Raw genomic sequence first — 56,394 nt, 5'->3', positions numbered from 1 at the left:
TGTTCACAGCGCCGTGCATCAGATGAGGCGATCCGAGCAACCGTCGGGCGTCCGAACGAGCGGTATTGATGCGAAAGCGAGTCAGGTACATCAGGTCGACCTCGGAGGCACTTCGGCCCGGCCGACTTCGACGAGCGCCATTGTCGGATCGTGGCTGGTGGGCGAGTCGTCGTCGGCCGGGTCTGTCAGGACTGGAGGGACGGGCGAACCGGTACGGACCCCGCGGAGGCCGTACCGCCGGTGGCGCGGGGAGAAGCTCGACGGGACATCCCTGATCGTGAGATCCGGTGTCTCCCCAGGAGGGCAGTCGATCAGCAGGTCAAGGTGGTCCGGGGCGGCCTGATGGCCTTCGAGGGTGGTCTCGGACGACAACCGCTGCCGATACCACCTGGAGGCCTGCCAGGGGTGTTCCCGCAGCGCCTGCTCGAGGTTCGCCTCTTTCGGCGGTCCTACGTCGATCGGCTGGGAGGGCGGGCAGGAACGGCGACCGAGATATGGCAGGAACCGTGGCGCCTTCAGACCGTCGTAGAGCCGCCACAGCAGCTCTGCTTCCCCTTCCATCCCCGCCACGAACACCGCGTCCGCGAGGTAGAAGCGTTCCGATACCGGCATGGCCTTGCCCGAGTCGGCGTGGTGCGCGGTCTGGTAATCGCGCAGCCGTGTCCCGGGCTGGTCGATCCGGACGCCGTACCGCAGCGCCGCCAGGTCGGAGAGGTCTTCCTCCCGGCCGCGGCCGAGCGCGGCGGCGAGCAACCCGACGACACCGCTCTTCGTGGGAGCGTTCTCCGTACCTCGCCGGGCGAAGCGGGAGGCCGAACCCCACGACTGGAGGGGACCGGCGAGCCGCATCAGGAGCACGCTCATGCGCCGCGTCCCAGACGCTCCGCCACGGCGTTCTCCAGGTCGTGGAGCAGGTCCTTGAGCGTGACTTCGGAGCCGAGGACCGAGAGTGCCTTGGTCTCCGAACCCACGCGGAAGACCCAGCCACGCTCCGCCGGATCGGAGAGGTCGTACTGCTTCTCCAACTCCGGCACATAACCGGCCAACCGCTCGCAGCCCTTCCGCAGGAAGCCGCCGCTTACCCGGTCCTGCCACACCGGCTCCTCGAAGGCACCCACGAAGCTGATCGGGCGCCGGGTGCGGAGCTTGACGACGACCGCAGACGGCAGGGTGTGGTTGCCGAACGTGTTGATCTTCCCGGTCGGGAGAGACGTGATGAACGCCTCGACGAACGCGCTCACCGCTTTCTGCACCGGGGTGGTGGGTGACTCGTCCTCCCGCAGCCCGGCACCCAGATTCCGGTGGAGTTCGTCGACGTCGACGGCAGCGTACCGGTAGAGCGTCGCGCTGTTGAAGTCGACAGAACCGATCATTCCGGCACCTGTCTCGGCGTCCGTGTTCCGATCGTCCACGGCGGTGAAGTAGTCGGATTCGATCTCGGAGGCGTGGACGCTGATCGCGTGCGCGACCTGCGTGGCGGCCTCGACGTTCAGGTCTGCGGAATCGGCCACCATGCGACCGAACAGGCAGATGTCCACGGAGTGTCGGGTGTTGACGGCTTGCCGTGCCCTGAGCTTGTTCTCTTTGGCCTTGAAGAATTCCTTGAGCGCCGTGACGCTGGCGTCCGCGCCGCTTGCCGCGAGGGTGAGTTCGGCGAGAGCGTCCAGCTGCCGCGTACTCAGGAACATGAGATAGGCCGACTCCGGGGTGGCCGCGCCGGCGTCGCCCTCGGACTGGTCTCCCTTCGCCTTCCGTGCGGGCGTGTCGATCTTGGAGCCTGTGGCGATGCGCATCATCTCGGCCGCCAGCTCGAGCGCCGTGGATTCCGGCAGGGATCCGTTCAGCTCCCTGACACGCTCCGCGAGCGCGTCGGCCACCTTCTTCGTCCGCACCCCGAGCTCCGACGGAGGCAGCAGCTCGCCGAACGCCTTCCGCGTGGCCCGCTTCCACGCCTGACTGGAGACGCGTGCCCGCCGAACGCCGCCGTACATGGCCGACTTGGGGCTCCCGGTGTCGTCGCGGTTGAGGTTGCTGGGCGGGACGGTCTGAAGGATGTGGATGTCGAGAATGGTGCGTGCCACAGGAAGTCCATTCGTGTCAGCGTAGAGTTTTCAGATTCTCAGTCTGTGTTGTGCACGTGGTACATCTCGGAGACGAGACCGGATCAAGGCGCGGCCCACACTCAAGACGCGGGAGTGGTGACTCGCCAAGCCGCGTGTCAGTCGCCGGATTCGATGTCCTCGGCGTCGTGTTGGTCAGTCCAGCCGGGACGAGATGCTCCACCGCTCGTCTCGTCCGTGTCACCGGATGGCTTGGTTCCCGCTTCGGACGGCCTGTCCTCCGCGTGGAACCAGTGGAAATCCCGCCCCCAGGCCAGTCGTACTTGCGCCCGTAGCCGCTCGTTCTGCCACCAGTACAGTTGGTCGGCGAGCCGGCCGTAGTCGATGGGGATGCGGGCCGCCCGAAGCAGCAGCACCACTTCCCGCAGCCGTGTCGCCAACACTTCGAACGAGTTCGCCGTCCCAACGCGGACAAAGCGCTTGCGGAGGCTGTCACTCAGTTCGTCATCGGATGCCCGGCCGCCGGACGAAGGAGTGCGCTTCGCCTCGTCTCCGCCATCGCTCAGGGGCTGGCTCTCGCCCGACGGGCGCGCCGCTTCAGGGGTGCCGGTCTTCCCTGCGGCCAAACGCCGCATCGACCGGCCGAAGGGCCATTCGGGCTGGTGCATTCCCGTGTCACGGATGGATTGCTGGTGCAGTGCCCACAGCGTGACGGCCAGATGGACGGCCTCTTCCGCGGCCTTTTCGTCCGCCTCGCCGCGGTGGCGATGGGACCTACTGACGGATTCCGTGGGTACTTCCCCGTCTCTTGCCTCTGCCTCCTCCAGCCGGAGTTGCGCGAGGTCTTCCAGGCCGTCGAGGCCCCAGGACTCGACCGACTCGTGTGCCGCGTGGCCGACTCCCCGCCGTAGGCGTGCGAGGGTCGCCACGGCCGCCGCGTTGTCGTTCATGTACTGCTGTTGGAGGCGTTGGACGCAGCGCCGTGCGGCACGGCCGGCCAGGGTGATCGAGCGGACGGAGGTATCAGAGGGCGTCGGTGGGGTGACAGTGCGAGGGCGTGCGGTGGTCATGCGCGGTACTCCGTCGGATGATGAGGGCGAGTGTCCTCTACTGGACAGCGCGGACTGGAGGCAGCGGTGATCCGCCCTGATGCGGGACGGCTCCGGAGCTTTTCCCCTACCGCTGCTCCGCGAGGGGTAGCACCTTGTGAAGCCGCCTGCGGAACCAGAGATCGGCTTGGGCGTCGTTGACCCAGCGCTTTCCGATGCCGGGCACGTCGACGATCCGGCCCTCCGAAGCGGCCGGGCCCACCGAGTCCAGCAGGGTCCGCCTCAGTCGCAGGAGGCGTCGACGCACAGTGAGTTGCCACTGCGCGCGGGCTGTCCGCAGATCGGACGGGCCGGCCAGGTCCATGAGCCACCTGCGGAACGGACCGTCCAGGTCACCGAAGCCCAGGTCCCGGGCGCCCGCCGTGGCCGGGGCAGGATCCGAGCCCGTGGCCCGGGCGAGGTTGCCGGCGAGATCGCCCAAGGCTTTGACCGCTTTGTCCGCGTCGTGGACCGCGTCCACAGCCGTCGCGCGGAAGAGAGGCTCGTCACGGTGCAGAGTGATCGCGGGCAGTACCACGGCGTCGTCGACGACCTCGTCCACCACCGACTGCTGGGTTCCGTACACGACGCCCACCGTCCGCAGACGCAAGGGCGCGAAGGGCTCCAGCTCTCCTTCCTCGGTGAGCATCGCGAGCCAACTGGCGACTCCGGAGGGAAGTGTGAGTGAAGGCTTCCCGCCGCGTTGGTCGTCCGTCTCGGAACGCCGCTCCGGGAGAAGGGCCTCCAGGCCACGCCAGGCCGCGCGACTCGGATCGTGCTGTTTCGGCATGTACACGAGCGGGCGACCCTGCTTCTTCTCTTGCGCGGGGCTGCGCCGCCAGCCCGACATGGGCTCCGCTTTCCAGGGAGTGGCCAGTGCGAGGGGATCGCCGTATCCGAGCACGACGCCGGTCACCGCTCCGTCCTCGACGTGCAGGCGGATTCGCCGGGCCTGCCAGGTGTACAGATGTCGCAGGCCGGTCGGGGTCTCGTCCGCGGGCCCGGCGCCGTACGGGGGCCGTCGCCAGCTCGGCGCGTCCCCTTGCGCGGAGGGCCTGCCTTCCGGCGTCTCGACGATGTCCTCGTCCAGGGCGATCAGATTCAGCAGCAGCGTCTGTCGGAGGTTCGCCCCTTCTGCGAAAATCCCTCCGAGGGTGCCAAGGACTCCGACACCCTGTGGGTAGACCTTCCCCGCCTTCTTTCTGCTGTCGCCCACCATGCCGGACTTGATGCCCGATGGGTCGTACGCGTGCGCGTGCACGACCCAACGCGCCGCTTCCGCGTAGGTCAGCCGGTCGACGCCCGGGCGGCGCATGGCGAAGAAGGGGTCACCGTTGGGGACGTCGGCGACGATCCGGTTGAGAGAGGCGACTTCGCCTCTCTCCGTGTGCAAATCCGCCACCTGGAAGAACGGCCGCTCGGGGTGCAATAGGTCGAAGTGCCCGCGATAACTACCCAGATAGCCCGGCACCGTATCGAACGGGTTCTTGGACTGCCAGAGTTCGCCCCATTCCTCCAGGTCCCGGGGGCGGCCGTCGAGAGCGTCGTAAAGGATGGCCAGCAGCAATCGGAGAAGGGCGAAGTCCTGGGTGGGCAAGTCGCCCACGAGCCGGCGCAGTTCGTGAGCCTGCTGGAAGAGCTCGCACAACGAGACCTCTTCGACGGTTCCGTCGAGGCGCTGGACGGGCAGCCACGGGGAAGTGGTGAGGTCAAATGTGGTCTTCGGCGCTGGAACGGCCGTCGGTTGCCGGGACGAGAGGGCCAGGGAGGTCATAAGGGCGTCCTCATCCCGGTGCGGCTCCGCCGGGTTCGCGGTGGCGGCAGCGTCGGCCCGTTCCTGTTCGCGCGCGTCGGTCTCTTCACCGTCTTCGTCCTCTCCAGTGCGGGGGCCGGCCTCGGAAGGGGGGGCCGCACCAGTAACGGTCTGCGTGGGCACGCCGGAGGGTGCCACGCGAAGGCCGTCGTCCTCGCTGTAGCTGAGCACGAATCCTGCCAGAGAGGTCTGACAGTTCTCGTCGAGAACGAGAAACAACTCGCCTGCCAGCCACGGGCACTCTCTGACCTGCCAGGCAGGGACCATGAAGCGCTCCAGCTCCTCGATGGTCCGCTCAATGATCCCGGGATGACAGAACTCCCCCGGCAGAGTCAGCGCACTGGCGGCCACAGCTTCGGCGGCGCGCCGGTCCGGGGGAAAGTCGAGGGGGAGTTCCAGTGCGCCGCGTCCCTTGTCGAGCCAGGGAACGGTGGTCAGCCGTCCGTCGCGCTGCCGCTGGATGACCAGGACTTCCAGGCTGTCCTTGCTATCGCGCACCTGTGCTCGGCCGGCCGAGGTGTCGTCTGTGTCACCGGTGCCGGCTCCCAGCCATCCGTAGATCGGGCGCCCGGCCCGGCGGACGGGACCCAGCAGGAAGGACGCCGCGTTCTTCCGTTTGTCCGCGAGGAGGCGGTCGTGTTCGGCTCGTGACGCTTCCCACGCCTCGGCCCAAGCCGGCGGTACGGCATGCGCCTTCTCGTCGCGGTAGGCATCTTGCACAACGGGGCTGATGTGGTCAGGGAGGACGAGAGGCTTCCCGTCCAGGTAGGGCGTCAGCACGGCGAGTGAACGCCAGAGGGCGTACGTTCCTCTGCGAGCCGAGCCTCCGTAGACCACGCACGACGCTTCGACAGGCTGGACCGGTGCCGTTCGCCAGTCCTTGACCCCGGTGACGAGGCAGCGCGCCCGGGACAAACGTGGCGGACGCTGCCTGGGGTGGCGGTGGAGCCGTCCCAGGCGCTGGAGCACGAGGTCGGCAGGGGCGAGGTCCGTGACGAGCAGGTCGAAGTCGATATCGAGGGATTGCTCGATGACCTGGGTGGCCACGACGATGTGCGGTTCGACGGGGCGATCGCCCTGAGGTCCGAAGACCTTCCGCAGCTTGGCATCCCTCGCTGCGCGGTCTGCCGCCAGGAATCGGGAGTGCGCGATGGTCACGGCCTGCTCGCCGAATCGCTCTCGCAACGCATCGGCTGCTTGGAGGGCGCGGTTCACTGTGTTGCGGACGACCAGGGCGCAGCCGCCGTCGGCAAGTTCCGCTTCGAGCCGGTCGGCCAGCAGTCCGAGGTCGTCGTCCAGGCGCTCCAGTGCCACCTCGGTGCGGCGCCCGGCGGCCGGAGCCGGATGTGCGGTGAGTGCGGGGGAGCCGGGGGAGACGGCGGTGATCAGGGGATAGCTGTCGTCGGCGACTCCGTCGAGCGACGCCTCCGGGCCTGCATAGGCTTGGGCGAGTGCTCGCCGCCGGTCGGCCGGAAGAGTTGCGGAAAGCAGGACGACGGGAACCTGGTAGGCGGCCAGCCACTCCAGGACGCGATCCAGGTATCGGTTCATGTAGGCGTCGTAGGCGTGCACTTCGTCGATGACGACTACCTTGCCCGCCACGGCGAGGTGGCGCAGTGCCAAGTGGCGACTCTTCAGTCCCGCGAACAGCACCTGGTCGACGGTGCCGACGGCGAAGGAGGCGAGGAGCTGCTTCTTCCGCCCGCGCAGCCACTGATGAGCGTGCAGGCCGGTGGGGGATGTACGTCCTGGGCCGAGCTTAGCCTCGATCCGCTCGGTGCCGTCTTGGTCGACGGCGGCGATGGCACGGTGCCTGGTGCGCACCAAGCCGTCCCAGACGTCGTTGAGCGCGGCTTTGGCGTGGGCCAGGACGACGGAGCGGGGGCCGTCGAGCGGCAGGTGGTGCAGCCATTCGAGGACACGGAGGAACATGGCGTCCCCCGTTGCGCGAGTGGGGAGCGCGATGAGACAGCCGCCGGCACCCGTGCGCGCCGCGAGAATTTCGGCTGCTGTGAGCGCCGCCTCTGTCTTCCCCTCGCCCATGGGAGCCTCGATCATCAACAGCCCCGCCGGCGACATGCGCCGGGCCATGCGGACGGCTTCGGTCTGGACCGGCCGGGGGGAAGCTCCCTGCGGCAAGGCGAAGCGCTTGGCGACCAGTTCCTCGGCCGGCTCGGCCGGCTCCTCCGGCGTCCAGGGCCTGGGCAGGTCCAGGCCCCTCCAGGCAGCCTTCAACCGGCGGGCCTCGCCGGTCGGGCCGGCCGGCAACCAGGTGTCGGGATCGTAGGGGAACAGCTCAGGGGCGCTGGCGATCCAGTCGGCCAGGATGACGAGGGCGGTCAGCAGTACTTGCAGCGGCTGTGGCAATCGCACGTGCCGCCAAGCGGTGAATCGGTGGGTGACGTCCGCGAGCTCGGCACACCCGTCCATCAGCTCGTACTGGAGGTCGCGCCAAACGCTCTCGCTTTCACCGGGGTGGCGCAGCAGCCACGGGCGCATGCGCAGGTCCTGCATCTGCTGGTGCTCGGGTGGTGTGCCGTGGTGACCTCCCGCGATGACAGAGAACTGGCCCGAGACGCGGGTGTCCAAGCCGTGACGCTCGGACATCCATTCCTGGAGCAGTAGTTGACCGGCCAGGCCGTGCGGCGCCAGCTTGCGGTCCTGGCCGTATTCCTTGGCCGACCGCATGTGGAGCCCCACTGCTCGCATGCGGTCGGCCAGAGAGTCAACCTGACAGGCGAAAGCGGGGGTTGCCTTTCCGGTGTCGTGGGAAGCGGCGAGGAAGACGATGAGGCGGCGGGCGTCCTCCGCCCCTTGGGGAAGCGTCTCCGCTATCAGGTTCTTGACGTTGTTCGGAATCCACTCGTCCCACAGTTGCCCCGCGATTGCCGCGCTGTCGGCCATGTGGCGCCAGAGGGGCAGCCATCCGTCGGTCTTGCGGTCGTGCTTGGCCCAAGCCGTGCGCGCTGCCGGGGAAAGCGCTGGGAAGGGGGTGCTGGACAGGGGCTCTGCGTCGGGCTCGACGGGAGCGCTGGGCATCTGCGAGGCCTCCGCGGTCTGAGGTGCTGAGGTGAGAGGCGATGAGCGCCCGGCGCCGACAGGATGCGGCGCCGGGCGCTCACTGGATCACGCGTCGGCCGACGGCCGTGGACGCAGCAGGAGGGCGGCCGTCACGGTGACCACACCCCATATCGCGGCTGTGGACCATGTGTCGGGGCAGGTGGCGGCGAGCGAAACGAGCCATAACCCCTGGTCAGGGCTCAAGCCGGGGGGTTGGGGCGTGCAGTTCGCCAGAGCTATCATGGCTCTGCTCCTTCATTGCTTGATGGGAGCAGGCCGGGTTCCGACGTCGTCGCTAAGCGCATCGGGCCCGGCCGTTTTGCGTGAGGGCGACCGGGCCGGAGACGGTTCGGACGAGCCTGCTGCATCCGGCGCGGTTGGTGAGTCACCGTAGCACCGATACGGGTCTGTGGGCGTCAACTTACCTGTTTTGAAACCGTAGTTGGGTGCAGCCAACTCTCAGTTGGCTGATGGATGGAGCCCCGCACAGGCGGGGATTAGAAACGCCCTTGGGTCGGGTGGACCAACTCTCAGGGGTCACCCCCGGAGGGCCGGGGAGCAGGGTGTCTCGAATGACACTGGACACCCGGTGGGCCGGAGCCTGTGCGTACCGTACGGCAAGTGCATCGGTGGCGGTGCTGGTTTGGTGTCGGTTCTTGTCATCCAGCCGACAACCGGCAGGCTCAGTGTGGGTGCCTTGTCACCCGAGTCGTGATGTCCACGTACGCGGGAGGGCGTGGTTGCCGTCCGCTCGTCGGCTGAACCATCGTGTCCCTCGCCGTCCGGTCGCCAACGGGGGTCCCACACCAAGGTTCCCTACCGGACGGCTGCCGGCCGTGTTCGCGAGACACGAGCGGCGTACGGGTGGACGGCGCGCGGGGGTTCGCCGGGTTGCCCCGGTGTGTCAGTGGGGACGTTTACGGTGGTCCGGTGGTGCTGGTGACGGGTGACGACCGGATGGTGGATGCGCCGAGGGCGCCGGGAGGCGCGTGGTTCGGCGCCCGTGCCCTGCGGCGCGGGGTGGTACGCCGCCCGTCCGGCCGTGAGGCCGTGGGCCCCGGGGCCGCGCGCGTCGTCGCGCCGGGCCGCGCCACGTCGACCATGTTCAGGCGACCCGTCCCCTTCCGGTGGTCACGGCCGCCGTGGCGGGGGGCGGTGGAGGAAGCGTATGGCTAGTGGCACGGCAGCAGGGGTGGACGGGGACGGGGAGCGGGTGGACGCGCGGGCGCTCGACGAAGTCGTCCGGTTCACGTCCGATCTGATCCGGATCGACACCACCAACCGCGGTGGCGGCGACTGCCGGGAGCGGCCCGCGGCCGAGTACGTGGCGGAGCGGCTCGCGGAGGTGGGGATCGAGCCGTTCCTGCTGGAGCGGAAGCCGGGGCGGACGAACGTGGTGGCCCGGGTTCCGGGCCGGGACCCCGTCGCGGGGGCGCTGCTCGTCCACGGGCATCTGGACGTGGTGCCGGCCGAGCCCGCGGACTGGGCCGTGCACCCGTTCTCGGGCGAGGTGCGGGACGGCGTCGTCTGGGGGCGTGGCGCGCTCGACATGAAGAACACGGACGCCATGGTGCTGGCCGTGGTCCGCGCCTGGGCGCGGGCGGGTGTCATGCCGCCGCGCGACATCGTGCTGGCGTTCACCGCGGACGAGGAGGACAAGGGGGAGGCGGGTGCCGGCTTCCTCGCGGACGAGCACGCCGCGCTGTTCGAGGGCTGCACCGAGGCGATCGGCGAGTCGGGCGCGTACACCGTGCACGGGGCCGGCGGGCTGCGGCTGTACCCGGTGGCGGCGGGGGAGCGCGGTTCGGCGTGGGTGGAGCTGCGGGCCCGGGGCACGGCCGGGCACGGTTCCAAGGTGAACCGGGAGAACGCGGTGACCCGGCTGGCCGCCGCCGTCACCCGGATCGCCGAGTACGAGTGGCCGGTCCGGCTCACCCCCGTCGTCCGGGCCGCGCTGCGGGAACTCGCCGCCGCCCACGGCATCGACGTCGACCGCGACGGGCCGCGCCCGGAGGAGGTCGAGGAACTGCTGGGCAAGCTGGGGCCCGCCGCCAAGCTGGTCGCGGCGACCGTCCGCAACAGCGCCAACCCCACCATGCTCAGCGCCGGTTACAAGATCAACGTGATTCCGGGGACGGCCACCGCGTTCGTCGACGGCCGGACCGTGCCGGGCGGGGACGAGGAGTTCGCCGCGACCCTGGACCGGCTCACCGGCCCGGACGTGGACTGGACGTTCTTCCACCGCGAGCGGGCCCTGCAAGCGCCGGTGGACGCGCCGGTGTTCGCCCGGATGCGGGCCGCGCTGGAGCACTTCGACCCCGAGGCGCACGTGGTGCCGTTCTGCATGTCCGGCGGCACGGACGCCAAGCAGTTCTCCCGGCTGGGCGTCGCCGGGTACGGCTTCTCGCCGCTGCGGCTGCCGCCAGGCTTCGACTACCAGGGGCTGTTCCACGGTGTCGACGAGCGGGTGCCCGTGGACGCCCTGCACTTCGGTGTGCGCGTCCTGGACCGCTTTGTGATGCACGACGCTGCGGGCTCCCGCCCGCCCGGCCACCCCCTGCCCGAGGAGGCGTAGCGATCATGGTGCCCAAGTCCCCGGCGCCCTGCGGAACCTGGTTGTCCCCCGTGGACGCCGCCCTGGTGGCGGAGCACGGCGGCCGTCCCGACTTCGCGGGCTGGGTCGGCGACGACGTCTGGTGGGTCGCGGGCCGGCCGGCGGAGGGAGGCCGCCGGGCGCTGGTCCGGCGCCGCCCCGGCGGCGGCGAGGCCGTCGCGCTGCCCGCTCCGTGGGACGTCCGCAGCCGGGTGCACGAGTACGGCGGCCGCGCCTGGGCCGGGACGGCCCGGACCGGCGCGGGCGGCGGCGGACCGCTGCTGGTGTTCGCGCACGGCCCGGACCAGCGGCTGTACGCGTGGGAGCCGGACGGGCCCGACCCGTCGCCCCGGCCGCTGACCCCGACGTCCGACGTCGGCGGCGGGTTGCGCTGGGCGGACCCGGTGCTCCGCCCCGAGCGAGGCGAAGTCTGGTGCGTCCTGGAGGAGTTCACCGGCCCCGGCCCGGGCGACGTACGGCGGCTGCTCGCCGCCGTCCCGCTCGACGGCCGCGCCGCCGGCGACCGTACGGCGATCCGCGAGCTGACGGACGACCGCCACCGCTTCGTGACCGGCCCGCGCCTCTCGCCGGACGGCCGCCGGGTCGCCTGGCTGGCCTGGGACCATCCCCGCATGCCCTGGGACGGCACCGAGCTGCGGATCGCACGCGTCGGGGACGGCCGAGTCGCGGGGGGAGAGGGTGATCGGTTCGCGGGTGCCGACGGCGACCGGCTCACCGACGTGCGGACCGTCCTCGGCGGCCCCGAGGAAGCCGTCGCCCAGGCGGAGTGGGCGCCCGACGGCACCCTGCTCGCCGTCACCGACCGCACGGGCTGGTGGAACCTGCACCGCGTCGACCCGGAGACCGGCCGGGCCGTCAACCTGTGCCCGGAAGCACAGGAGTTCGCGGGACCGCTGTGGCAGCTGGGACAGCGCTGGTTCGTCCCGCTGGCCGGCGGCCCGGTCGCCGTGCTGCACGGCGCCGGCGCCCAGGTGCTCGGCGTCCTCGACCCGGAGACCGGGGCCGTCGCCGACGTCGCCGGGCCGTGGACGGAGTGGGTCCCCGCGCTGGACGCGCACGGCACCCGCGTGGTCGGCATCGCCGCCGGACCCGCCGGCGGCTACGAGGTCGTCGAGCTGGACGGGCGGACGGGCCGGGCCCGGGTGGTCGGCGCCGCGCACCGGGACGTCGTCGACCCGGCGTACCTCCCGCGCCCGGAGGTGCGTACCTTCACCGGGCCCGACGGCCGGGAGGTGCACGCCCGGATCCACCGCCCCCGCCACCCCGAACGGGCCGTCCCGGACGGCGAGCTGCCCCCGTTCGTCATCCGCGCGCACGGCGGGCCGACCGGCCGGACGCCGCTCGCCCTCGACCTGGGCATCGCCTACTTCACGTCGCGCGGCATCGGCGTCGCCGTCGTCGACTACGGCGGTTCGACGGGTTACGGCCGCGCCTACCGCGAACGGCTGCGGGAGCGCTGGGGCGTCGTCGACGTCGAGGACTGTGCGACGGTCGCCGGGGCGCTGGTCGCCGAGGGGACCGCCGACCCGGCCCGGCTCGCGGTCCAGGGCGGCAGCGCGGGCGGCTGGACGGCCGCCCACTCCCTCGCCGGCACGGACCTGTACGCGTGCGGCACGATGCTCTTCCCGCTCCTGGACCTCACGGCGGAGGCCGACGGCGGCACCCACGACTTCGAGTCCCACTACACGGAGAGCCTGATCGGGCCGCGCGACCGGGTGCCCGAGCGCTACCGCGAACGGTCGCCGCTGCGCCGGGCGGACCGCATCAAGGTGCCCTTCCTCCTCCTCCACGGCCTGGACGACCCGGTCTGCCCGCCCGGGCAGAGCGAGGCCCTGGCCCGGGCGGCACGCGGACGCGGGGTGCCGCACGCGTTCCTCGCCTTCGAGGGGGAGGGGCACGGCTTCCGCCGGAAGGAGACGCTGGTACGGGCCCTGGAGGCGGAACTCTCGCTCTACGCCCAGACGTTCGGGTTCAGTGCGCCGGGGGTGCCGGAGGTGGAGCTGGATCGGTGACGGGGGGCGGGGGCCGGTCGAGGCCGGGGCGGCATCCGGGTCCGGGTCCCGGTGGGGCTCAGTCGTGGTCGGGCCGAGGCGGAGGTCGCCTCGGCCCGTCGCGCGGAGTTCATCCGGACGTTTGCCCGGCCGCTCATCCTGACGCCGACCCGAACTTCAGGCCGTTCTTCATCCGCCCGGGGAATCGAAGGGGAAGGACGGACGTGCGGTAGCGGTGATTCCCCCAGACCAGCAGCTCATGTAAGGTAAGCCTTACCTTATTCGAACTGGATGGTGGGGGAACCCGTCGTGGAGCACACTGAACTCTCCGGCCGCGTCGCGCTGGTCACCGGCGCCGGACAGGGCATAGGCGAGGCCGTGGTCCGGGCCCTCGTCGCCCGGGGAGCCCGGGTCGCGGCCCTCGACGCGGTGCCCGACGGCATCGGGAAACTGGCGGCGGAGTACGGGCCGGAGCGGGTCACCGCCCACACCGCCGACGTGTCGGACGCCGCGGCCGTCGAGGCCGTCGTCGAGGAGGTCGAGATGTCCGTCGGCCCGCTCGGCATCCTCGTCAACGTGGCCGGGGTCCTTCACCCTTCCCCCGTCGTCGCGCTCACCGACGAGGTCTGGGACCGTACGTTCGCCGTCAACACCACCGGCGTCTTCGTCGCCTCCCGCGCCGCCGCCCGCCGGATGGCCGCGCGCGGCACCGGCTGCGTCGTGACGGTCGGCTCCAACGCGGCGGGCGTCCCCCGGACCGGCATGGCCGCCTACGCCGCGTCCAAGGCGGCGGCGACCATGTTCACCAAATGTCTGGGCCTCGAACTCGGCCGTAGCGGCGTGCGCTGCAACGTCGTGTCCCCCGGCTCCACCGACACCGCGATGCAACGGGCGCTGTGGGCGGACGACGAGGCGCCCGCCCGCGTCGTCGACGGCGACCCCGGCACGTACCGCGTCGGCATCCCCCTCGGCCGGATCGCCGAACCCTCGGACATCGCCGACGCCGTCGTCTTCCTCGTCTCGGACCGCGCCCGGCACATCACCATGCACGACCTGTACGTGGACGGCGGCGCGACGCTGCGCGCCTGACGGAACGTTTCCGTCGGCGGCGGGTGTGGAGAGGCGACGGGCCTTCCGCCGGTGCGGCCGTCGGCCCCGCTGTGCCCTGTTGCCCCCGCGGTCGCCCGCCGTCCCCCGCCACCCCCCCGGCGGTCCCGTGGAGCGGTCAAGTCCCGCGCCCCGCCGCTGCCCTTCCGGCGCTCGGGCCCCTCCCGGCCTCCGCAACCTCTTCCGCCCCTCCCGTCCGCCCCTCCAGGCCGGCCCCCCCACCCCACCCCACGCCCGGCGTCCACCCCCGCCGGAGGAACGGAGCAGTAGGTGACCACGGTTCAGCACGTCACCGCCCCGCCGCCGAACGAGCCCGCCGGCCGGAACGGCGCCACCGGCGCGATATCCGCGTCACCGGCGACACCGGTGTCGTCCCCGCCGTCCCCTTCACCGTCCCCTTCGCGGCCCCCCTCACCGTCCCCGGAGGGCCCGACGCACGACACCGCGGACCGGCGGGACGCCCTCGAAGCCGTCGGCGCCGCGACGGAACTCCTCCACGCCTACGACCCCCACGACACCCGCTTCTTCGCCTCGCCCACCCGCACCCTCCTCGCCCACGGCGTGCGCGCCGAAGTCCCGCACGGCGACGGCCCGTTGGCCCGGCGCGTCACCGCGACCCTGGAGGCGCAGCGGCGCGCGGGCCACCCCGCGCCCCTCGTCATCGGGGCGGTGCCCTTCGACCGGAGCGCCCCGGCCGCCCTCGCCGTCCCGGAGACCGTCCGCACCGCTCCGTCGCCGGCCGCCGACCCGCTCATGGCGCTCCCCGCCGTGCCCCCGCCCGCCGCCGAGTGGGACGTCCGCCCGGAGCCCGCGCCGGCCGGCTACGCGGCGGCCGTCGCCGAGGCGGTGCGCCGGATGAAGAACGGGGAGTTCGGCAAGGTCGTCCTCTCCCGCACCCTCCGCCTCACCTCCTCCCGCGACCTCGACCTCCCCGCGCTGCTCGACCGCCTCGCCCGCCGCGACCCCACGGGCTACACCTTCGCTGTCCCCTCAGGGCCCGGCCGGACGCTGCTCGGCGCCAGCCCCGAACTGCTCGTCTCCAAGCGGGGCGGGCGGATCGTCACCAACCCCCTCGCCGGTTCGACGCCGCGCAGCGCCGACCTGGCCGAGGACGTCCGCCGGGCGGCGGCCCTGCTGGAGTCCGAGAAGGACCTGCACGAGCACGCCATGGTCGTCGACGCGATCCGCGACGCGCTCGCCCCGTACTGCCGCTCCCTCGACGTCCCCGACCGCCCCACCCTCCTGCGCACGGCCGCCATGTGGCACCTCTCCACCACCATCCGGGCCGAACCGGCCGACCCGGCCGTCTCCGCGCTGGAACTGGCCTGCGCCCTCCACCCCACCCCCGCCGTCTGCGGCACCCCGACCGACACCGCCCGCCGCGTCATCGGGGAACTCGAACCGTTCGACCGCGGCGCGTACACCGGAATGGTCGGCTGGGGCGACGCCGACGGCGACGGCGAATGGGTCGTCACCATCCGCTGCGCCGAGGCCGAACCGGCCGCCCGCCGGCTGCGGCTGTACGCCGGGGCGGGCGTGGTCGAGCAGTCGGACCCGCAGGCGGAGACCGCCGAGACGGGCGCCAAGTTCCGTACGTTCTTGCAGGCAGTGGGAGTTGACCAGTGACGGACATCCATGACGGCGGTGGGACGATGACCGGCGAGGGTGCCGGGAGCCCCGACGCGCCCGGCCACCCGCCCGAGTTCGCCGAGCGCTACCGTGCCGCCGGATACTGGCGCGGCGAGACCTTCGGGCGGATGCTGCGCGAGCGCGCGGCCGCCCACCCGGACCGCATCGCGATCACCGACCCCGGCCCCGCGCCGGACGGCTCCACGACCCGCCGCTGGACGTACGGGGAGCTCGACGGACGGGCCGACCGGATGGCCGCCGGACTGCTGGCCCTCGGCATCGGCAAGGGCGACCGCGTCGTCGTCCAACTCCCCAACGTCGCCGAGTTCTTCGAGGTCGTCTTCGCGCTGTTCCGCATCGGCGCGCTGCCGGTGTTCGCCCTGCCCGCGCACCGCGACAGCGAGATCCGGCACTTCTGCGCCTTCACCGAGGCCGCCGCGTACGTGATCCCGGACGTCGAGGGCGGCTACGACCACCGCGAACTCGCCTCCCGCGTCCGGGCGGAGGTCCCCACCCTCCGGCACGTCCTCGTCGCCGGCGACCCCGGGCCGCACACCGCCCTCGCGGACGTCCCGACGGCGTCCGCCGGGCCCTTCGACGACGCGTCCGACGGCCCCGCACCGCACGACCTGGCGTTCCTCCAGCTCTCCGGCGGCTCCACCGGCGTACCCAAGCTCATCCCGCGCACGCACGACGACTACATCTACTCGCTCCGCGGCTCCAACGAGATCTGCCGGGTCGACGAGCACAGCGTCTACCTCTGCGCCCTGCCCGCAGCCCACAACTTCCCGCTGAGCTCGCCGGGCACGCTGGGCGCCCTGTACGCCGGAGCCCGCGTGGTCCTCGCGCCGCGGCCCAGCCCGGACGTGGCGTTCCCGCTCATCGAGCGCGAGGGCGTGACGATCACGGGCCTGGTGCCGCCGCTCGCCCTCGTCTGGACGGAGGCGGCGGCCGCCACTCCGTACGACCTGTCCAGCCTGGACGTCCTGCTCGTGGGCGGCGCGAAGTTCAGCGAGGAGGCCGCCCGGCGGGTGCGGCCCGCCCTCGGCTGCACCCTCCAGCAGGTCTTCGGCATGGCCGAGGGCCTGGTCAACTACACGCGCCTCGACGACCCCGAGGAGACCATCGTCGGCACCCAGGGCCGGCCGATCTCCCCCGACGACGAGATCCGCGTCGTCGACGACGAGGACCGCGACCTGCCCGTGGGGGCGACCGGACACCTGCTCACCCGGGGCCCGTACACCATCCGCGGCTACTGGCGCGCGCCCGAGCACAACGCCACGTCCTTCACTCCCGACGGTTTCTACCGCACCGGTGACGTCGTCCGGCTCACGGAGGACGGCTACCTCGTCGTCGAGGGCCGGGCCAAGGACCAGATCAACCGGGGCGGCGAGAAGGTCGCCGCCGAGGAGATCGAGAACCACATCCTCGCCCACCCCTCGGTGCACGACGCCGCCGTCGTCTCCATGCCCGACCCGTACCTCGGCGAACGCACCTGCGCCTACGTGGTGTTGCGGGAGGGGGCCGAGCCGGTGCGGTCCGGGGCGCTGAAGAAGTTCATCCGCGGACGGGGGCTGGCCGACTACAAGGTCCCGGACCGGGTGGAGTTCACGGACGCCTTCCCGCAGACCGGGGTCGGCAAGGTGTCGAAGAAGGACCTCAGGGCGGCGATCGCGGCGGAGCTGGCGGGGAAGGGGCGCTGAGGGAGGCGCGCCGTACCTGACGTCACGCGCACCCGGCACCGTCCGGAGCCGGTCGGTGCCGGTCGGTGCCGGCCGTGGCAACCGCGAGCAGTAACGAGCAAGCACAGCAGCGACAGCGCGGCGTGAGCCGCCCGCACCCCACCCCACCCCACCCCACCCCACTTCATTGAAAGGCCACCGCACCATGGCGCTCCCCGCCATCACCCCCTACCCCATGCCCGCCGAGGCCGACCTCCCGGCGAACAAGGTCGACTGGACCGTCGACCCGGACCGCGCGGTCCTGCTCGTCCACGACCTCCAGAACTACTTCCTCGGCGCCTTCACCGCCGGCGCCTCGCCGGTGACCGAACTGCTCGCGAACGTCGGCCGGTTGAAGAAGGAGTGCGCACGGCTCGGCATCCCGGTCGTCTACTCGGCGCAGCCCGGCGGGCAGAGCCCCGCCGAGCGCGGTCTCCAGCAGGACTTCTGGGGGCCCGGGCTGCCCGCCGACGGGCACGCGGAGGCGATCGCCGAAGCGGTGGCGCCCGACGCCGGGGACACCGTCCTCACCAAGTGGAAGTACAGCGCGTTCGTCCGCTCCGACCTGGCCGAGCGGATGGCCGGGCAGGGCCGCGACCAGCTCGTCATCGTCGGCGTCTACGCGCACATCGGCGTCATGATGACGGCCTGCGACGCGTGGATGCGCGACATCCGGCCGTTCGTCGTCGCGGACGCCGTGGCCGACTTCTCGGCCGAGGACCACGCCATGGCCCTCCGCTGGGCCGCCGCCAAGTGCGCCGTCGTCACCACGACCGACCGGATCCTGACGGGCGCCGAGGGGAACTGACGGCCATGTCCCCGAACCGAGACCGGTGCTCCCGCCCCCGGCGGCCGGGCCGTGGCGACCGCGGCGGGCCGCTACCGGCGGTTCCCGCGCCGACGGCGGGAGCGCGACGGTGACCGTACGGGCCCTCGACCGGTTCCCGCTCCCGCGCCCCCTCGCCAGAGAGAACACCCGGGAGAACGCCCGGGAGAACGCCCGGGAGACAGCCGCGTCGCCGCAGGGCCTCCGGCTGACGTCGGCCCAGCGCGAGCTGTGGTCCCGGCAGGCCCGCGACCCGGGCGGCGCGGCGCCGGCCACCGCCGCGTACCGGGAGATCCACGGGCCGCTCGACCCGGTCCTGTTCGCGGAGGCGCTGCACCGCACGGTCGGTGAGGCGGACGCGTTGCGGATGCGCGTCGTCGACACCCCCGACGGCCCCCGCCAGCGTCCGATCGCGATCGAGCCGCCGGGCCACGGATTCCCGCTGTGCGCCGCGGACTTGCACGCGACGGAGGGGATGGAGGAGGCCGGCGGGGGAGACGGAAGCGGGGACCCGGAAGCGGTCCGCACCGCGCTGACGTGGATGCGCGCGGACCTCGGCCGGCCGTTCGGCCCGGCGGGCGGCCCGCTGTTCGCGTACGCGCTGTTCCGGGTCGGCGACCGGCGCTGGCTCTGGTACCGGCGGGTGCACGGGGTCCTGCTCGACGCGCACGGGCACCGGCTGGTGGACCGCCGGGTGGCCGAGGTGTACACGGCCTTGGCGGCCGGCGAGGACCCGGGCCCGAGTCCGTTCGGCCGGCTCGCGGACCTCGTCGCCGAGGACGCGGCCTACCGCGCCTCGTCCGCCCGCGAACGGGACCGCGCGTACTGGCGGAACCGCCTCGCGCACCTGACCACGGGGGAGGGGCCGGACGGCCTCACGAACGCTCACGGCCGCCTCACCCCGAACACCTTCCACCTCGACCCCGAGACCACGGCCGGGCTGCGCGAACTCGCCGCGTCCGTCCGCGGTTCCCGGACCGGGCTGCTCCTTGCCGCCCAGGCCCTGCACCTGTGCCGCGCCACCGGGCGCCGGGACGTCGTACTCGGCCTGCCGCTGCCCGGACGTACGGGACCGGCGGCGCTGCGCGTGCCCGGGAACGTACGGAACACGGTTCCACTGCGGCTCGCGGTCACCCCCGACGCGACCCTCGCCGGCCTGGTCCGGCAGGCCGACGACGCCGTCCGCGAGGCCCGCGCCCACCAGCGCTACCGCCGCGCCGACCTCCGCCGCGACCTCGGCCTCCCGGCCGGACACCCGGCGCTCGCCGCACCGCTGGTCGACGTCGCTCCGGCGGAGGAGCCGATCACCTTCGCGGGGGCGCCCTCCACGCTCCACCCGCTCGTGCCCGACGCCTCCGGCGAAGAGGCCGCCGTGGCCTCCCACTTCACCGGGACGACGGACGGGGGCCTCCAAGTGGACACATGGGGCACGGGGGACGCAGGGGCCGGCCACCCGCCCGCGCCCGGGCCGACCGGACCGCGGCACCCACTCCACAACCTGCTGACCCGCCTCCCGGCCCTCGACCCCCACGCACCGCTCTCCGCCGTGTCCCTCGTCCCTGACGAGGAACACGAACGAGCCCTTCGCGAAGGCAATGACACGACCGTCGCCGTCCCGCCCACGACGGCGATCGGCCCCTTCGAGTCCCGCGCCGCCCGGACCCCCGGGGCGACCGCCCTGGTGGTCGGCGACGAGCACCTGACCTACGCCCAGCTCAACGCCCGCGCCAACCGCCTGGCCCGCCACCTCACGACCCTGGGCGTCCGCCCCGGCACCTTCGCCGCCGTCGACCTGCCCTGGTCGACCGCGAGGGTGGTGGCCCTGCTCGCCGTCCTGAAGGCGGGCGGCGCGTGCTTGTTCACGGGGGCGGGGGAGCGGCTGCACGCGGACGGCCTGCGGGTGGGCGAGGAACGCGGGGGCGGCCCGCATGGTGGCGACGCGCGTGACGGCGGGCTGCGTGAGGGCGGCTTGCCCGATGGCGGTCCGCGCGGAGGTAGCTGGTCCGCTGGCGGCCTGTGCGGAGGCGGCTCGCCTGATGACGGTCTGGGTAAAGGCCGTTGGCCTGATGACAGCCTGCGCGCAGGCGACTCGCCTGATGACGGTCTGCGTGAGGGCGGCTTGCCCGATGGCGGCCTACACGAAGGCGGCCCGGGTACCGCCGCTCCGTACCGCGAGCAGCTCGCACCCGTCTGCGTCCTGACGACCGCGGCCGCTCAATCCGCCCGGCTCGCCCAATCCGTCCAGCCCGCCCGGCTTACCCCGCCCGCCGGAAGCGCCCGGACCGTCCTGATGGACGACCCCGCCCTCCCGGCCCTCCTCGCGGCCCACCCGCCCGTCGACCCGGCCCGCGCCCTGACCCCCCACCACCCGGCCTACGCCACCCGCCTCGCCCCCACTCATGCCCCTACCACGACCCCCAACCAGCCCCACACCGCCGTCGTCCCCCACTCCACCCTCGACAACCGCCTGCGCTGGCTCCAGCACCACCACCCCCTCACACCCGCCGACCGCGTCCTCCTCCAAGGCCCGCTCACGCCGGACACCTTGGCGGTGGAGCTGCTCTGGCCCCTCCGCGAAGGGGCGACGCTCGTCCTCGCCGCGCCGGAGGCCGGTGCGAGCGCCGGACGCGGCCGGCCCGGTGAGGCCGCCGAGCCGGGCGCGTCGATGGCGCGTCGCATACGCGAACTCGACGTCACCGTCGCCCGCTTCGACGCCGACGCCCTCCGGCGCTTCCTGGGCACGCCGGAGGCGGGGGAGTGCGGGCGGTTGCGGCACGTCCTGACCGGCGGGGAACCGCCGGACCGGGCGACCGTCGACCGGTTCCACCACGCGCTGCCGCACACCGCCCTGCACCACCACTTCGGTCCGCCGGAGGCGGCCACGGTGGCGCACCGCACCTGTACGCCGGAGGGGGCCACGCCGCCCGGAACCGTCCGGCCCGTTTGGAACGCGCGCCTCCACGTCCTCGACCCGGCGCTCCGGCCCTGTCCGCCGGGCGCCCCGGGCGAGTTGTACGTCGCGGGGGCCCCGCTCGCCACCGGGTACGCCGGCCACCCGGCCCGTACCGCCGGCCGTTTCCCGGCCGACCCATACGGGCCGCCCGGAACGCGGATGTACCGTACGGGCCGCAGGGCCCGGCGGCACGCGGACGGCGGCGTCGAACTCCTCGGCGCGCACGGCCCGGGCGGCGAGGCGCCGGCCGGCGGGCCGCCGGCCGGATGACCGGCCGGCCACACGTTCCGGCCTCGGCGGATGCCGCCGCCGAGGCCGGTCGGACGGGACACGGGTACGCTGGCCCGCCCGGAGACGGGGAGCCATGACGGGGACGAGAGACGACGGGGAGAGGCCCTTGCCCAGCACACCGGGTACGTCCGACGCGGCGAGTGCGCCCAGGCCGTCGGATACCACCGGCGCGTTCGCTCCTACCGGCGCATCCGGTGCGTCCGGCAGCCCCAACCCCTCCCATGCGGCCGACGCGTCCCGCACCCCCGGCCCTCCCGCCGAGCCGGCAACGCCACCCCCACCCCCACCCCCGTCCCCCGCGGCGCGGCAAGAGCCGAGCACGCCGCCCCTCCGCCCCCGCATCCTGGGCCACGACCCGCTTCCCGCCCCCTGGGCCCCGGGAGCGGCCGCGGGCGCCCCCGCCCTCTGGCTGCTGCGCATGCCGGACGGGGACCGCCCGACCCCCCGCGAGGAGTACGAGGCGGTCCTGGACGCGAACGAACGCGCCCGCGCCGCCTCCTTCGTCCGGGACCTGCACCGCGACCGCTACGTCGCCGCGCACCTCGCCCTGCGCCGGCTGCTCGGCGCGTACCTCGGCGTGGCGCCGGAGGCCGTCGAGCTGGTCCGGGAACCCTGTCCCTGCTGCGGCGCCCCGCACGGCCGTCCGGCGGCGGCCGGCGCGCCGCTGCACTTCAACCTCTCCCACGCCGGCGACCTGGCGCTCCTCGCCTTCGCGGACGCGCCGGTCGGGGCGGACGTGGAGGAGGTGCAGCAGGCGTCGGTGGTCGACAGCGTCGGCCGTTCGCTGCACCCCCGGGAGGTGGCCGAACTGGAGGCCCTCCCGCCCGCCGACCGGACGACGGCCTTCTCCCGCTGCTGGACGCGCAAGGAGGCGTACCTCAAGGGAACGGGCACCGGCCTCGCGGAGCGGCTGTCGGTGACGTACGTGGGCTGCGGTCCGCGACCCGCCTCACCACCTGGCTGGACCCTGGCCGACGTCGAGGCGGCCCCGGGGTACACGGCGGCGGTGGCCCTCGCGGACGGGAGACCGTCCACGAAGACATCCGGTACGAGGCCGAACCCGTCCTAGCCGGCCGCCCGGCCTCCTGCCCTCCTGCCCTCCTGCCCGCCCGGCCGCCCGGCCTCCCGGCCGCCCGGCCGACTTTGACGGATCCCGCCCCTGGGCGCGGGCCGCTGAGACCGACGACCCACACCCCTTCCCGTGCGTCGCCGTCCGCACCACGCCGGAGGACGCGCGGGCTTCGCCGGCGGTGTGAGACATCCCTCTCCCGCCGTCGTGGCGCCTGTGGCCGGGGAAGGACGACCATGGAGCCATGACGTCCTCGCCCCGCCCACCGCACGCCGGCGCCCGACCGGACCCGACGGGCGGGACCACCGCGCCGGGCGGGGAGCCCGTTCCCGCCCGCGGGTACCTGCTGGACAACGCGCGCGCCGAGGCGGGTGAGCGGTTCGTCTGGATGGCCGAGCTGTTCGACGGCGTGACGCGCGGGCACTTCGACCGGCTGGGGATCGGGGCCGGCGCGCGCTGCTGGGAAGTGGGGGCCGGCGGCCCGGGCATCCCGGAGGCGCTCGCGGCGGCCGTCGGTCCGACCGGGTACGTGCTGGCCACGGACATCGATCCGTCGTGGCTGAAGGCGGGCGACGGGTACGAGGTGCGCCGGCACGACATCGCCGCGGATCCACCCCCGGAACCGGGCACGTTCGACCTGGTGCACGCCCGGCTCGTGCTGGTCCATGTCCCCGACCGGGCACGCGTGTTGGCCACGATGGCGGCGGCGCTCCGGCCCGGCGGCCTGCTGCTGGTCGAGGACGCCGACACCGCTCTGCAGCCCCTGGCGTGCCTGGACGACAGCGGCCCCGCGCAGCGGCGGGCCAACCGGCTGCGCGACGCCGTCCGGGAGCTGCTGGCGCGCCGCGGCGCCGACCTGCGTTACGGCCGGACGCTGCCGCGGGCGCTGCGCGAAGCCGGCTTGGTGGACGTGGCCGCGTCGGGCTTCTTCCCTGTCGGCGGGCGCGCCTGCGACCGGCTGGAGGCGGCGACCATCCGGCACGTGCGCGGCGAACTGCTCGCGGCCGGCCTGAGCGACGCCGCCGAGATCGACGCGCACCTGGCCGCCGTCGACGCGGGCGAGCTCGACCTGACGCTCGCGCCGCTGATCTCGGCCTGGGGCCGCCGTCCGGCCGGGCGCCCCTAGGCACTCGACCGGGCAACGGCCCGGCCTGGGCGCCCGGTTCACCGGCTGTCAGTGGCCCATGGCGGTGAGTTGCTCGCGGAGCGTCCTCAACTCCTTCGAGACGGTGACGCCGGGAATGCTCATGAGACGGTCGACCACGGTGGCCGTTCTGTCCAGACAGCCAGGGTCGTCGACATTCCTGATGACCCATGTGTCGCCGTCCGGGTAGAACTCGCCGTCGCCTCCCGCGTCGACGACGGCGACGGGACCGACCGTGGTCCTGGTCCCGTCGTGCTCGAAGACGACGTCCGCCACGCCGTACCAGGGGTTCTCCCAGCCGTGGTTCGCAGGACCGAGCGTAAGGGTCAGGCGGTCGATCTTGTTGTCCTCGACGGTGAAGCTGATGTCCTTGCTCTTCTCGTAGGGCGTCTTCGGCGGCTTGTCGGGCAAGGGGAAGTCGTAGTTCATGGAGATGGACAGTTCTCCTCCGATCCGATGGCACCCCGGCAGGCTTCCCGCTTCACGGAGCCGGACCGTCGCCTTGGTCAGCAGAGACGGCCCAGGGGCACGGTTGTCGAAGGTGAAGTCCAGATGGGGGCCGCGCAGACCCTTGAGCGACTCGGCACCCTCCTTGCCCTCGATTCCGTCCTTGATGTAGGCGGCTACACGAGCCACTTTCAGGCCGGGCCGACGCGCTGCCTCCGACGCTCCGGTCCTCGCCTGCGCATCCCCGCTCTTCGCTTGCGCGTGCCCGGATTCGGAGGAGTCGTTGCCGTAGTAGACGGTGAGGCCGACGGCCAGGAATGCGGAGACCAGGGTCAGTACGCCGATGATGTCGGGCTTGTGCGTCCGGCGTGCACCCGGATCACTGCCGGGTGGCGACGGCGTGCCGGTGGCCGGACGCACGGCCGGATCCCCTGTCGTTCTCCTGGCGCCGGGACTCCCGTGCGCGCTTCCGGCGGTGTCGTCTGAAGGCTCTGGCATCCGTACGTCCCAACTGGCGGGTGGCCCTGGTCTCCCTTGCGGGCCCTGGTCTCCTTCGCGGGGAGGGAGGCTACCGAGGATCCGTTGTGCTCATCGGAGACCTCCGGAATCCGCGCCCCTTCATGTGGTTCGCTCCGCCGTGGTGTCCTCGGAGTGGCCCGGCCGGTCGTGGCTCGGCCCTTCGGGGGCGCCCCGTGCGCCCGCCACGGACCCCCGTCCCCCGTCCCGGCCGCCCCCTCACCCGAACGGAGCAGTCCCGTGCCCGCCGCGCGCGGCACCCTGCGAAGGTGAGGTCATGGCCTCCAAGCACAAGTCCTCGACGAGCGGTCCGTCCCGCGCCGGTTCCGCGGGGAGCCGGCTGCGGGAGATGGCGACGACGGGACGGGTCGTCCTGCTGGTCGTCGCCGTGCTGGCGATCGTCTTCGTCTTCGAGAACACCCGGCACGTCACGATCCGGATCATCGGCCCCGAGGTCTCGGCGCCGCTGTGGCTGGCGCTCGCCGCGATGCTGGTGATCGGCTGGCTGCTGGGGCGGTTCGTGACCGTACGCCGCCGGTGACGGCGTGACCCCGCCGCGCGGACGCCGTCGCGGCAACACGCGTCGGGCCCCCGCCTCTTGCGAGACGAGGGCCCGAATTCCTGTGCGCCACCAGGGACTCGAACCCCGGACCTGCTGATTAAGAGTCAGCCGCTCTAACCAACTGAGCTAGCGGCGCGGGAAGAAAATTATCAGATCTTCCGGCCGAAGCAAACGCGGCCCGGATCCGCTCACGCTCCGTGCCGATCCATGTGTCGTGGGTCGTCAGGGGCCGTTCAGCCCGAGGGTGACACCAGCCCCGCCTCGTAAGCGGTGATGACCAACTGCACCCGGTCCCGGGCCCCCAGCTTCGTGAGCAGCCGCGACACATGCGACTTGGCGGTGGCCACGGTGATGAAGAGGTCCTGTGCGATCTCGGTGGTCGACCGGCCGCGCCCGACCAGGGTCAGCACCTCCCGTTCGCGCCCGGTTATGCCCTCGACCGCGGCCTCGACCGCCGCCGGGGGACGCCTCGACGCGACGGGCGCGGAGCGGTCCGCGGCGAAGTCGGCGATCAGGCGGCGCGTCACGCCCGGCGCGAGCAGCGCGTCGCCCGCCGCGACCACGCGGACCGCCGCGAGGATGTCGTCCAGCGCCATGTCCTTGACGGTGAATCCGCTCGCGCCGGCCCGGAGCGCGCCGTAGACGTGCTCGTCCTCGTCGAAGGTGGTCAGCACGAGGACGCGGGCCGTCGTCGGGCCGGACGTGATCCGCCGGGTGGCCTCGATCCCGTCCATGCCGGGCATCCGGATGTCCATCACGACGATGTCGGGGCGGAGTTCACCGGTGAGCCGGATGGCCTCAAGGCCGTCGGCGGCCTCGCCGACGACCTCCAACACCAGCTCCTCCTCCCCGTACCTCACGGTCACCCGACACCGCCCGGTCCCCGCGTGCCGCACCACGTTCGTCAGCGCCTCCTGCACGATCCGGTAGGCGGACAGGTCGATGTCCCCGGGCAGCGAGCGCTGTTCGCCCTCCCGGCGCAGGTCGACGCGGACGCCCGCGTCCGCCGTCGACGCCGCCAGCCGTTCGAGGTCCGCGAGCCCCGGTGCGGGGCGAGCGGCGGCCGTTCCGCGGCATCTGCGCCGTCCCCCCGTCCCGCGCCGTCCCCCCGTCCCGCGCCGGCCCGCCGTCCGGTCGCCAGCAGTGTCGGCGCCCTCACCGTCGTGAGCGAGTACAGCACCGGCCTGATCCGCGCGACCACCGTGGCCGTCCCCGCCCGCGGTGCGGTCGTCCTGGCGAAGGCCGTGGTCACCGCCGCGCTGTGGACGGTGGTCGGGGTGATCGCCGCCACCGGTTCCTTCCTGGCGTCCCAGGCCGTCCTGAACGAGCGCCACGCCGGCGTCCCCCTCACCCACCCCGGCGTCTTCCGGGCGCTGGCCGCCACCGCCCTGCTGGCCCCGGTCTGCGCCCTGGTCGGCCTGGGCCTCGGCGTCCTGCTCCGGCACTCCGCCGCGACCATGGTGACCAGTGTCTTCCTGCTGCTGATGCTGCCCCCGATGTTCTCGGAGCGCGTCCGCTGGGCGGCGGACGTGAGACATGCGCTGGTCTCGTCCGCCTGGTCGCGCCTGGTCCAGAACTGGGAACCCGGCCCCGGATCCCTCGCCTACTCGGCGACGGTCCCCGGTTCCTGGGCCGTGTACGTGCTCTGGCCGCTGACCACGGTGGCGCTGGCCGTCCTCGCCGTCCGGCGGCGGGACGTGTGAGCGTGATGTGTGAACATACGGAACGTCAGTCCTCGTCCGCGCTCGACAGCGCGTCGGTGATCAGCCGAGTGGCGAAGTCCGGGTCCTCGGTGAGCCGGTTGATGTGATCCGCGAGGAGGAAGGCGGTGACCTCCAGCGGGTTCATCTCGGCCTCGGTCCAGAACCCGTACTGCTTGCGCCACAGGCTGGGACTCAGATCGGCCCCCGCGGCGATGATCAGTGCCGCCATCGTCGGAATCGCCTCGGGGCGGACGCTCCTGGGCATCATGCGCATCGTGCCCACGACGTTGGGCACCACATACGCCAGGACGTCCTTGTCATGCGCCGCGTACGCCTCCCGCAGCCACTTCATGAACATGAAGATGAGCGTGCACGCGCCGTCCAGCACGTCATTGGCCCCCTCGGAGTCGAGGGAGTCCGTGAACCGGGCCATCAGTTCCCGTTGTTCGGGGTCCGTCCGGCTCTTGCCCGCCTGGACGGTCTTGAGCCGGGAGTCGATCAACATCAGCGCCGCGCCCACATCGCCGGCGGGAGCGTACTGGGGGTCGCAGGTGGACGACACGGGGGTTCCTCCTCACTCGACCGCGGCGGGTGACGCGGCGTGCCCGTAGGGTAGTGCGCCGCCGCCCCACGGGTCCGCCGAACCCCCTGTTGCACCACGGCTGTTCGGGTCGGGCAGACTGTGGCCCGAACACCTGCTCAACGAAAGGCTCCCCGATGGTCGCGAGCGTCGCCGTCCTGTCCGACATCCACGGCGTCCTGCCGGCCCTGGAGGCCGTCCTGGCCGAGCCCGACGTCATCACGGCCGACCTGATCGCCGTCACCGGCGACCACGCGGCCGGCCCGCAACCCCGCGAGGTGCTGGACCGGCTGCGCGCCCTCGGCGACCGGGCCCTCCTGATCCGCGGCAACGCCGATCGCGAACTCGCGGCACTGGCACGGGGCGAACTCCCGCCCGACCAGGCCTGGGAGGTGGACCTGTGGGCCGCCCGGCGGCTACGGGACGAGGACGTGGAACTCCTCGCGCACCTGCCCCACCCGGTGACCAGGGAAGTCGACGGCTTCGACGGCAGGGTCGTCTTCTGCCACGGCACCCCGCGCGACGACGCCGAGGTCGTCCTCGTCGACACCCGCCTCGACCGCTGGGCCGAGGTCTTCGCCGACGTGCCCGACGACGTACGGACCGTGGTGTGCGGCCACACCCACATGCCGTACGCACGCCTCGTCGACGGGCGCCTCGTCGTCAACTCCGGCAGCGTCGGCATGCCGTACGGCCGCCCGGGCGCGTCCTGGGCCCTGCTCCGCGACGGCCAGGTGCAGCTGCGGCACACCCCGTTCGACGTGGACGCCGCCGTGGCCCGCGTGGCGGCGGAGTCGGCCTTCCCCGCCGCCAGGACCTGGGCGGACCACTACGTCCGGGCGAGGACGACGGACGCGGAGGCGCTCCGCGCGTTCGGCCCCCGGGACGGCAGGACCGCTCCCGCACTTCCGGGTACGGCCGCGTGTTAAACGCGTGGAGACGACGGGCATTTGGGCGCTAGGGTCCGGGTCTGTCGGCGCACGGGTCAGTGGCCCGGCCGGCCGGTCACGAGAGGAGCGTTTGGTGGAGGGATTCGATCCCCGGACGAGTTTCGGATACGAGGTTTCCCAGCGCTACGACGACGAACCGCGCGGTGACGAGGCCGAGACCGTCGCGTTCCTGGCGGGGCTGGCGGGGGGGGCCGGGACGCCCTCGAACTCGCGGTGGGCACCGGCCGGATCGCGCTGCCCCTCCTGCGGGCGGGCGTACGGGTGGACGGGATCGAGCTGTCGCCCGACATGGTCGACCGGATGCGCGAGAAGCCGGACGGCGACCGGATCGACGTCACCATGGGCGACATGTCCCGCGTCACCACCGGCCGCGACTACGGTCTGGTCTACCTCGTCTTCAATACGATCGGCAATCTGCTGACCCAGGAAGACCAGGTCAGGTGCTTCCGGAACGCCGCCGCGCACCTCACCGACGACGGTGTGTTCGTCGTCGAGTGCCGCATTCCCACGGCGCCTTCACGCCCCGGTCACCAGTACCTCGACACGGAGCGGGTCGGCCTGGACTACGTCGATCTGGACGCCGGCCGGTACGACCCGCTGACCCAGATCCTCGACGTGAACCACATCCGCATCAGCGGTCAGGGCATCAGGCTGTCCCCGATCCGGCTGCGGCTGGCCCACCCGCCCGAGTTCGACCTCATGGCCCGCCTCGCCGGACTCCGGCTGCGCGACCGCTGGGGCGGGTGGAACGGCGAGCCGTTCACCGCGGCGAGCTGGCGCCACGTGAGCGTGTACGAACGCGCGGACGGCGCCGCGTAAGGCGCGCCTGGCTCCGCGCCTGCTCCTCGCCGGCGGCCGCCCGTCGGCTCCCCGTTCTCCGGAACCGCCGAAGCCCCGACGGGACTTGGCGCATGCCCCTCAACCGCCCCGCCCCGACCGCGACGGCGCGCCGTCATGCCGAACCGGGCAGACGCCGCGACTCGGCATGACTGCTCTGCCCCGACCCCGGCCCTTCGCGGCCGGAAGCGCACGCCGGACAGCCCCCTGCGTACCAGGAGGATCCCCCTACCCCACCCCCCGGAACTCCCAGGCCCGGTCCGGGCCCCCCGCCCCCAGCGGCCGGAGGACGACGTGGCCCGCCCACGCCGGCTCCGGAGCCACGTCGACGGCGAGCTCCGCGCCCAGGGGGCGCCCGGCGGAGCCGTCCGCGTCGTCCGGGACGACGAGATGGAAGAGAAGGCCCGCTGCCGACCCGACGCGGGCCGGCCGCAGCGCCCAGGACCGGTGCCGCGCCCCCGCCCCCACCTGCTTTCCCGGCTCGGGCTCCCCGTGGAAGCCGAGCAGCGTCCCGCTCCGCACGTTGCGGACGGTGCGCGTCCCGTCGTCGAGCTCCTCCAGGATCCACTCCTGTTCGCCCGGGCCGGCGGTCCGCGGCATGAGCAGCGTGGGCGTTCCGGGTTCGGCGGAGCCGTCGCGGAGGGTGAGGAACCGGCCGCCGGGCCGGGCGATCGTGTAGACGCCGTTCGGTACCAGAGCCAAGGCCGACTCCCTTTCTGACGCGCGGCGCCCGCGACGGGCGCCTCGGACTTCCGGGCGGAGCCATACGTCCCCGGTCCCCGCGTCCCGTACCGGGGTGAGGCCCCCGCGTCACCCCTCGGGCGCACGACCGCCTCACCCGGGGGAGGGCGCGCCGCCAGCGGGCGGCTCAGTCGCGTCCCGGCGGCGGCCGACCGGGCGGCCCGGTCGCGGCTCGGGCGGGGCTCGGGCGCCGGCTCAGGGGGCGGCACAGTCGCGGCTCGGGCGTCGGCTCAGGGGTGGCTCGGAAGGCGGTTCGGTGATGCGCCGCCGGGGTTCCGGAGGCGCTCCGGCGGCGTCCGGCGGGGCCCCGGCGACGACTCGGGCGCGGTGCGGCAGACGGCCCAGGGCACAACCCGGCAACTCGGAGCACCGCCCGGAGCACCGTTCGGAGCACCGCCCGGAGCGCGGCTCATCCGGCGTCGGACGCGTACGGATTCGCCTCCCGCCCCTCTGTGCTCAGCAGCACCACCGTCGACTCCGGCCCGATCCCCAGCGCGTCCCGCCGTGCGACCGCGTCCGGCCCCGACAGCGCCGTCCGCAGGCCCGCCAGGGACGCGGCGCCGCAGGGTCCGGACGGGACGCCGGACCCGTCCAGGTCGGCCATCGCCCGGGCGGCGCCGGCCTCGCTGACGGCGACGGCGGCGTCCAGGCCGTCCCGGAGGAAGGGCCAGGCGAGGGCGGACGGCGTTCCGCAGTTCAGGCCCGCCATGGCGGTCTCGCCGGTGGTGACGGTCACCGGCTCGCCGCGCGTGAGGCTCGCCAGGAGGCTCGCCGCCGCCTCCGGTTCGACGGCCAGCAGCGCCGGGCCCGGTCGCCCGCCGGCCGGGGGGCGGCCGCGGTAGTGGGTGACGGCGGCCTGGGCCAGCGAGCCGACGCCGACGGGGACGGTCACCAGCCCGGGAGCCCCCGCGCCGGCCGCCGCCAACTGCTCGTCGATCTCGGCGAACAGCGTGGAGTAGCCCTCCACGATCCAGCCGGGGATCCGTTCGTAGCCCGGCCAGGCCGTGTCCTGGACGAGGACGGCGTCCGCCGCGCGTGCCGCCTCGGCCGCCTGCCGCACGGCCTCGTCGTACGGTCCCGCCACCGGGACCACTTCGGCGCCCTCGCCCTCGATGGCCGCGACGGCGGCGGGGTGGACGCCCGACGGGACGAAGACGCGGGTGTGCAGTCCGTTGTCGCGGGCCGCCCGGGCGAGTGCGCGGCCGTGGTTGCCGTCGGTGGCGGTCACCAGGGTGACCGCGGCCGCGTCCCGTCCCTCCGCCGCCCGCTCGGCGAGGATGCGGTGCACCGCCCAGAACGCGCCCAGCGCCTTGAAGGCGGGCAGCCCCAGCCGGGACGACTCGTCCTTGACGAAGATCCGTCCCACGCCCAGTTCGGCGGCGAGCCGGGGCAGTTCGGTCAGGGGCGTGGGCGCGTATCCGGGCAGCGCGGCGTGGAACTCCCGCACTCCGGCGGGGCCGGGCGCACAGGTCCAGGACCGGGCGGCCGGACGGGCGAACCAGGCGGGGGAGAGGAGGGCGGGAGAGGCGGGAGAGGCGGGCGAGGAAGGAGCAGTGGTCATGGCAGCAGCCTGCGGCCCGCCCCACACTCCGGTCCAGCGCATGATTCCGACCTATATTCATCGGGAAAACCGAACGGTCAGCCCATCCCCAGAGGGGAACACCCGTGTTCGACCTCCACCGCCTCCGCCTCCTCCGTGAGCTCAAACACCGCGGCACCCTCGCCGCCGTCGCCGCGGCCCTCTCCTACAGCCCCTCCACGGTCTCCCAGCAACTCTCGCAACTGGAAGCGGAGGCAGGGGTGAGGCTCCTGGAGCCGGTGGGACGACGGGTGCGGCTGACGCATCAGGCGGAGATCCTCGTCGCCCACACCGAGGCGGTCCTCGAACGCCTGGAGCGCGCCCAGGCGGACATCGCCGACTCCCTGGCCGACGTCGCCGGCACCCTCCGCGTCGCCGCCTTCCAGACGGCCGCGCTCACGCTCGTTCCCCCCGCCCTGACGCTGCTCCGCGCGGCCCACCCCCGGCTGCGGCCGCACGTCACCGAGAGCGAACCGGAAGACGCGCTTCCTGCTTTGCTGGCACGGGACTTCGACCTGGTCGTCACCGAGGAGTACCCCGGCGGCGCGATCCCCCTCCCGGCCGAACTGGACCAGGAGCCCCTCCTCGCCGACACCCTCCGCCTCGCAGCCCCTCACCCGGCCCACTCGGCCGACTCGGCTCGCCCGGGCCCCTCAGCTCACCCGGGCCCCTCCGTCAACCCGGCGGACGGCGGCCCTCCGACCACCCTCCGCTCCCTCGCCGGCCACCCCTGGGTGATGGAACCGGAAGGCACCGCCGCCCACCGCTGGGCCGTGTCCCTCTGCCGGGACGCCGGCTTCGAACCCGACGTCCGCTTCGAGTCGAGCGACCTCCTCCTCCACCTCCGCCTCGTCGAGGAAGGCCATGCCGCCGCCTTCCTCCCCGACCTCATCTGGAACGGCCGTCACCCGACCGTCCCCCTCCACCCCCTCCCGCACGCCCGTCACACCCGCCGCATTTCCACCGTCGTCCGCCGCGGCCGTGCCCGGCACCCCGCGATCACCGCCTGCCGCGCGGCCCTCCGCCGGGCGGCGGAGGACCTGGCGAGGCCGAAGGGATGAGGCCGGCGGGCTGGGACCGGTGAGCTGAGACCGGTGGGGGTGAGACCGGTGGGGTGAGACGGGCCGCGGATGCGATGTTCGACGGGGTCTGTTCCCCTGGGAGGGGGCCCTGGTGGCCGGTTCATGGCCGGGCCGGCTTCATGGCTGAGGGGCTCATTGCCGAGCGGTTCGTCGCCGAGCTGTTGTTCACGGTCGAGGCGTTGGCCCACGGCCGAGTCGCGCGGCGGCGAGGCGGCCCGATGGGGAGGTGGCCTGATGGGGAGGTGGTCGGATGAGCGGCGGCGTTGGGCGTATGCGCCGGTTCACGCGTGATCCGCACGGGTTCCTCGAAGACCTGGCCCGCCGGAGCGACGCGGCGGTGTTCCCGCTGCCGTGGGGCGGCTGGTGCGTGCGCGACACCGAGCCGGCCCTCCGCGTGCTCAACGACCCCGTCTTCAACACCGGCCGCTCGCCTTTCTTCGGTGACCTTCTCCCGACCCGGTCGGCCCAGATCGCCGTGGGCCGCGAGGTCCGCGAGGCGCTGCGCGCGTACGAACCGGCCTTCCGTACGGGCATGGAGAACGCCGTGGCCCGGCTGGCCGCCGCCAGCCCGTGGCCCGTCACCGGCCCCGACCTGGTCTTCCGCGGCACGGCGGATCTGCTGCTGCACCCGGACGCCGCGCCTCCGCTGCGGCGGCTGATGCACCGGGCCGTGCACGGCGGGGTCCTCGTCCGACAGCCCCGTGTACGGCAGCGGGCGCGGGCGGAGGTGCTGCGTGCCAGGCTGGTCAGGGCGTTGCACGCCCACGTACGCGAGCGGCGGCGGCAGACCGTTCCCCGACGCCCGCGCGATCTCCTCGACACGGTCCTGCTCGCCTGCCTCGACGGCCTCGGCGACCGGGCGGTGGCCGACCTGTACCGGGTGATCCACCAGTCCGTCGTGCGCAACGTCGGGTACGCGCTGGCCTGGTCGCTGCTGCTGGCGTCTCTCTACGGCCCGGCCTGCCTCCACGGACCGGGAGGCGCGTCCCGGCCCTGGCCGTGGCCGACGGACTCGCTCGTGCGCGAGGCCGCCCGCTACCGCCCGATGGTGTGGATGGTCGCGCGCCGCGTCCCGTACCCGCAGGAGATCGGCGGCGTCCGCTTCCCCGCCGGAACGGCCCTGTCCGTGAGCCCGTACCTGCTCCACCACGACGAGCGCCGCTGGACCGAGCCCAGGGTCTTCGACCCCGAGCGGTGGTCACGGCCGGACGGCTGCGGACCCTATCTGCCGTTCGGCGCGGGCCCGTTCACGTGTGCGGCCGCGGGGGTCGCGCACAGCATGGTCGCCACGGCGCTGGACTGTCTCGGCGCGGGGGCTCGCCTGAGCGTCCCGGCGAGCGCGACGTACCCGGTGGTGACGGACGCCGCCGTGCCGCGGCCCTTCGTCCTGCACCGTGCCACCACGGCGTCCTGAATCGGGAGGACCACCACGGCGTCCTGAATCGGAAGGAAAAGGGCGAGAGGGAAGGGAAAGGAGGTGAACGGCCATGATCGCAGCCATCCGGCGCGTCTTCAGGAGCAAGCCGACGCAACGTTGGATCTGGTAGGCGTCGTCGACAGAACACGAGGTGGTCCGGTGCGTCGGCTCGCTCCTGAAGACGCGCCGGGCCATCCCCTGCGACGACGGCACTCAGCCGCCTCACCGCAGGCCGGCCCCCCGGTGCGTGTCGGCTCCCCGATACGCCCCGGCTTCCCGATACGCCCCGGCTTCCAGGTCCGCCAGTTCGCGTGACGTCACCGCAGGGGACACCCGGACGAGCGTGTCGGCGAAGTGCCGGGAACAGAACCGCTCCAGACCCCCCTGCCCACCGACCCAGGCGCGCATCTCCGCCTCCCCCTCCGGGAGTTCGTCCAGCAGCCGGCCGAAGACGCGCGCGTGGTACGCGACCGCCGCGCCGCCGAACCGGCAGACGGTCCACCGCCGGTCGGCCAGCTCCGCGACGTGCGCCCGGAGCACGCTCGTCGCGTCGTGGCAGAAGACGACGTCGTCCTCGAAGACCAGCACGTGCCGCAGCCCCCGCTGCCGCGCCTCGGCGACGGCCGCCCGGTGCGCGAGGGCGTGCCCGGCCGCCGGTTCGCCGGGGACGACGGGCGCCGGGAGGCGGCGTACGCGCCCGGCGATGCCCAGCCGCCGGAAGCGGCGGTGGGCGGCCACCCAGCGGTGCACGTCGGCGTCGGCGTTGACGCACACCAGCGCGTCGAACTCGTCCAGCGGGTGCCCGCGTTCGGCGGCGTGCTCGGCCACCCAGCCGTCGACGACGTCACCGCACGCCTCGCGGTAGTGGTCGACGACGGGCTCGACGGCCAGGCCCGCCTCCTCCCACGCGAGGAGGTGATCGCGGCAGCGGTCGGCGGTCTCCACGGGAACGGCCGTGCCGGGCGGCCGGGCGGACCGCCGCGTCCAGCCCAGGAACGGCAGGCACAGCGCCCGCGCCCCCGCCGCCCGGAACCGCTTGTGCAGCGACCCCACTTCCGCCCCCGCCCCCCGCAGCCGGGGATTGAGCCCCGGCCAGACGTCCGTACGGCAGGCGAACAGCCCGAGATCCTGCATGCCGATCTCGAACGGCGGCGCCGCCGGATCCGTCCCGCGCGGATCGCACCCCGGCGTGCCGAACGACGCGCCGTCGAACACCGGGTCGAGGTGGGTCCGTACGTCGTGCAGATCGTCCCCGAGCAGCGGCCCGTGCAGCAGGTCGGGGGAGTGCGGGTGCTCGTCCGCGTAGGCGAGGAGGCCGGCGAGGGCACCCGGCGCGAGCAGGACGCCCGGGTCCACCGCGAGCACCCACTCCGTCCGGGCCTCGCGGACGACGAGATCCCGCAGTGCGCTGCCGCGCAGGTGCCCGGCGGGTACGCGGCGCAGGCCCGGGACGGTGTCCGCCAGTGCCCGCAGCCCCGCGCCGCCCGGACCGTCCGGATCGCCGTCCACGACGAGCAGGTCGACGCGTTCGGCGGCCTCGGAGTGGTGGAGGCGGAGGGAGAGGAGCGTGAAGTACGCGCCGTCGCAGTCGTCGTGGACGGCTGTGCCGACGGTCAGACGCGCGGGTGTCGCGGCGGTCATGAGCCGGTCTCCCCGCTCACCGGGGACCGGAGTGGAGCCGGCCGTGGAAGGCGAACCGGCTGTCGAGCAGCTTCGCCGACGGCGAGGCGACCGGACGCACCTGGTACCAGGCGTCGGACGGGAAGAAGACGAGCGAGTCGTGGTCCGGCTGCACGTCCCGGAACGACTCCGCGATGCCCGGGTGCCCCTCGCGGACGGTCGTGTCGTAGATCCGCGTCTGGCCGCCGGTGAACCCGCGTGGCCTGCGGTGCAGGTGGTAGATGAACGAGATGCGGTGCGGATTACCCGGGTCCGGGCCCGGGGCCGGGCCAGGGTCCGAGCCCGGCCCCGGGCCCGCGCTGTCGCGTACGGGCGGGTCCTGCCGCCGTGCGTCGGGCGGCAGTTCGTTGTGCATCGTGAACCCGAACGACACCCGGGGATCCACCACCGGCACCCCCAGCATCGTCATCACCATCGGCGCCAGCCGCGTCACCACGGCGGTGAGCGACGGGAACCGGGCGGCCTGGTCCGCGCACCGCCACGTCGGCGGAACCATCACGTCCGCCCCCGCGCCCCGCCCCCTCACCTCGTCCATCAGCGCGTGGCACCCCTCCTCCAGCAGCCGGTCGGCCGCCGCCGCGCCCAGGACGTCGTCGAACCGGCAGATCTGCGTCGCCAGCGTCACCGCCGTCGAGGCGGTCCGTCGCGGCGTGCTCCCGGGCTCCGCCTCGGTCACGCTCTCGGCCGCGCCCAGGTTCTCGTTCGCGCCCAGGTTCTCGGCCACGTCCACGCTCTCGGTCATCCCCGCACCTCCGCATGTTTGCGGCAGGGGTACCACGGGGCGTACAGGACGAAACGGGCGCCCGGCCGTGCCATCCGGGCGGGCGAACGCGGCAGGGGCTCCTGTTGGAGGAAGGGGTGCGATGCCCGTTCGTCTCATCAAAGACTGATCATCACGCTGGCTCTGCTAACCTTCCGGAAGCCGTGCTGGACATCAAGGAGGTGGTACCCGTGAACGTATCGACGTGGGTGCTCTCCTCCGGAGTCACGGTCGGGCGATAGGTCGTCGCCCGGGAGCGCCGTTCCGTGCACTCCCGAAAGGCACGACCGTGCATTTCACTTCTGAACGACGCCTCGACGACGGCCTCCTTGAGCGCGAGTTCACCCTCGGCGAGATCCCCGGCATCCTGTGGACGCCCGCATCCGCATCGGCATCCGCACCGGTGCCGCTGATCCTGCTCGGCCCCCCTCCCCTCGGACTGCGCAAGGCGTACCCCCGGCTGGTGGCCCGGGCCAGGCACTCCGCGGTGGACGGCTTCGCCACGGCCACCATCGAACTGCCCGGAAGCGGCGACCGGCCCCGTTGGCCCGCCGCCGAACAGGCCCGCGCCGCCATGCGCCGGGCCGTGGAGGCCGGCGAGCCGGTCGGTGACGACGTCATCGACGCCGTCATCCTCCCCCTGGTCGACCGGGCGGTCCCGGAATGGCGAACCACCCTGGACGCCCTCTTGTCACTGCCCGAAGTCAGCGGCCCTGTCGGCTACTCGGGGGGAGTGATCTCCATCGGGACCCGGCTGGCGGTGGTCGAGCCGCGTATCTCGGCCGCTGTTCTGTTCGCCGGGAGCTTCGTCCCTCGGGCCATCTTCGAGGAGGCCCGCCACGTCACCATTCCTCTGCACGTCCTGCTGCAGTGGGACGACGAAGGCAACGACCGGCAGGCGGCCCTGGACCTCTTCGACGCGTTCGGCTCCGAGGAGAAGACGCTGCACGCCAATATGGGCGGACATACCGGCGTCCCGCGGTTCGCGGGGGACGAAGCGGCCCGGTTCTTCGCCCGGCACCTGCGCTAGCCGCGGCCCGGCCCCTCCGTGACGGCGGCGGCCGGCAGCGGCACGACCGCCCCGACCGCGACGGGACCGGCCATCGTCGGTTTGCCGTCACGGTCGGGGCGGCGCTCGGTCCCAGCAGCGGGGAGGGGCCTGTCCCGCACGCGGTGCGGGCGACGACCCACGGCAGGCCAAGCTCCGGCTAGTACAAGGCAGTTGGCGAGCCAAGGTGCGGCGCGGCCCTCGACCCATAACCCCTATGGGGTTATGGTGGGGGGTATGCCAAAGGTCAACGTCTATCTGCCCGATGATCTGGCCGAGGCGGTCAAGAGGACCGGCGTCCCGGTGTCGGCGGTGTGCCAACGGGCTCTGGAGCAGGCCGTACGCCGGGTGACCGCCGTCCGGGAGGTGATCCTGGCCGATGCCGGCGACGCACCGGCCGGGGCGCTGGCGCACTTCACCGCGCGGGCGCGCACCGTGCTCGGACTGGCGGTGGAACGGGCACGGGACGCCGGCGCCCCGAGGACGGCCACCCACCACCTGCTGGGCGCGATGCTGGACGAGGGCACCAACCTGGCCGTGCACGTGCTGCGCGCGATGGAGATCGAGCCGGAACGGGTCGGAGGGGAACTGGCCCGCCGCCGGCCCGGACGGCAGGTGACCGCCCTGCCCGACGGCGATCCGCGACGGCCCGACGGACCCGCGGCCGCCGCCCTGGAACTGGCGGTCAACGAGGCGGCCGCCCTCGGCCACAACTACATCGGCTGCGAACACCTGTTGCTCGGCCTCGCCGCCGAACCCGACGGCATCGCCGGACAGGTACTGCGGGCGCTGGGAGCCGATCCCAAGCTCGTCCGCCGAGCCGTCACCGCCGCGCTCGCGGGCTACGTCCACCAGCGGGCCGAAGACGGGCAGGGCCGGCCGGGAAAGCCCGCCGACGCGGAGGACGGACTCGGCGCGACCGTGCGTGCCGAGCTCGAACCGCTGCACCGGCGCATCGCACGCCTGGAAGAGCATCTGGGCCTCGCCCCCGAAGCGTGATCACCGAGGGTGGCGGGCCCTCCCGACGGCTGTCCTCATCCTCCTGACGTTGGGAAGTGTGTGATGGAACCTGTGCCGAACGCCCTCGACGGTCTCGCGCTCGACCCCATCGGAACCCTGGCCGCCGACCCGCGGGCGACGGCCGAACGGCTTGCGGCACTGCCGTCGGTCGTCGGCGTGCAGGTCGCGGGTGTCACCGGCGGCACGGTGAACGTGGGGGCGGCGGGCCTGGCCGACGCGGAGACCGGCGAGCCGATGACCACCGGCACCAGGTTCCGGGTCGGCTCCATCACCAAGCTGCTCACGGCCGACCTGGTGATGCGCTGTGTCCTCGACGGCCTGGTCGGTCTGGACGACCCCCTGGCCCGGTTCGTCCCCGGGCCCTGGGACGGCGTCCTCGTCCGTCATCTGCTGTCGCACTCCTCGGGGTTGGACGCCGGCGACATCTTCGTCGACACCGGGAACGACGACGACGCCATCGCGCGCTACGTGGAGGTACTGCGCGGCGCGGGCTCGCTGTTCCCGCCGGGCGCGGCCTTCTCCTACTGCAACGGCGGTGTCGTCCTCGCGGGCCGGCTGGTCGAGGTCCTGCTGGGGCGGACGTGGCGGGAGGCGCTCCACGAGAAGGTCCTCGACGCGGCGAGCATGCGCGAGACGGGCTTCGTCACCGGCGTGGACGCCGAACACGACCGGGGCACCGTCCGCGGTCATGTGGTCCGCGGCGGCGACGGCGAACCGGCCGTGCTGCCCCGGCGGATCGACCACCCGATGTGCACGCGCGGCCTCGACCCGGCCGGCGGCACCCTGGTGTCCACCGCGGCCGACCTCGGCCGCTTCACCCTGGCGCAGATGCGCAGACCCGGCACGGAGGTCATGCGCACGCTGCACATACCGGCCCCCGGGGGCGTGGCGACCATGCTCGGGGCCGGATTCGGCTGGATGATCTGGGCCAACGCCGTTCAGTCCAGCGTGCGCGTCGGCGGCGCCAACCCCGGCCAGTCCGGCCTGATCGCCGCCGACCCCGCCACCCGGACCGCCGTCGTCGTGCTCACCAACTCCGATCAGGGGATCGACGCCGTCACCGCGCTGCTCGACCGGCCCGGGCCGCCACCCGGTCCGGGGCCGGGTCCCGGCCCGGTGCATGTGTCCCGTTACGCGGGCCGGTACGTCTCACAAGCGGCCGTTGTCGATATCACGCCGACCGGGGACGGTCTGCTCGCCCGTATCGAGGGCCACCCTGCCCTTCCGCTCGCTCCGCGCGACCGCCGGACCTTCGACTCGCCCGGCGGGCCGGTGGCGTTCCTCGGCTTCGACGACCAGGGCACGCCGGACAGCCTGCGCTTCCGGATGCGTGTCATGCGTCGGGACGACAGCACGTGACCCCGTGACGGGACGGACCCGGCCCTCCCGCACCCAGGGTTTGTCAGGGCCCGCCGCCCGGTACTCCCGGGCCGGCCACCACACAGCCGCGTAGTCCGGGAAGCGGCGCACCCCGCACGCCGTGCAGACGAGCGCCGGCCCGGACTCCGTCCAGCCGGCCGCCGGATGGCGGCAGTTGGTGGCCGGCGTCATCTCCCTCACGCGTGCGCCGCCCTCTGGTGGCGGCCCATCTCGACGGTCAGCGCGACGGCCGTCGTACGGTCGCCCGCCCGCCACGCCGCGTAGTACGCGGCCTTGATGCGCGCGCACTCGGCACACCGCGCGCCGTACGCCTGCCCGGCCCCGGCGGGGCGGGCGGGCGCCGTCATCGCTTCCCTCCGTAGCGCGCCCGGGCCGCCTCCGGCAGCGACCGGATGCTCTCCGGCATCGCGTGCCACTCGATCCCGCCCCCCGGCGGCCGGAGTTGGTACAGCGACCACCGGTGGTCCATGACCTCGCCGACGCGTTTCCGGGCGGCGTCCCACACGAGTTCGCCGATCAGGGGTGCGTAGATTTCGCGAGCTTGTTCGGGGGTACAGGCCATGGGGGGAAACCTCTCGGTGTTCACTGTCCGTGCCTCTAGAGTCGCCTTGCGCTCGTGCGTGGAACAAGCGCACGCGCTGGACCAGGGCTGGTGTCCCACGGAGCGGCGGGGGTCAGTGTGACCGCAGGAACGGGCAAGGGTCGGGACGGCGAATCGCAGACGCCTCTGGAGCACTTCGGCGAGGAAGTGCGGCTGGAGCGGGAGCGGTTGGGGATCGACCGGGAGGATCTGGGGAAAGAGGCGTTCTGCGGGTATTCGCTCGTCGCGAAGATCGAAGCGGGGAAGCGGGTGCCTTCGCCGGAGTTCGGTGAGGCTTGTGATCGGCTGTTCCCGGACAGCCATGGGCGCTTCTCGCGCCTCGCGGCCTTCGTACTCAAGTGCGCTTTTCCGCAGTCGTTCCGCAAGTACGTCGAGTTGGAGGAAATCGCCACTGTCATCCGACGGTTCAACTGTTACCTCGTGCCCGGTCTGGTGCAGACCGAGGACTATGCACGCGCTGTCATGGCGACTGGTTACGCGCGAAATCAAGAGGACTTGGTCACGGCCCGAATGGCGCGTCAACGCATCCTGGAGCGCGCGCACCCACCGCGATTGTGGGTCATCGTGGACGAAGCAGCCCTGCGACGTGTCTACGGCGGGCCTGAGGTGATGAGGGGACAGCTGGAGCGTTTGCTGACCCTGGCAGACACCGTTCCGCACGTTGTCCAGGTATACCCGCAGAGTGCGGACCACTTCCACGGCGTCGTATCGCCGTTCGGCCTCCTGTCCTTCGACGAGGGCGCCGACGTGGCGCACGTCGAAGGATTGCTGGGCGGGCGCCTGACGGCTGAACCGCATGACGTTGCCGTGGCGCAGGAAGCGTTCTCGATGCTCACGGCCAAGGCGCTGTCGCCCCTTGATTCGTCCCGGCTGATCGAGTCGGTCCTAAAGGAGTGCTACCAGTGAAATCGAACGTCCGAATACCCGAGTCGTCCTGGAGAAAATCGAGTTACAGCAACAACGACGGCACGGAATGCGTCGAGGTAGCGCGCCGCCATGACGGCGCCATCCCCGTCCGCGACAGCAAACGCCCCCAAGGGGCGCACCTCACCCTCCCGGCCCCCGCCTGGGCCACCTTCGTCGACGCCCTCAAGGAGCGGACGCTGGGCGGGTGAGAACCCGCTGCGGTACCGCCGGCTGCCAGGCGGGGCTTTAGAGGCTGCGCGGATAGGCGGAGTAGGCATCCCGGCAGCAAGGCAGGCACAGGTCTAGTCGTCCGCAGCGTTCGCCAGAAAGTTCCGGTTGACGTGATCAGGTGATCAAGTGCTGCTCTGGCGGCGGCCAGGCTGTCTATTGCGGACGAAAGGCGATTTCGCTCCTGATTCATTGCGGTCAAAGCTTCCCGGGCTCTGTTCATGGTGGGCTCCGTCACGCAGGGGACCATCTGAGCGATGGTTCTGCTGGACATTCCGGCGGCCAGGAAGCTCTGAATCAGCGCCACCTGCTGGACGTGATCATCGTCGTAGCACCGCTGGCCGCTGGGGGACCGTGTGCTGACCAGCAGGCCCTGCTGCTCACCCGGTCTCCGCGAGGCCCTTGTGGGCCTGGGCGAAGTGGTTCTCCCGGGCCCTGCCCGGCCGCACCCATGACCTGACCGCGGCCCGCGCCCACGGCATCATCGAAGCCTGCCTGACCAGGGAGATCCTCGTCCTGGCCGACCGCTCCTACCAGGGCGCCGGCGCGACCGTGCGCACCCCGTACTACGGACACCGCGAACTCCCGGACCACTACCAGCGGTTCAACCGCGTCCACGCCAGACTGCGAGCCCCCGGCGAACGTGCCTTCGCCCGCCTGAAAACCTGGCGCATCCTCCGACGGGCCCGATGCTCCACCAACCGCATCAGTCGCATCGTGGCCGCCGTCCACACCCTCCTGAACTGCAACTACTCAGGATGAAAGACGTTCAGTGACGGCCTTGAAACAACTGCCGGTCGGAATGTCGAGCAGCGATGGTAACCGTTGCTTACACAGCTCGCCCGACAGCCCGGCTGCCCGGCGCGGGTCTCACGATCGAGGCGTCATCCGTAGGGCCTACCCACCGCGCGTACGCCGCCAAAAGGATGCATTCTGAGGGATAAGGAACTGCTCGTTCGACGATCCGCAAAGGTGGCCGGTAATGGTATACAGCAAACACACCCCCTACTACATGCTCGTTCCCGCCGTTCAGGGCGACAAGGAAGACAACACGCTTTCCATAACCGCGAAGGGCGAAGTCGGCCTGCAGCAAGTGGCGGCCCGCCCGCACCAGATATGGCGCATGGACAAGATCACCAAGGGGACAGGCGACTTCATCATTCGCTCAATGGCCCCTGCGGTGAAGGAGCACCCGTTTACCCGGAATCCGGCGAGCGAGGGCGCCCCCATCGTGCTCACCAGTCGGGACCATGCCACCAGGTGGGACTACAAGAAATTGAAGGACACCGATGAGGACATGAGATTCTTTTGGGTGCAGAACAGGGATAATCTCTTTTACGCAAAACTCTGGTACTGGAACTACGATGCATTCAGGAACAGGTGTTTCAGTCGCAAAGTAGAAAACGCGGAACACATCAAGAGGTCGGCGTCCTACCTTTTGGTGCCGACTCTTCCGCTGCCGGTCATCACCAAGGCCGACTGTTCGGTCGGAACGTTCGGTGACTTGGAGAGAATTTGGTACCGCGAAGTGAGGCTCAAGCCGCCTCCGCGTGATTCCGAGTTCGCCCTTCCGCAGGGAACGGAGGTGATCATAACCATGCCGAAGGAGTATCAGATCGGCTGGTTCTGGAACAATGGAAAAGTTTTGAAGAAAGGCATGGGGTGGACCCGGCCAGGCTTCGGCGACAGGACGCCCCTCTATCACAAAGACTTCTGGGACGGCACCGAGTTCTGGTCAAAAAATGGTGGCAAAAGCGTAAAAGACGTGAACAACAAGGTGGCACCCGCCAGGGATCATAGAATCCATACGATTCAGTATTGGTACGAGGGTATATCCAGTCCACCTGTCGTGATCGACTTCAACAACCACCAGGGTCTTGGCTGCAAGGCGACGATCGAGAACAACGGAATCGCCTACTGGTGAACGGACGGCAACCGTGTTTCACAGGTGTCCATGATCGCCGGACCGGTGAACGGTAAAGGTGAACGCGGTGCCCTCATCGCGATTGCCCGTGCCTGTCCCTGCTTCCTCGATCAGCCCAGGTCAGAGGGCGCCTGCACGGCTTTCAACGTCCCAGGAGAGACCGGAGAGTTCCGGCATCCGGGCTCCGACCGAGGCGGCGCCCGGCGTTCTCAGATGGCCTCGACACCGCACCGCCCGCACGCCGTCCCCGGCGAGCCGGTGGCGGCTCCGTGGGGGGGCTCGCGCCCCGGTCCCTTCCCCGCAGGCCCGGCACCTGAGTGTGCGCGTCCTGCCGGGCGTGCGGTTCCAGCGGATCACTGAACGTCTTTCATCCTGAGTAGTTGTAGTTCAGGAGGGTGTGGACGGCGGCCACGATGCGACTGATGCGGTTGGTGGAGCATCGGGCCCGTCGGAGGGTGCGCCAGGTTTCGTTCGCCGGGGGATCGCGGTCTGGCGTGTACGCGGTTGAACCGCTGGTAGTGGTCCGGGAGTTCGCGGTGTCCGTAGTACGGGGTGCGCACGGTTGCGCCGGCGCCCTGGTAGGAGCGGTCGGCCAGGACGAGGATCTCCCTGGTCAGGCAGGCTTCGATGATGCCATGGGCGCGGGCCGCGGTCAGGTCGTGGGTGCGGCCGGGCAGGGCCCGGGAGAACCACTTCGCCCAGGCCCACAAGGGCCTCGCGGAGACCGGGTGCCCAGGCGAGGGGCGGCAGGGGTGTTCCCCTGCCGCCGTCTCGTCAGGTGGGGCTAACCGGCCGATGCGGCGGCCGGTGTCCGGGGGGCCCGGATCAGGGCGGAGAGCGGGTTGCCCTTCTTGGCGTCCGTCGGCGCGGCCGCGCCCTTGAGTGTCGCCGGAGGCCGCGGTGCGATCACGCAGTTGGACTTGCCGGACTCGGCTTCGCCGTTGACGGCGGTGACACAGAATTCGTAGTTCCAGACGCCGGGGAACAGGAAGGCGATGCCCCGGCTGGTCTCGGTGGTGACGTACTCGTCGGCCTTGGACGGGCTGCCGTCGTTGATGTTGCGGACCCAGACGCGGTAGCCGGCGGCCTGGGCGGACCCGGACCAGGTCAGCTGCACGGTGGTGGCGTCGGTGGAGGTGACCTCCAATCCGCTGGGGGCCGGTGGTGTCCCGGCGCCGACGGTGACGGAACGGGCGACGCCCGGCATGCCGCCGCCGGCGGCGTTCCAGGTGACCACTGCGACGAGGTAGTGGTGGCCCTCGTGCAAACCGTTGATGTGCGCCGACGTCCCCCTGACCGCGGTGCTGTTGATGAACGCTCCGGGGGTGTCCCTGTCCCAGGTGATGATCTCGTACCGGTCGATCGTGTCGGTGTACGGGCCGGTCGGCGCGTCCCAGGACACGTCCACGCCGGTGGCGGTGGCGCGGGTGACAATCCCCTTGGGCGCCGCGGCGGTCTTCGGGTGCGCGGTGGCGCTGAGCGTCTCGGACCACCCCGACTTCCCGTCATCGGCGTTGTCGGTGCGGACCTGGTATTCCCATTCCCAGCCGTCGAGGGTCCAGGTGGTGTCGAAGCGGGCCGCTCTGACCGGCGTCTCGTTCCAGGTGCCGGAGCCCTTGATCCGGTGCCGGACGGTGTAACCGCGGGCACCGTAGACCGGTTTCCATTTCAGAGTGATGCCGCTCGGTCCAGAGTCGATCCAGATCGTGCCCGGCGCGAGCGCCGGCCGTTCGGGGATGTCCTTGGGGAAGCTGACCAGTTCTCTGCCGAGGCCGTAGCTGTCGTGCAAGGTGCGTACGAATGCCTGGGCGATTTGGTATTCGCCCAGGGCGTTGGGGTGCAGCCCGTCGTAACCGGCATGGCAGACGTCCCTGTCGCAGCTGTAGTTGCGGGCCCAGTCGACCAGGGCCACGGGGGACTTGACGGTACTCCACTTCGGGATCGCGTCCGCGAGCATTCCGTTGTACTTCGTGGTGTTGACGGGCAGGTCGTCGCGGCCGCCGATGAACTTCCGCTGCGGAACGTTGGCCAGGGCGAATTTGAGGTCCGGTTTGACGGCGCGGGCCTGCTCGACCAGCGTCCGCATACTGTCCAGCGTGCCTTCCGGGCCGCTGACGAACCAGCCCATGTCGTTGAACCCGAGCCCCACCAGCAGCAGGTCGGGCTGGTACTTCGCCACCTGTTCGGCGATCAGCTTCTTGTCCTGCGCCGCCTGCCGGCCCCAGACCGCGAAGTGGTCGGTGTCGAAGTCCGGCGCGACCCCGGCCGCGTACCCGCCCGAGGTGACGGGAGTGCTGTCGGCCGGTGGCGGGGCTTCCCCCTGAAGGGGCGGCGCGGACGGAGGCTTGGGGGCCTCCTGCGGCCGGGTCCCCTCGTACGGGCCGACGAAATCGACGTCGATGCGCTCCTTCTTGAACCATTCCCACAGGCGGTAGCGCCAGGTCCAGTCACCTTCATAGCCCTGGGACATCGAATCGCCCACCACCATGACCTTCAGCGGCACCTTGGACTGGCCGACACCGCGGGAAAGCCTTTGCAGGGACTCGTACAGGTTCGGCCCCATACCCTTGAGGCGGTCGGCCATGAACCCGAGGGGATTGCCCAGGTTCCCCAGCGTCGTCGCCCAGCTCCGCAGGCTCGTCTGAGCATTCGCTATCACGGAGGTGGTGCCCGAGGCAGCCCATTTCAGCAACTGGCCGCCGAGGCCGCCGCTGACGCCGCCCCACATCGCGACGGCCAGCGCCTCCGCCCACACGTCGGCGTCGCCGAGCGAACGGTTGTCGAAATAGGCGTTCATCAGCTCACCGACGAGTGCGCCCATCGCCCCGCTCACCGCCCCGCACACCGGAGCCGCCGCCGGAGCCCCCACGTTGAACGCGAGCAGGCACGCGGCTCCGGAGACGATGGTGACGGCGAGAGCGACACCACTGGCTATCCACTTCTGCCAAGCGTTCGCCGTGGTACCGACCTTGTCCTTGGCGACCACGAACACGAGGCTGTTGTCGACGGAGACCACGCGCCCGTCGAGGCCGGCGGTGCTCCAGTCCTTGGGGGGATAGATCCCCACGCTGTGCTGCTGGAGCCGCTTGGCCAGCGACTCGCCCACGGTCATGCCCGCGTCCTGGTCGGCGCGTATCGAGCCCGTCCAGTCCGACTTGACCTGGTCCAACTGATCCTGTTGCTCGGGGGGAACGTGGAAATCAAGGGCGATGATCAGGTCGCCATCGTCCTTTCCCAGCTTCCCGAGCATCCCGGCATCGCGGGCACAGCCCATACGGAGCGTCACGGGCGCGTTCTGTTCGACGGTGAAGGACGTGGCGTGTGCGCCGCACGCCTCACCGGGTCCCTTGGTGGGCCCCTCCGCCATGGCGGGTTCCGCGGATCCGGTCATCAGCAACGCCATCGCCAAGGCGAACGCAAGGAGGCAAGTGCCGCGCAGGCGTCTGTGGCGTCTGCGCCCGCCGGGACGTGTTCTCGCTATTTCTGCACCGGGCATGCTGCCCACCACTCCTCAACAGCGAAGGACCCCCGGACGCGAAGTCCCGTGCCGGGGCGGTGTTTCGGGCACTTCACACCGTCTGAGGGGCGAAGGGCACCAATGGGGTGATCATGGCGTACCCGCAGAGTGCCTACAAGGGGTGAATTGTCGCCTTGGCTGGTGGTTGAGGTGAGGTGCCGAGGGTTCGCCGAGGGTTTGCCGGGACTTCGGGCGGGAGATCCCGTGCCGGTAGAGGTCGATCCGGAAAGCGGCCGGCGGTCTTGGCGGCCGACCGCGCTCAGTCGCTCAGCTGTTTGGCCGCTCGGCCGCTCGGCCAATCAGCCGATCACCGTGCGTCCGTGACGCCCAGAGCGGTCAGGATGTCGTCGAGGGTGCGCTCGAAGAGGGGCTCGGGGTCGGTGAGGGCGAAGTCGAGGTGCCCGAAGACCTCGACGGCGACCGTCCCGTACAGGCGCGCCCAGCAGGCGACGAAGACGTAGATGACGTCCAACGGCACCGGCTCGCCGTCGAGGTGCTCGCGGACCTCCTCCAGCTGCGCCGTCCACGCCGGATCGAGGCCGGCGGGCGGGCGGATCGTTCCGTCGCGCCACAGCCGGACCATGAGGCCGAGGAGGACGCCGCCGAAGCGCCAGCCGGAGTCGTGGGCGGCGGTCCCGGGCGTGGTGTCCGCGTCCGCGTCCGGCTTGGCGAACAGCAGCCCGAACTCGCGGGGGTGGGCGAGCGCCCAGCGTCGCAACTCACGGGCTGCCGCGCGTAGTTGCCGCCCAGGCGCGGTGTCCGGGTGGCGGTCGCGGGCGGCGGCCAGGGCGGTGGCGAGTTCGTCGTAGAGGGACGAGGCCAGGGCCTGGATCAGATCGCGGTGGCCGGCGTAGTACCGGTAGAGGCCGGGCGCGGTCATGCCCATCTCGCGGGCGATGGCCCGCAGGGTGACGGCCCCCGGCCCCTCGTCGACCAGCAGCCGCCGGCCCGTGCGCAGGATCTCCGCCAGCGCCTCCTCGCGCACCCGGTGGCGGCGGCCGGTGCGCGTTCCCGCATTGCTGGTCATCGGGCTCGGCCCGCCTTCCCGCTTGACAATGTGAACACCTGTAACTTTACCTTCTCCCGGAAAGTTAACGGTGTTAGCAGTGAGCTGTCTGTCTCCTCGGGGGAGTCTGGAATGAAGTACGGCATCGTCCTCACCTACACGGTCACCCCGCGCTGGCTGGCCCTCTCGCGTGAACAGCGCAACGCGATGCGCGCCGCGCACCTGGAGCCCGTCTTCGCCGCCTACGCGGACCGGGTCCGGGCCCGCTTCTTCGACGCCGAGGCGTTCAACGGCCGCTTCTCGGACTTCACCGTGCTGGAGACCGACGACCTGGGCGCCTACTACTTCCTGGTCGAGGCGCTGCGGGACACGCCGGTCATCGCCGAGGGGTACCTGACGTTCGGCGAGGTGTTCCTGGGCGTCGAGGACGGCTTCGAGGCGTACGAGCGGGCGCTGGCCGCCGGGGCGGGCCGGTGAGCGGCGGACGGCCTCTACGGTGGGGGTTCATGCGGGTGCGGTCTGCGTGCGTGCGGCCGGGGCGCGTCCGGCCGGGGCGCGTGTGGCCGATGCGCGTGCTGCGAGCCGCAGCCGTGGCGGTGCTGCTGGACACGCTCGTCCAGGCCGCCCTGGCCGGCCTCTTCGTCACCGGCGACCTGGACCTGCTCGCCTGGCACGCCGCCAACGCGGGTGTGCTGAGTGCCCTGACCGTCGTCGAGACGGTCGCCGCCCTGGTGGTGTGGCGGTGGCTGCGCGCCCCCGGCTGGCCGGCGGCGGTGAGCGCGGGGCTGGTGGTGCTGGTGGGTGTGCAGCGGGGGCTCGGCGAGGCGCGTGCGCTGGCCGGACACATGCCGCTGGGCATGGCCGTCTTCGGCTGCTCTACGGCCCTGGCGTACTGGGCGTTCTCGCACCGTGTCACCCCCGCCGTCACCGTGACGGAGGTGGCTGGATGAGGCTCCTGAGCCGACGCGGGGTGCTGGGACTGACGGCCGGTGCCGGTGCGGCGGTGACCGTGGGGGCGGCGGGCTGGTCCCGGCTGGCAGGCGCGTCGACCGGCCGGGTGCTGGTGAGCGCGGGCCCGCCGCCGCAGCCCTTCGGCGTCCCCCTGCCCGTACCGCCCGTGGCCCGGCCCGCGCGCCGCGAGCGGGGGACGGACGTCTACGAGGTGGAGCAGCGCGAGGGCCGCGTCGAGATTCTGCCCGGCCGCAGGACGACGGTGTGGGGGTACGACGGGATCTTCCCCGGTCCGACGTTCACCGCCCGCTCGGGGCGCGGGGCGGTGCTCCGGGTGCGCAACGGCCTCGGCGTTCCGACGGTGACGCACCTGCACGGCGGCATCACCCCGCCGGAGTCGGACGGCTATCCCACCGACCTGCTCCTCCCGGCCGGCTGCGCACCGGGCCGGGTGCGCGGGACGCGGATCCGTGGGACCCGGACCCACGACGGCATGGCGGGCGATGTGCCGGACGGCCGCGTCGCCGTCGGGTACCGCGACTATGCCTACCCGCTGCCGCAGCGGGCCGCGACGCTCTGGTACCACGACCACCGCATGGACTTCAGCGCCCCACAGGTCTGGCGCGGCCTGGCGGGCTTCTTCCTCGTCCACGACGAGGAGGAGGACCGGCTTCCGCTGCCCGGCGGCGACCGCGACATCCCGTTGATGCTGTGCGACCGCTCGTTCGAGGAGGACGGCTCCTTCCGCTACCCGGGCCCCGGCCGCGTCCACGACGCCTTCCCGGACGGGGTGCTCGGCGACGTCCAGCTCGTCAACGGCGCGCCCTGGCCCGTCCTGGAGGTGTCCGCCACCCGCCACCGCTTCCGCCTCCTCAACGCCTCCAACGCCCGCCGCTACCAGCTCACTCTGGAGGCCGGCCAGGGGCCCCGCGCGGAGTTCCTCCAGGTCGGCAGCGACGGCGGCCTCCTCCCCGCGCCGCGACCGCTGCGGACCGTCACCCTGGCCCCCGGCGAACGGGCCGACGTCGTCGTCGACTTCGGCGGCCACCCGCTCGGCACGCGCGTCACCTTGCGCAACACGGCGGCCCGGGGCGGCATGCGGGACGTCATGCGCTTCGACGTCCTGCGCGGGGGGCCGCGACGACAGCCGCGTCCCTCCCCGCCTCGCCGCCTCCTACGAACACCTGGCACCGAGCGCGGACATGCCGGTACGCGCCTTCGACTTCCGCCGCACGAACGCGGGCGAGGACCGTGCGCTCTGGACCGTCAACGGCCGCCCCTTCGACCCCCGGACCGACCTGGCGGCACCGCGCCTGGGCACGGTGGAACGCTGGCGCTTCAGCAGCGACTTCCACCACCCCGTCCACGTCCACCTCGCCCAGTTCCAGGTCGCGGCACGCGGCGGCAGACCGCCCGCCGCCTCGGACGCCGGCTGGAAGGACACGGTGGACGTCCGCCCGTACGAGGTGGTGGAGGTGCTGGTGCGGTTCGCCGGCTACCGGGGGCGGTACATGCTGCACTGCCACAACCTCGAACACGAGGACATGGCGATGATGGGGAACTTCCGGGTCGTCTAGGCCGTCCGGCGCGCGGACCTACCGGCCGGCATCCGCCCCCGGACCGGCCTCCGCGACCAGGCCGGCGTGGACCGCTTCGCCGAGCGCGAGGACGGCGGACTGGGGGCGGACCATGACGGTGAACTCCTTGATCCTGCCGTCCTCGTCGAAGTGCAGCAGGTCGATCCCGTGGATCTCCTTGCCGCCCGCCCTGGCGCGGAAAAGCAGCACCGCCGACGGGGCCGGGGTGCCGTCGGCGCTGGTCTGCGCGGTGCCCGTGTGGTCACCGATGTAGCGGAAGTCGTGGAAGGTGCGCAGCAGCACGCCGAAGAGGCGGAGCACCATCGGTTTGCCTTCGAAGGGAGTGAACTTGACGGGACTGTAGAAGCGGATGTCCTCGGTGAACAGGTCGTCCAGGGCCGCCAGATCGCGGCTGTCGACGGCGGCGCGGAATCGGTCGGCGGTGCTGGATCGGTCGGCAGTGGTCATGCCTGGCTCACGCTCCTGCTACTCATGCGCTACTCATGAAGGTGATTACTCATATTCATGAGTACCATGTTGGTGTGCCTCGCGACAGGGGTGCGACACAGTGGCGCGGCAGGAGACGGAGGAGACGATCCGATGGCGCTACGGCACGCCGTGCTGGCGGCACTGCTGGACGGGGAACTCAGCGGATATGAACTGGCCAAGGCGTTCGACCTGGGCGTGGCGAACTTCTGGCACGCGCGGCCGCAGCAGCTCTACGCCGAGCTGAGCCGTCTGGAGACGGACGGGCTCGTCGCGGGACGGGAGGTGGTCCAGGAAACCCGGCCCACCAAGCGGCTGTTCCGGGTGACCGACGCCGGGCGGGCCGAGCTGGAGGCGTTCGCGGCCGCGTCCGCGAAGCCCTCGTTCATCCGTGACGACCTGCTCGTCAAGGTCCAGGCCGCCGACGAGGTCGACACCGACGCGCTGATCGCCCAACTCGCCGAGCGCGCCGCCTTCGCCCAGGCCAAGATCGACCTCTTCGGCAGGCTGCTGGGCGGCATGCGCGGCGACCGCACGGAGGAGGAGTTCCTCCGCCACGGCGACCGCGTCGGCCCGTACCTCACCTGCCTGCGCGGCCTCGCCTTCGAACAGGGCAACCGCGACTGGTGCGAGCGCACGATCGCCGTCCTGCGGCAGCGGCGGCCGGCCCGCCCGCGCGGGGACCGTCAGCCATGACGGTCCACAACGGTCCCGTCCCGGACGAGGGGGGGGAATCGACGAAGGCGAGGAGCGCACGCACTCCTCGCCACTCTCAACGTATAACCCACCAGGGGGCTTGCGGCAAGACCCCCACCACCCCGCACAATCGGCGGCCAAAGCCGGATCGAACGGACATGGGGGTCGCGACGGATGCGGGTACTGCTCACGACATGGGGATCGCGCGGGGACGTCGAACCGATCGCGGGGCTGGCGGCCGCGGTGCGGGAGCTCGGCGGGGAGGCGCGCGTCTGCGCGCCGCCGGACGAGGAGTTCGCGGTGCTGATCGAACGGGCCGGGGCGCGGTTCGTGCCGCTGGGGCCGGCGGTGCGGCCGGTGGTGTCCGGCACCCGGCCGCCCACGCGGGAGGACGCGTTCCGGCTCGCCCCCGCGCTCGTCGCCGCCCGCTTCGAGACGCTCACGGCGGCGGCCGAGGGCTGTGACGTCGTCCTGGCGACCGGCCTGATGCCGGCGGGGGCGCGGGACGTGGCCGAGAAGCTCGGCATCGGCTACGTGTACGCCTGCTGCCACATCTACGGGCTGCCGTCACCCCGCTTCCGCCCCGGCGCGCGGCCCGGCACCCCGTCCCCCGAGGGCGAGACCGACCTCCGGGTGCTGTGGCGGCAGGACGCCGAGCGCGTCAACGCCCTGTACGGCGAGGCGCTCAACAGCCACCGGGCGGCGCTCGGGATGCCGCCCGTCGACAACGTCCGCGACCACGTCTTCACCGGCCGGCCGTGGCTCGCGGCGGACCCGACGCTCTGCCCGTCGGAGGGCATGACGGACTTCGACCTCGTGCCGACGGGACCGTGGATCCTGCCCGACGACCGCCCGCTCCCGGACGACCTGGAGAAGTTCCTGGACGCGGGCGCACCACCGGTGTACGTGGGCTTCGGCAGCATGGCCGCGCACGCCCCGGAGGGCATCGCCCGGGTGGCCGTCGAGGCGTGCCGGGCGCGGGGGCGCCGCGTCCTCTTCGCGCGCGGCTGGGCCGGTCTGGCCCCGGTGGACGACGCCGACGACTGCTTCGTCGTCGGCGAGGTCAACCAGCAGGCGCTGTTCCGCCGGGTGGCCGCCGTCGTGCACCACGGCGGCGCGGGCACCACGACGACGGCGGCGCGGGCGGGGGCGCCGCAGGTGGTGGTCCCGCTGATCGCGGACCAGCCCTACTGGGGCGCCCGGGTCGCCGCGTTGGGCATCGGCGCGGTGCACGGCCACGGCGGGCCGGCGCCGACGGCCGCGTCGCTGTCCGCCGAGCTCGCCACGGCGTTGGACCCCGAAACCGCCGAGCGGGCGCGGGCGGTGGCGGGGACCGTCCGGGAGGACGGGGCGCGGGTGGCCGCCGAGTTGCTGCGGGAGGTGGCGGCCGGCGGGTGAGGGGGCCGGCTGTGGAGGGGTGAGGGGTCCGGCCGCCGTCCTCAGGTATGGATGTCGAGCTGGTAGTTGGTGTTGATGACGAAGGTGACCAGGCCCGTCGCGGTGCCGAAGAGGCCCGTCCCGGAATCGTTGGCCTGGCCGCTGGAGCCGCGTTCGGTGGCGTTGCCCATCGCTCCGGTGCTGTCCCGGTCGAAGCGGCGGTCGATGGAGAAGGTGATGACCTGGCCGGTGTCCGACCGCTTGAGGCTGTCGGTGGTTCTCGTCGTGAAGAAGAGGTCGCCGCTGCCGGTCACCGAGCCGGAGATCGTCAGTGCGGCCGTGAAGGACTGATCGGGCGTCGCACAGCGGAAATCGCTGCCGCTCTTGCCGTCGACGGCGCCGTTGACGGGATGGACGTTCACGGTGATCGGGCCGGCGCAGTTGACGGTCGCCAGCGGGGCGCGGGCGACGCCGCCCGCGGCGGCCGGCAGTGTGGCCGTCGCGGCCAGGAGCAGGGCCGCCGCGCCGGCGGCGGGCCAACCACGTGTGGTCACGCGGAACATCACGGTCCTCCTTCACCCTGCGATGCGTGCGGTGCGCACACGACACGGGCGGTGTGCGCACCGCCCGGTTCCGAGTGTGGTGCCGGGGGAACGGGGTGAACATCGCTCGTTCAGGTGACGGCCGGGGCCGGTGGCGGGCCGGTGGCGGGCCGCCGGCCCCTGGGTTCACCGGGCGTACCGCTCCGGTGCGGTGAGCTCGAAGCGGGCCATGTCGCCGTCGGTGGCGGAGCGGCGGAAGCCCGCCTTCTCCAGGACGCGGACGGACGCCGGGTTCGCCAGCTCGGCACCGGCGGACACGGTGTGGACGCCGGGTGCGGTGAGGGCGAACGCCGCCAGGGCCCGGGTGGCCTCGGTGGCGTAGCCCCGGCCGCGGCGGGAGGCCACGATGCCGTACCCGAGCTCCAGGGCCCCCTCGGCGGGCGGCCAGAACAGGCCGATGGAGCCCACGATGTGACCGCTGGACCGTTCGGCGACCAACCGGTGGCCGTGCTCGCCGAGCCATGCCGGGTTCTGCCGGAGAAGGCCGGCGATGACGCGGTCGCCTTCGGCGGGGAAGTCGTCCGCCCACTGCGCCGACCGGGCGTCGGTGAGGACCGCCGCGGCCTCGGCGGTGGTCCAGGGACGCAGGACGAGGCGCTCGGTGGTCAGCTCGGTGTGGGGTGTCGCGAGGGAGGAATTCACGTGACTCTCCTGGTCGTTGTGACGACCGGACCACGCTGTTCGGCTAGCGCGTGGGCCGGACGAGGGTATGCCGAAGAGGGCCTGCGACGGCCATACTCATCGACCTCCTCATCCGTGATCACACGCGTCTCTCGCGTCGGCGCGAACGTAACACCCTGCCGTGTGCGGCGTAAACGTGTTCTGGATCATGTCCGGTCGTGCGCGGGCGCGTGCGGGGCCGTCAGCGAGGCGCTCCCGCGCCGTCCACGACCTCCCGCAGCTTCAGGACGTCCCCTGACGGTTCCACCTCGACGGCGACGCTCGAACCGTCCGCCGTCCTGAGGGTGAACCAGGGGTCGTCCCGGACGAGTTGCCGCAGCTCCTCGCTCTCCGCGTGGCCCGGCTCCGTCTCGGCCACCGCCTCCCAGCCATGGCCTCCGGGCCCGGCGGTCACCCGAACGGGAGCGCTGATCAGGCACGTTTCGCTATTGGCCCACCATTCCAGGCGGGCGCGTACCGCTTCTCCGGGGGATCGCACAGCCACCTCCGTCACGGCCCGCGGCCGGCGCCCCGGGTTCCGGGATGTTAGCGGGCCGGAGACATGGGAGCGTCCGGGGGGCGAACCACAAGAGGGCGTCGGCCGGAACCCGACCCCCGTCCGACGGCCAAGATCGCTGGATGCACAATGCACGTATGCCGATAACGAACACGCCGACGGCGGCGGTCATCGACGATGCCGCTTCGATCAGCCGCTGCCTGGCCCGTGCCTTCGACGACGACCCGATGATGCGCTGGTTCTTCCCCGAGGAGACCTCGCGCGAGGCGTCGTTGACCGCCTACTTCTCGACGATTTTCAGCCGGCAGTACGTCCTCAACGGCGTGTGCGAGCGCACCGCGGACGCCGCCGCGTTCTGGGTGGCGCCGGAGGCGCAGGAGAAGGCCGTGCCCGATGCGGAGACCATCCAGGAACTGGTGGCCCTGCTCGGCGACCGGGCCGGGCTGTTCGGGGAGGCCGTCGAGACGGCCGCCCGGCACACGCCCCAGGAGCCGCACTGGTCCCTGGCGTTGATCGGCGCCGACCCGGCCGCCCAGGGGCAGGGGCAGGGGTCCGCCCTGCTGCGTTCCGGGCTGGCCAAGGCCGACGCGTCGGGCATGCCCACCTATCTGGAGTCCTCCAAGGAGTCCAACATCCCCGTCTACGAGCACTTCGGCTTCACCGTGCGCGAGGAGATGGTGCTGCCGGGCGGCGGGCCCACGCTGTGGGGCATGTGGCGTGAGCCGCGCCGTCCCGCCGGCGTCTGACGATCTGAGGAGCAGCCGCGTAGCCGGTACCGGTCCCGCCGTTACCGGTCCCGCCGCTACGGGCGGACGTAGGGGCGAGTCATGATCTCCATGTTGTGACCCGACGGGTCCTCGAAGTACGCGCCGCGCCCGCCGAACCAGCCGTTGACCCGGCCCGGTTCGGTGTGGTGCGGATCCGCGTAGTAGGTGACCCCGAGCGCCTCCAGCCGGTCGATCATGCCGTCGAACCGCTCCTCCGGCACGAGGAACGCGTAGTGCTGCGACTGGATCGGCTCGTCGCGCTTCTCGCAGTAGTCGAGCGTCACCCCGTTGCCGAGGTCGACGGGGAGGAACGGCCCGAAGGGCGCGCCGACTTCCACGCCCAGGACGCCGGCGAGGAAATCCGCCGACCGTTGGCGGTCCGCGGCGTAGACGGCGGTGTGGTTCAGGTGGACGACGGGCGTGACGGACTCGCCCGCGGGGTCGGGTGAGGGCTGTGGTGCGTGCGGCATGGGTGGGTGTTTCTCCGTGTCGTGGGTTCGCTGGTGCGCGGCGCGCCACAACAGGCGCCCGCGGAACGGAAGACGCGGAGAGGAAGGCGGGGCTCTCACCCGCCTCGCGCTCACTCCGAGGCCGGGAACCCTGCTCGTGTATGGCCCATGGCCGACCCGGCAGTCACGTCGCCGACCTTAGTGGACCTTCACTCGGTGGAGCAACGTCAGGTTACGGGTGACGCTGCGTCAGGCGCGTATCGCCGTGACCGCCATGGCCGCGTACCGCAGCGTGAACGTTCCCCCCAGCCCGTCGACCGCCGCGCCGACGCCGTCCAGCACCCGCTCCCGGACCTCCGGCGGGAGCCCTGTGTGGGCGCCCGACGTGGGCAGTTGGTCCAGCCACTCGTCCCGGGTGTACGCCCGCTCCCAGTCGAAGCGCCAGTGCTCCGGCGCGCCGAA

At 72.3% G+C, this 56,394-nt stretch carries 49 protein-coding genes, 1 tRNA gene and 5 pseudogenes (2 of these 55 only partly in view); 29 read left to right on the top strand and 26 right to left on the bottom strand.

Annotation, left to right across the window (positions count from 1 at the left end; all coding sequences use genetic code 11):
- From cas6e to casA, 5 genes are all read right to left on the bottom strand, one after another.
- Positions 1-91, bottom strand: the 5' end (the start) of a protein-coding gene (gene cas6e, locus K7I03_RS05725; protein ID WP_185943512.1) for a type I-E CRISPR-associated protein Cas6/Cse3/CasE. 635 nt of this gene lie to the left of the window's left edge; 91 of the gene's 726 nt are visible here — the first part of the coding sequence; its start codon is at positions 89-91; its stop codon lies off the left edge, out of view.
- On the bottom strand, positions 91-864 hold the full coding sequence (gene cas5e, locus K7I03_RS05720) for a type I-E CRISPR-associated protein Cas5/CasD (protein ID WP_185943511.1): 774 nt from the start codon (positions 862-864) through the stop codon (positions 91-93). The genes cas6e and cas5e overlap by 1 nt, the downstream gene beginning before the upstream one ends.
- Positions 861-2,081: a type I-E CRISPR-associated protein Cas7/Cse4/CasC gene (cas7e, locus tag K7I03_RS05715; RefSeq protein ID WP_185943510.1), complete on the bottom strand. Its 1,221-nt coding sequence runs from the start codon at positions 2,079-2,081 to the stop codon at positions 861-863. The genes cas5e and cas7e overlap by 4 nt, the downstream gene beginning before the upstream one ends.
- A 137-nt stretch (positions 2,082-2,218) precedes the next feature.
- A complete protein-coding gene (casB, locus tag K7I03_RS05710) occupies positions 2,219-3,010 on the bottom strand; it encodes a type I-E CRISPR-associated protein Cse2/CasB (protein ID WP_224346907.1) in 792 nt (263 codons plus the stop codon).
- A gap of 226 nt (positions 3,011-3,236) precedes the next feature.
- A complete protein-coding gene (gene casA / locus K7I03_RS05705; RefSeq protein ID WP_185943508.1) occupies positions 3,237-8,000 on the bottom strand; it encodes a type I-E CRISPR-associated protein Cse1/CasA in 4,764 nt (1,587 codons plus the stop codon).
- Positions 8,001-9,189: 1,189 nt separating this feature from the next.
- Here casA and K7I03_RS05700 point away from each other — a divergent pair.
- From K7I03_RS05700 to K7I03_RS05660, 9 genes are all read left to right on the top strand, one after another.
- Entirely contained in the window at positions 9,190-10,596 is a 1,407-nt protein-coding gene (locus K7I03_RS05700; protein ID WP_185943507.1) for a M20/M25/M40 family metallo-hydrolase, read from the top strand.
- Positions 10,597-10,601: 5 nt separating this feature from the next.
- Positions 10,602-12,647: a prolyl oligopeptidase family serine peptidase gene (locus tag K7I03_RS05695; RefSeq protein ID WP_185943506.1), complete on the top strand. Its 2,046-nt coding sequence runs from the start codon at positions 10,602-10,604 to the stop codon at positions 12,645-12,647.
- A 270-nt stretch (positions 12,648-12,917) separates the two neighbouring features.
- Positions 12,918-13,715, top strand: coding sequence for a 2,3-dihydro-2,3-dihydroxybenzoate dehydrogenase (locus K7I03_RS05690; protein ID WP_185943505.1), 798 nt, complete (start codon positions 12,918-12,920; stop codon positions 13,713-13,715).
- A 288-nt stretch (positions 13,716-14,003) separates the two neighbouring features.
- A complete protein-coding gene (dhbC, locus tag K7I03_RS05685) occupies positions 14,004-15,359 on the top strand; it encodes an isochorismate synthase DhbC (protein WP_185943504.1) in 1,356 nt (451 codons plus the stop codon).
- A 26-nt stretch (positions 15,360-15,385) separates the two neighbouring features.
- Positions 15,386-17,065 carry a (2,3-dihydroxybenzoyl)adenylate synthase gene (locus K7I03_RS05680; protein WP_185943595.1) on the top strand — a complete coding sequence of 560 codons (1,680 nt, stop codon included), beginning with the start codon at positions 15,386-15,388 and terminating at the stop codon, positions 17,063-17,065.
- Positions 17,066-17,249: 184 nt separating this feature from the next.
- Positions 17,250-17,891 carry an isochorismatase family protein gene (locus K7I03_RS05675; RefSeq protein WP_185943503.1) on the top strand — a complete coding sequence of 214 codons (642 nt, stop codon included), beginning with the start codon at positions 17,250-17,252 and terminating at the stop codon, positions 17,889-17,891.
- 109 nt (positions 17,892-18,000) lie between these two features.
- Positions 18,001-21,132 (top strand): AMP-binding protein, encoded by a 3,132-nt coding sequence (locus K7I03_RS05670; RefSeq protein ID WP_185943502.1) that lies wholly within the window; start codon positions 18,001-18,003, stop codon positions 21,130-21,132.
- 439 nt (positions 21,133-21,571) lie between these two features.
- Complete coding sequence (locus K7I03_RS05665) at positions 21,572-22,222, top strand: 4'-phosphopantetheinyl transferase family protein (protein WP_224346905.1); 651 nt, start codon at positions 21,572-21,574, stop codon at positions 22,220-22,222.
- A gap of 388 nt (positions 22,223-22,610) precedes the next feature.
- The gene (locus tag K7I03_RS05660) at positions 22,611-23,348 is read left to right on the top strand and encodes a methyltransferase domain-containing protein (RefSeq protein WP_224347391.1); all 738 of its coding nucleotides are present in this window, start codon (positions 22,611-22,613) and stop codon (positions 23,346-23,348) included.
- Positions 23,349-23,396: 48 nt separating this feature from the next.
- On the opposite strand, the gene K7I03_RS05655 is transcribed toward K7I03_RS05660, so the two are convergent.
- A complete protein-coding gene (locus tag K7I03_RS05655) occupies positions 23,397-24,233 on the bottom strand; it encodes a hypothetical protein (RefSeq protein ID WP_185943499.1) in 837 nt (278 codons plus the stop codon).
- Between the two features lie 373 nt (positions 24,234-24,606).
- Between K7I03_RS05655 and K7I03_RS05650 the strand changes: the two genes are divergently transcribed.
- Positions 24,607-24,870 carry a DUF1049 domain-containing protein gene (locus K7I03_RS05650; protein ID WP_185943498.1) on the top strand — a complete coding sequence of 88 codons (264 nt, stop codon included), beginning with the start codon at positions 24,607-24,609 and terminating at the stop codon, positions 24,868-24,870.
- Between the two features lie 83 nt (positions 24,871-24,953).
- Here K7I03_RS05650 and K7I03_RS05645 read toward each other — a convergent pair.
- Positions 24,954-25,027: transfer RNA gene (locus K7I03_RS05645), tRNA-Lys, on the bottom strand.
- Positions 25,028-25,124: 97 nt separating this feature from the next.
- A complete protein-coding gene (locus K7I03_RS05640; protein WP_224346904.1) occupies positions 25,125-25,751 on the bottom strand; it encodes a response regulator in 627 nt (208 codons plus the stop codon).
- 303 nt (positions 25,752-26,054) lie between these two features.
- Between K7I03_RS05640 and K7I03_RS05635 the strand changes: the two genes are divergently transcribed.
- Positions 26,055-26,594: a hypothetical protein gene (locus tag K7I03_RS05635; protein WP_185943497.1), complete on the top strand. Its 540-nt coding sequence runs from the start codon at positions 26,055-26,057 to the stop codon at positions 26,592-26,594.
- 25 nt (positions 26,595-26,619) lie between these two features.
- Here the strand turns inward: K7I03_RS05635 and K7I03_RS05630 are convergent, their stop codons facing one another.
- Positions 26,620-27,156: a hypothetical protein gene (locus K7I03_RS05630; protein ID WP_185943496.1), complete on the bottom strand. Its 537-nt coding sequence runs from the start codon at positions 27,154-27,156 to the stop codon at positions 26,620-26,622.
- 155 nt (positions 27,157-27,311) lie between these two features.
- Here K7I03_RS05630 and K7I03_RS05625 point away from each other — a divergent pair, with 155 nt between their 5' ends.
- Both K7I03_RS05625 and K7I03_RS05620 read left to right on the top strand, forming a co-directional pair.
- Positions 27,312-28,103: a metallophosphoesterase family protein gene (locus K7I03_RS05625; protein WP_185943495.1), complete on the top strand. Its 792-nt coding sequence runs from the start codon at positions 27,312-27,314 to the stop codon at positions 28,101-28,103.
- A gap of 234 nt (positions 28,104-28,337) precedes the next feature.
- Positions 28,338-28,943, top strand: a complete 606-nt coding sequence (locus K7I03_RS05620) for a methyltransferase domain-containing protein (RefSeq protein WP_224346903.1) — start codon at positions 28,338-28,340, stop codon at positions 28,941-28,943.
- Between the two features lie 246 nt (positions 28,944-29,189).
- Here K7I03_RS05620 and K7I03_RS05615 read toward each other — a convergent pair whose 3' ends face one another.
- Positions 29,190-29,663, bottom strand: a complete 474-nt coding sequence (locus tag K7I03_RS05615) for an RICIN domain-containing protein (RefSeq protein WP_185943494.1) — start codon at positions 29,661-29,663, stop codon at positions 29,190-29,192.
- Between the two features lie 448 nt (positions 29,664-30,111).
- Positions 30,112-31,263 (bottom strand): diaminopropionate ammonia-lyase, encoded by a 1,152-nt coding sequence (locus tag K7I03_RS05610; protein ID WP_185943493.1) that lies wholly within the window; start codon positions 31,261-31,263, stop codon positions 30,112-30,114.
- A 104-nt stretch (positions 31,264-31,367) separates the two neighbouring features.
- Between K7I03_RS05610 and K7I03_RS05605 the strand changes: the two genes are divergently transcribed.
- Together K7I03_RS05605 and K7I03_RS05600 are read left to right on the top strand one after the other, a co-directional pair.
- Positions 31,368-32,342: a LysR family transcriptional regulator gene (locus K7I03_RS05605; RefSeq protein ID WP_185943492.1), complete on the top strand. Its 975-nt coding sequence runs from the start codon at positions 31,368-31,370 to the stop codon at positions 32,340-32,342.
- Positions 32,343-32,613: 271 nt separating this feature from the next.
- A complete protein-coding gene (locus K7I03_RS05600) occupies positions 32,614-33,777 on the top strand; it encodes a cytochrome P450 (protein WP_224346902.1) in 1,164 nt (387 codons plus the stop codon).
- A 225-nt stretch (positions 33,778-34,002) separates the two neighbouring features.
- On the opposite strand, the gene K7I03_RS05595 is transcribed toward K7I03_RS05600, so the two are convergent.
- Together K7I03_RS05595 and K7I03_RS05590 are read right to left on the bottom strand one after the other, a co-directional pair.
- The gene (locus K7I03_RS05595) at positions 34,003-35,421 is read right to left on the bottom strand and encodes a glycosyltransferase family 25 protein (RefSeq protein ID WP_185943491.1); all 1,419 of its coding nucleotides are present in this window, start codon (positions 35,419-35,421) and stop codon (positions 34,003-34,005) included.
- A 16-nt stretch (positions 35,422-35,437) separates the two neighbouring features.
- A complete protein-coding gene (locus K7I03_RS05590) occupies positions 35,438-36,202 on the bottom strand; it encodes a 2OG-Fe(II) oxygenase (protein WP_185943490.1) in 765 nt (254 codons plus the stop codon).
- Positions 36,203-36,509: 307 nt separating this feature from the next.
- On the opposite strand from K7I03_RS05590, the gene K7I03_RS05585 reads away from it, so the two are divergent.
- From K7I03_RS05585 to K7I03_RS05575, 3 genes are all read left to right on the top strand, one after another.
- Positions 36,510-37,250 carry a dienelactone hydrolase family protein gene (locus tag K7I03_RS05585; RefSeq protein ID WP_185943489.1) on the top strand — a complete coding sequence of 247 codons (741 nt, stop codon included), beginning with the start codon at positions 36,510-36,512 and terminating at the stop codon, positions 37,248-37,250.
- A gap of 255 nt (positions 37,251-37,505) precedes the next feature.
- On the top strand, positions 37,506-38,267 hold the full coding sequence (locus K7I03_RS05580; RefSeq protein WP_185943488.1) for a Clp protease N-terminal domain-containing protein: 762 nt from the start codon (positions 37,506-37,508) through the stop codon (positions 38,265-38,267).
- Between the two features lie 63 nt (positions 38,268-38,330).
- Complete coding sequence (locus K7I03_RS05575) at positions 38,331-39,647, top strand: serine hydrolase domain-containing protein (RefSeq protein ID WP_185943487.1); 1,317 nt, start codon at positions 38,331-38,333, stop codon at positions 39,645-39,647.
- Between the two features lie 84 nt (positions 39,648-39,731).
- Here K7I03_RS05575 and K7I03_RS34235 read toward each other — a convergent pair.
- From K7I03_RS34235 to K7I03_RS05560, 3 genes and pseudogenes are all read right to left on the bottom strand, one after another.
- Positions 39,732-39,839: pseudogene (locus K7I03_RS34235) on the bottom strand (DUF6255 family natural product biosynthesis protein); the annotation flags it as partial.
- A 5-nt stretch (positions 39,840-39,844) separates the two neighbouring features.
- Positions 39,845-40,015, bottom strand: a complete 171-nt coding sequence (locus tag K7I03_RS05565; RefSeq protein WP_185943486.1) for a hypothetical protein — start codon at positions 40,013-40,015, stop codon at positions 39,845-39,847.
- The gene (locus K7I03_RS05560; protein ID WP_152263559.1) at positions 40,012-40,230 is read right to left on the bottom strand and encodes a hypothetical protein; all 219 of its coding nucleotides are present in this window, start codon (positions 40,228-40,230) and stop codon (positions 40,012-40,014) included. The genes K7I03_RS05565 and K7I03_RS05560 overlap by 4 nt, the downstream gene beginning before the upstream one ends.
- Positions 40,231-40,347: 117 nt before the next feature.
- Here K7I03_RS05560 and K7I03_RS05555 point away from each other — a divergent pair, with 117 nt between their 5' ends.
- Both K7I03_RS05555 and K7I03_RS05550 read left to right on the top strand, forming a co-directional pair.
- Complete coding sequence (locus K7I03_RS05555; RefSeq protein WP_185943485.1) at positions 40,348-41,175, top strand: helix-turn-helix domain-containing protein; 828 nt, start codon at positions 40,348-40,350, stop codon at positions 41,173-41,175.
- Positions 41,172-41,384 carry a DUF397 domain-containing protein gene (locus K7I03_RS05550; RefSeq protein ID WP_224346901.1) on the top strand — a complete coding sequence of 71 codons (213 nt, stop codon included), beginning with the start codon at positions 41,172-41,174 and terminating at the stop codon, positions 41,382-41,384. The genes K7I03_RS05555 and K7I03_RS05550 overlap by 4 nt, the downstream gene beginning before the upstream one ends.
- Before the next feature lie 323 nt (positions 41,385-41,707).
- On the opposite strand, the pseudogene K7I03_RS33745 reads toward K7I03_RS05550, so the two are convergent.
- A pseudogene (locus tag K7I03_RS33745) lies at positions 41,708-41,770 on the bottom strand (MerR family transcriptional regulator); the annotation flags it as partial.
- 53 nt (positions 41,771-41,823) lie between these two features.
- Here K7I03_RS33745 and K7I03_RS05540 point away from each other — a divergent pair.
- A pseudogene (locus K7I03_RS05540) lies at positions 41,824-42,165 on the top strand (transposase family protein); the annotation flags it as partial.
- A 220-nt stretch (positions 42,166-42,385) separates the two neighbouring features.
- Positions 42,386-43,327, top strand: coding sequence for a hypothetical protein (locus K7I03_RS05535; protein ID WP_185943484.1), 942 nt, complete (start codon positions 42,386-42,388; stop codon positions 43,325-43,327).
- Positions 43,328-43,694: 367 nt separating this feature from the next.
- Here K7I03_RS05535 and K7I03_RS05530 read toward each other — a convergent pair.
- From K7I03_RS05530 to K7I03_RS05520, 3 genes and pseudogenes are all read right to left on the bottom strand, one after another.
- Positions 43,695-44,019: pseudogene (locus tag K7I03_RS05530) on the bottom strand (transposase family protein); the annotation flags it as partial.
- Positions 44,020-44,111: 92 nt separating this feature from the next.
- A complete protein-coding gene (locus K7I03_RS05525) occupies positions 44,112-46,718 on the bottom strand; it encodes a fibronectin type III domain-containing protein (RefSeq protein WP_185943483.1) in 2,607 nt (868 codons plus the stop codon).
- A 433-nt stretch (positions 46,719-47,151) separates the two neighbouring features.
- Positions 47,152-47,871, bottom strand: coding sequence for a TetR/AcrR family transcriptional regulator (locus K7I03_RS05520; RefSeq protein ID WP_185943482.1), 720 nt, complete (start codon positions 47,869-47,871; stop codon positions 47,152-47,154).
- 111 nt (positions 47,872-47,982) lie between these two features.
- Between K7I03_RS05520 and K7I03_RS05515 the strand changes: the two genes are divergently transcribed.
- The 4 genes and pseudogenes from K7I03_RS05515 to K7I03_RS05500 all read left to right on the top strand — a co-directional run bounded on the left by K7I03_RS05515 (position 47,983) and on the right by K7I03_RS05500 (position 50,378).
- Complete coding sequence (locus K7I03_RS05515; RefSeq protein ID WP_185943481.1) at positions 47,983-48,327, top strand: darcynin family protein; 345 nt, start codon at positions 47,983-47,985, stop codon at positions 48,325-48,327.
- A gap of 89 nt (positions 48,328-48,416) precedes the next feature.
- Positions 48,417-48,800: a hypothetical protein gene (locus K7I03_RS05510; protein WP_185943480.1), complete on the top strand. Its 384-nt coding sequence runs from the start codon at positions 48,417-48,419 to the stop codon at positions 48,798-48,800.
- A pseudogene (locus K7I03_RS05505) lies at positions 48,797-49,402 on the top strand (multicopper oxidase domain-containing protein); the annotation flags it as partial. The gene K7I03_RS05510 and the pseudogene K7I03_RS05505, both read left to right, overlap by 4 nt.
- Before the next feature lie 601 nt (positions 49,403-50,003).
- The gene (locus tag K7I03_RS05500; protein ID WP_224346900.1) at positions 50,004-50,378 is read left to right on the top strand and encodes a multicopper oxidase domain-containing protein; all 375 of its coding nucleotides are present in this window, start codon (positions 50,004-50,006) and stop codon (positions 50,376-50,378) included.
- 18 nt (positions 50,379-50,396) lie between these two features.
- On the opposite strand, the gene K7I03_RS05495 is transcribed toward K7I03_RS05500, so the two are convergent.
- The gene (locus K7I03_RS05495; RefSeq protein WP_185943478.1) at positions 50,397-50,846 is read right to left on the bottom strand and encodes a nuclear transport factor 2 family protein; all 450 of its coding nucleotides are present in this window, start codon (positions 50,844-50,846) and stop codon (positions 50,397-50,399) included.
- A gap of 132 nt (positions 50,847-50,978) precedes the next feature.
- On the opposite strand from K7I03_RS05495, the gene K7I03_RS05490 reads away from it, so the two are divergent.
- Together K7I03_RS05490 and K7I03_RS05485 are read left to right on the top strand one after the other, a co-directional pair.
- Entirely contained in the window at positions 50,979-51,560 is a 582-nt protein-coding gene (locus K7I03_RS05490) for a PadR family transcriptional regulator (protein WP_185943477.1), read from the top strand.
- 174 nt (positions 51,561-51,734) lie between these two features.
- Complete coding sequence (locus K7I03_RS05485; protein ID WP_185943476.1) at positions 51,735-52,958, top strand: glycosyltransferase; 1,224 nt, start codon at positions 51,735-51,737, stop codon at positions 52,956-52,958.
- A 41-nt stretch (positions 52,959-52,999) separates the two neighbouring features.
- Here K7I03_RS05485 and K7I03_RS05480 read toward each other — a convergent pair whose 3' ends face one another.
- The 3 genes from K7I03_RS05480 to K7I03_RS05470 form a co-directional block, all read right to left on the bottom strand.
- Positions 53,000-53,500, bottom strand: coding sequence for a hypothetical protein (locus tag K7I03_RS05480; protein WP_185943475.1), 501 nt, complete (start codon positions 53,498-53,500; stop codon positions 53,000-53,002).
- Positions 53,501-53,665: 165 nt separating this feature from the next.
- The gene (locus K7I03_RS05475) at positions 53,666-54,181 is read right to left on the bottom strand and encodes a GNAT family N-acetyltransferase (protein WP_185943474.1); all 516 of its coding nucleotides are present in this window, start codon (positions 54,179-54,181) and stop codon (positions 53,666-53,668) included.
- A gap of 220 nt (positions 54,182-54,401) precedes the next feature.
- Complete coding sequence (locus K7I03_RS05470) at positions 54,402-54,578, bottom strand: hypothetical protein (protein ID WP_185943473.1); 177 nt, start codon at positions 54,576-54,578, stop codon at positions 54,402-54,404.
- 275 nt (positions 54,579-54,853) lie between these two features.
- On the opposite strand from K7I03_RS05470, the gene K7I03_RS05465 reads away from it, so the two are divergent.
- Complete coding sequence (locus K7I03_RS05465; protein WP_185943472.1) at positions 54,854-55,462, top strand: GNAT family N-acetyltransferase; 609 nt, start codon at positions 54,854-54,856, stop codon at positions 55,460-55,462.
- A 56-nt stretch (positions 55,463-55,518) separates the two neighbouring features.
- On the opposite strand, the gene K7I03_RS05460 is transcribed toward K7I03_RS05465, so the two are convergent.
- The gene (locus K7I03_RS05460) at positions 55,519-55,953 is read right to left on the bottom strand and encodes a VOC family protein (RefSeq protein WP_185943471.1); all 435 of its coding nucleotides are present in this window, start codon (positions 55,951-55,953) and stop codon (positions 55,519-55,521) included.
- Between the two features lie 228 nt (positions 55,954-56,181).
- On the bottom strand, positions 56,182-56,394 hold the 3' end of the coding sequence (locus K7I03_RS05455) for a class I SAM-dependent methyltransferase (protein WP_185943470.1). It continues 606 nt past the right edge of the window; 213 of the gene's 819 nt are visible here — the last part of the coding sequence; its start codon lies off the right edge, out of view — the gene reads right to left on this strand; it ends in the stop codon at positions 56,182-56,184.

This window comes from Streptomyces mobaraensis, assembly GCF_020099395.1.
Taxonomy (GTDB): domain Bacteria; phylum Actinomycetota; class Actinomycetes; order Streptomycetales; family Streptomycetaceae; genus Streptomyces.
The sequence above is the reverse complement of the archived record's forward strand: the minus strand, read 5'-3'. Positions and strand labels throughout refer to the sequence as shown.

Excerpts from the sequence above, each read along its gene's own strand:
- cas5e (WP_185943511.1), bottom strand. The coding sequence starts at position 864 with ATGAGCGTGCTCCTGATGCGGCTCGCCGGTCCCCTCCAGTCGTGGGGT.
- K7I03_RS05700 (WP_185943507.1), top strand. The coding sequence starts at position 9,190 with ATGGCTAGTGGCACGGCAGCAGGGGTGGACGGGGACGGGGAGCGGGTG.
- K7I03_RS05510 (WP_185943480.1), top strand. The coding sequence starts at position 48,417 with ATGCGCGTGCTGCGAGCCGCAGCCGTGGCGGTGCTGCTGGACACGCTC.
- K7I03_RS05590 (WP_185943490.1), bottom strand. The coding sequence starts at position 36,202 with ATGACCGAGAGCGTGGACGTGGCCGAGAACCTGGGCGCGAACGAGAAC.
- K7I03_RS05695 (WP_185943506.1), top strand. The coding sequence starts at position 10,602 with ATGGTGCCCAAGTCCCCGGCGCCCTGCGGAACCTGGTTGTCCCCCGTG.
- K7I03_RS05680 (WP_185943595.1), top strand. The coding sequence starts at position 15,386 with ATGACCGGCGAGGGTGCCGGGAGCCCCGACGCGCCCGGCCACCCGCCC.
- K7I03_RS05520 (WP_185943482.1), bottom strand. The coding sequence starts at position 47,871 with ATGACCAGCAATGCGGGAACGCGCACCGGCCGCCGCCACCGGGTGCGC.
- K7I03_RS05560 (WP_152263559.1), bottom strand. The coding sequence starts at position 40,230 with ATGGCCTGTACCCCCGAACAAGCTCGCGAAATCTACGCACCCCTGATC.
- K7I03_RS05515 (WP_185943481.1), top strand. The coding sequence starts at position 47,983 with ATGAAGTACGGCATCGTCCTCACCTACACGGTCACCCCGCGCTGGCTG.
- casA (WP_185943508.1), bottom strand. The coding sequence starts at position 8,000 with ATGCCCAGCGCTCCCGTCGAGCCCGACGCAGAGCCCCTGTCCAGCACC.
- casB (WP_224346907.1), bottom strand. The coding sequence starts at position 3,010 with ATGAACGACAACGCGGCGGCCGTGGCGACCCTCGCACGCCTACGGCGG.
- K7I03_RS05490 (WP_185943477.1), top strand. The coding sequence starts at position 50,979 with ATGGCGCTACGGCACGCCGTGCTGGCGGCACTGCTGGACGGGGAACTC.
- K7I03_RS05535 (WP_185943484.1), top strand. The coding sequence starts at position 42,386 with ATGGTATACAGCAAACACACCCCCTACTACATGCTCGTTCCCGCCGTT.
- K7I03_RS05575 (WP_185943487.1), top strand. The coding sequence starts at position 38,331 with ATGGAACCTGTGCCGAACGCCCTCGACGGTCTCGCGCTCGACCCCATC.
- K7I03_RS05495 (WP_185943478.1), bottom strand. The coding sequence starts at position 50,846 with ATGACCACTGCCGACCGATCCAGCACCGCCGACCGATTCCGCGCCGCC.
- K7I03_RS05460 (WP_185943471.1), bottom strand. The coding sequence starts at position 55,953 with ATGCCGCACGCACCACAGCCCTCACCCGACCCCGCGGGCGAGTCCGTC.
- K7I03_RS05600 (WP_224346902.1), top strand. The coding sequence starts at position 32,614 with ATGAGCGGCGGCGTTGGGCGTATGCGCCGGTTCACGCGTGATCCGCAC.
- K7I03_RS05485 (WP_185943476.1), top strand. The coding sequence starts at position 51,735 with ATGCGGGTACTGCTCACGACATGGGGATCGCGCGGGGACGTCGAACCG.
- K7I03_RS05480 (WP_185943475.1), bottom strand. The coding sequence starts at position 53,500 with ATGTTCCGCGTGACCACACGTGGTTGGCCCGCCGCCGGCGCGGCGGCC.
- K7I03_RS05465 (WP_185943472.1), top strand. The coding sequence starts at position 54,854 with ATGCCGATAACGAACACGCCGACGGCGGCGGTCATCGACGATGCCGCT.
- K7I03_RS05595 (WP_185943491.1), bottom strand. The coding sequence starts at position 35,421 with ATGACCGCCGCGACACCCGCGCGTCTGACCGTCGGCACAGCCGTCCAC.
- K7I03_RS05650 (WP_185943498.1), top strand. The coding sequence starts at position 24,607 with ATGGCCTCCAAGCACAAGTCCTCGACGAGCGGTCCGTCCCGCGCCGGT.
- K7I03_RS05665 (WP_224346905.1), top strand. The coding sequence starts at position 21,572 with ATGCCGGACGGGGACCGCCCGACCCCCCGCGAGGAGTACGAGGCGGTC.
- K7I03_RS05660 (WP_224347391.1), top strand. The coding sequence starts at position 22,611 with ATGGCCGAGCTGTTCGACGGCGTGACGCGCGGGCACTTCGACCGGCTG.
- K7I03_RS05580 (WP_185943488.1), top strand. The coding sequence starts at position 37,506 with ATGCCAAAGGTCAACGTCTATCTGCCCGATGATCTGGCCGAGGCGGTC.
- K7I03_RS05610 (WP_185943493.1), bottom strand. The coding sequence starts at position 31,263 with ATGACCACTGCTCCTTCCTCGCCCGCCTCTCCCGCCTCTCCCGCCCTC.
- K7I03_RS05525 (WP_185943483.1), bottom strand. The coding sequence starts at position 46,718 with ATGACCGGATCCGCGGAACCCGCCATGGCGGAGGGGCCCACCAAGGGA.
- K7I03_RS05690 (WP_185943505.1), top strand. The coding sequence starts at position 12,918 with ATGGTGGGGGAACCCGTCGTGGAGCACACTGAACTCTCCGGCCGCGTC.
- K7I03_RS05500 (WP_224346900.1), top strand. The coding sequence starts at position 50,004 with ATGCCGGTACGCGCCTTCGACTTCCGCCGCACGAACGCGGGCGAGGAC.
- K7I03_RS05625 (WP_185943495.1), top strand. The coding sequence starts at position 27,312 with ATGGTCGCGAGCGTCGCCGTCCTGTCCGACATCCACGGCGTCCTGCCG.
- K7I03_RS05565 (WP_185943486.1), bottom strand. The coding sequence starts at position 40,015 with ATGACGGCGCCCGCCCGCCCCGCCGGGGCCGGGCAGGCGTACGGCGCG.
- K7I03_RS05675 (WP_185943503.1), top strand. The coding sequence starts at position 17,250 with ATGGCGCTCCCCGCCATCACCCCCTACCCCATGCCCGCCGAGGCCGAC.